This is a genomic window from Pseudaquabacterium inlustre (assembly GCF_038066595.1).
Taxonomy (GTDB): domain Bacteria; phylum Pseudomonadota; class Gammaproteobacteria; order Burkholderiales; family Burkholderiaceae_C; genus Pseudaquabacterium; species Pseudaquabacterium inlustre.
Window position 1 is genome coordinate 1 of sequence record NZ_JBBUTH010000005.1, and the last position, 55662, is coordinate 55662.

Genomic DNA, 55662 nt, shown 5'->3' on the forward strand with positions numbered 1-55662 from the left:
GCCCCGCGCCGCTGAACCGGTCCAGCGCCTTGTCGCGCAGCGCCTGGGCCCAGGCCGGCATCGGCGGTAAGTCGGGCAAGGTCGGCAGGCCGGCCAGCGCGGGCCGGCGGCCGGTGAGTTGCGCGGTGATCGCGGTCTTGATCACCGCGGCCAGCGGCGGCACATGCTCGGCGGCGTTCAGCACCGCGCGGCGGGCCAGGCGGGCCGGGCCGCGCTCGTCGGTGAACAGCGAGACGATGGCATTGGTGCCCAGGTACACCGGCCGCGTCACGCGGCGGTGCTCGGCCTCGTAGGGCTGCAGCACGGCCAGCGCGCCGATGTCGCGGCCGGCGCGCCGCGCCGCGGCGATCTGGCGCGACAGCACCTGCACGCCATAGAGGCCGAAGTTCCAGCCATGCGCGGTGACCGGGTGCATGCCCACGGCCGCATCGCCCACCAGGGCGAAGCGCTCGCCGACGAAGCGGTGCGCGTACACGCCCACCAGCGGGTAATGGTGGCGCGGGCCGGCGGCCGACATCGTGCCCAGCCGTCCATCGGCCTGACCCTGGATGCGTGCGGAAAACGCGGCATCGTCCAGCGCCAGCCATTCAGGCGCCTGGTCGCTGGCCACCGTCACCACGGCCGAGCACTGACGCTCGTTCATCGGCAGCAGGGCCAGCGTGTTGCCGTAGCGGAAGCATTCCCAGGCCGTGGCCTCGTGGTCGCGTTCATGCCGCACACGGCCCACCACCACGCTGCGGCCGAAGTCGCGCATCGCCGCACCGATGCCGGCTAGGCGCCGCGTGCCCGAGAAGCGGCTGTCGGCGGCCACCACCAGCGGCGCGCGCAGCACCGTGCCATCGGCCAGCGTGACGCTGGCGAGCGGGCCGCTGCGATTCAGCGCGGTGACACGCGCCTCGCAGCGCAGTTGCACCGCCGGCCGGGCGACGGCGGCCTGGTAGGCCGCGCGGCGGATCAGGTGGTTGGGCACCAGCCAGCCCAGCGGCTCGGCATCGCCGGTGGCGAAGCGCAGCGGGCCCGTGCCACTGCCGTCCACCACGGCGGCCTGCTGCAACGGCGCGATGTGCTCGACGGGCACGCGCTCCCACTGACCCAGGTCGGCCATGATCTGCCGCGCGCGGTGGGTCAGCGCGATGTCGCGGCCGTCCTCGGCCGGCTCGGCAATGGCGGCCAGTGCCTGCTGCTCCAGCAGCAGCGGCACCAGGCCGGCATCGGCCAGCGCGGTGGCCAGGGCCAGGCCGGCGGGGCCGGCGCCGACGATCAGCACATCGGCGTCGGCCGGGCCGGGGAGGGGAAGGGCGGGGGTGGGCGCGGGGGCGGTGGTCTCGGGCATCGCGCGATGCTGCCCGAGCGGCCCTCAGCGGGCCTTGACCGGGGTCACCCGAAGAAGCTTTGGCGCCGCATCGCCTGCAAGGCCACCACGGCCAGCAGGGCATACAGGCCCAGGCTCCAGAACTCGTAGGCCAGGCCCAGCAGCGGAGCCGAGGCATCGGCGCAGTTGGCCGTGGCCTCGAACACCAGCGGCAGCGCGCGGTCCAGTCCGGTGGCCGACATGATCTTGTCGGCCAGCGTCAGGTTGCACGAGGCACTCTTGCTGGCCACGAAGTGCTGCCACAGCGCGGCGGCCATGCCGCCAAGGGCCAGCAGGCCCATCAGCGCGGCCATCACCCGGCGCATCAGGCGGCTGCGCATCAGCAGGCCCAGCAGCGCGGCCGTGCCGATGGCCACGAAGATCAGCCGCTGCAGCACGCACCAGGGGCAGGGCTGCATGCCCCAGGCCACCTGGGTGAACAGCGCCGCGCCCACGGCGCCGAAGCTGGCCACGGCCGCGGCCAGCAGCAGCGGCACCGGGCGAACCGCAGAACTCACTTCAGTTCCGCGATCAGCTCGATCTCGACGCAGGCGCCCAGCGGGACCTGCGCCACGCCGAAGGCGCTGCGGGCATGGGCGCCGGCGGCGCCGAACACCTGGCCGATCAGCTCGGACGCGCCGTTGGTCACCAGGTGCTGCTCGGTGAACGTGGGCGTGCTGTTCACCAGGCTCATCACCTTGACGATGCGGGCCACGTTGTTGAGGTCGCCGGTGGCGGCGTGCAGCGTGCCCAGCAGGTCGATGGCCACGGCGCGCGCAGCGGCCTGGCCTTCGGCGGTGCTGATGCCGGCGCCCAGCTGGCCCACCCAGGGCTTGCCGTCCTTCTTGGCGATGTGGCCCGACAGGAAGACCAGCTTGCCGGTCTGCACGAAGGGCACGTAGGCGGCGGCGGGCACGGCCACCGGGGGCAGGGTGATGCCGAGTTGCGAGAGGGTGTCGTAGACGGACATGTCAGGGGCCAGACAGAGTGGATCGGAAGGCAATCGGTCATCCTACACTGCGCTCCATGGCCGACACGGGGGGTCTTGGCGGCTGGCGCATCGCCTTGCCGGGCCTGGCCTGGCTGGGCGGCCTGGCACTGCAGTTGCAGCAGCCGGCGCTGTGGCCGCCGGCCTGCAACCGGGCGCTGCTGGCCGCGGCGCTGCTGGCAATGGTGATCGCTGCCGCCTTGGGACTGCGCTGCCGCCGCTGGGCTGGCCGCCTGGGGCCGGCGCTGGCGTGGGGGCTGCTTTGCGCGGGCCTGGCCGGTGTGGGCTTTGCCAGCACCGCCTGGCGCGCCGCCGACCGCCTGGCCGACCGGCTGGAACCGGCACTGGAAGGCGTGGACCTGACCGTCACCGGCGTGGTGGCCGCGATGCCCGACCAAGGCCCCGCCGGCACCCGGTTCACCTTCGCCGTGGAGCACGCCGAGGCGCGTGGCCAGCCGGTGCGCCTGCCCCGGCGCCTGACGCTGGGCTGGTGGGGCGGTGCCGACGAGACCGCCTGGCTGGACGAGCCCCGCGCCGAACTGCAGGCCGGCCAGCGGTGGCGCCTGCCCTTGCGCCTGAAGGCCTTGCACGGCGCGATGAACCCCGAGGGCTTCGACGTCGAACTGTGGTGGTTCGAGCAAGGCCTGGGCGCCAACGGCTCGGTGCGCGTGCTGCGCGGTGGCGCGCCTGCCCAGTTGCTGGCGGAGACCGGCGCCTACCCGGTCGAGCGCCTGCGCGGCCGGCTGCGCGAGGCCATCCGCCGCCAGGTGGGCGATGCGCGCGTGGCGGCCGTGCTGGCGGCGCTGGTGGTGGGCGATCAGGCCGGCATCGAACGTGCCGACTGGGAGCTGTTCCGCAGCACCGGCATCGCGCACCTGGTGTCGATCTCGGGCGTGCACGTCACGATGTTCGCGTGGCTGGCCGCGGCGGTGATCGGCGCACTGTGGCGGCGTTGGCCACGCGCCATGCTGGCGCTGCCCGCGGTGCAGGCGGCCCGCTGGGGCGGGCTGGCGCTGGCGGCGGCCTATGCGCTGCTGGCCGGCTGGGGCGTGCCGGCCCAGCGCACCGCGGTGATGCTGGCCGCCACGGCCGTGCTGCGGGGCGCCGGCCTGCGCTGGCCCTGGCTGCTGGTGCTGTTGATCGCCGCCGTGGTGGTGACGGTGGTCGATCCCTGGGCGCTGCTGCAGGCCGGGTTCTGGCTGAGCTTTGCCGCGGTGGCGCTGCTGATGGTGTCGGAGCCGGTCACGCGCACCAGGCCCGCGCCGCCAACGTCGCGTGACATGCCGCCGGACAAAGCGCCGGACAAAGCGCCGGACAAAGCGCCGGACAAAGCGCCGGACTGGCGGACGCGTGTGGCCGGCGCGGCAACGGGCCATCTGCGGGCGCAGGTGGTGGCCACGCTGGGCCTGGCGCCGCTGTCGCTGGTGTTCTTCCAGCAGTTGTCGCTGGTGGGCTTCGTGGCCAACCTGGTGGCCATTCCTCTGGTCACGCTGCTGATCACGCCGCTGGCCTTGCTGGGGGCGCTGGTGCCGCCGCTGTGGAGCCTGGCTGCGGCCGTGGTGCAGGCTGGAGTGGGAGGGCTGGCCTGGCTGGCCGGCTGGCCGCTGGCGGTGTGGACGGCTGGCGCCGCGCCGGCCTGGGCGGTGGCCAGCGGCCTGGCCGGCGCGGTGCTGGGCGTGCTGCCGCTGCCCTGGCGACTGCGGGTGCTGGCCTTGCCGCTGGTGCTGCCGCTGCTGTGGCCGGCGCCCGATCGGCCGCCGCCCGGCAGCGTGCAGGTGCTGGCGGCCGACGTGGGGCAGGGCACGGCCGTGCTGGTGCGCACGCACGCGCACCTGCTGGTCTATGACACCGGCCCGCAGATCAGCCGCGACAGCGACGCCGGCCAGCGCGTGCTTCTACCGCTGCTGCGCGCCCGCGGCGAGCGGCGCATTGACCGGCTGATGCTCAGCCACCGCGACACCGACCATGTGGGCGGTGCCGCCACCCTGCTGGCCGCGCTGCCGGTGGGGGAGGTCTGGAGCTCCCTGGCCGACGACCACCCGCTGCGCACCGCCCCCGGAGCGCCCGCACACACCCGTTGCCAGGCCGGCCAGCATTGGCAATGGGAGAGCGTGCACTTCGCCGTGCTGCATCCCACGCCCGAGGCCCACGCGGCCGGGCTGCGGCCCAATGCGCTGTCGTGCGTGCTGCGCATCACCGATGCCGCCGGCCGCCGCGTTCTTCTCACCGGGGACATCGAGGCGCAACAGGAGGCCGCGATGCTGCAGCGCCTGGCGCCCGATGAACTGGCCGCCCAGGTGCTGCTGGTGCCGCACCACGGCAGCCGCACCTCGTCGAGTGCCGCCTTCCTGGACGCCGTGGCCCCGCAGGTGGCGGTGGTGCAGGCGGGCTACCGCAGCCGATTCGGCCATCCGGCGCCCGATGTGGTGGCGCGTTACGACGATCGACGCATTGTTCTGGTGCGAACGGATCGATGTGGTGCATGGTGGTGGCAGGATGGTGCGGCAAGATGCACCCGTGATGTGCGCCGCCGTTACTGGCATGGGCCGGTGGCGGACGCCCTCGCGGAAACCCTGGTTCGATAGTTGCTAATTCCCTTTCGCAGATTCCCTCTCGTCAGGAGCCCCCGACGCATGAAACCCGCATTCGACGAGATGCACGATGGCGCCGGCACCGTCCGCGCCCATTACGGCGGCTTTGACCGCTGGCTGGCCGAGCAACCTGCCGAGCGCATGGCCGCGCGGCGCGAAGAAGCCGAGATGATCTTCCGCAGGGTGGGCATCACCTTCGCGGTCTATGGCGCCAAGGACGAGGACGGCGCGGGCACCGAGCGGTTGATCCCGTTCGACCTGATCCCGCGCATCATCCCGGCCGACGAGTGGCAGCGCATGCAGCAGGGCCTGGTGCAGCGCGTCACGGCGCTCAACCGCTTCCTGCACGATGTCTACCATGACCAGGAGATCCTGAAGGCCGGGCTGATCCCCGCCGACGAGATCACCCGCAACGCGCAGTTCCGCCCCGAGATGATGGGCGTGGACGTGCCGCGCCAGATCTACTCGGCCATCGCCGGCATCGACATCGTGCGCGCCGCGCAGCCCGATGGCAGCGGCACCTACTACGTGCTGGAAGACAACCTGCGCGTGCCCTCGGGCGTGAGCTACATGCTCGAGAACCGCAAGATGATGATGCGGCTGTTCCCCGAGCTGTTCGGCCGCCACCGCATCGCCCCGGTGGCGCACTACCCCGACCTGCTGCTCGAAACCCTGCGCGAGGTGGCGCCGGCGGCCGTCAACGAGCCCACCGTGGTGGTGCTGACGCCGGGCATGTACAACAGCGCCTACTTCGAGCACGCGTTCCTGGCCCAGCAGATGGGCGTGGAACTGGTCGAGGGCCAGGACCTGTTCATGAAGGACGGCTTCGTCTACATGCGCACCACGCAGGGCCCCAAGCGCGTGGACGTGATCTATCGCCGCGTCGACGACGACTTCCTCGACCCGCGCGCCTTCCGCCCCGACAGCACGCTGGGCTGCGCCGGCCTGCTGGAGGCCTACCGCGCCGGCAATGTGACGCTGGCCAATGCCATCGGCACCGGCGTGGCCGACGACAAGAGCATCTACAGCTACGTGCCGCAGATGGTCGAGTTCTACTTGGGCGAGAAGCCCATCCTGCAGAACGTGCCCACCTGGCGCTGCCGCGAGCCCGAGTCGCTGAAGTACGTGCTGGCGCATCTGCCCGACCTGGTGGTCAAGGAGGTGCATGGCGCCGGCGGTTACGGCATGCTGGTCGGGCCGGCCGCCAGCAAGGCCGAGATCGAGGCTTTCCGCGCCGCGCTGGTGGCCAACCCGTCCAACTACATCGCGCAGCCCACGCTGGCGCTGTCGAGTTGCCCCACCTTCGTCGAGAAGGGCATCGCGCCGCGCCACATCGACCTGCGGCCCTTCGTGCTGTCGGGCAAGACAGTGCAGATGGTGCCGGGCGGCCTGACCCGCGTGGCGCTGAAGGAAGGCTCGCTGGTGGTCAACAGCAGCCAGGGCGGCGGCACCAAGGACACCTGGGTGCTCGAGGCCTGATCGACGAACACGGAAGAAAACACATGCTGTCGCGTACCGCCGACCACCTGTTCTGGATGGCCCGCTACATGGAGCGGGCCGAAAACACCGCACGCATGCTGGACGTGCACTACCAGACCTCGCTGCTGCCGCAGCAGAACCACCGCGCCGAGCTGGGCTGGGCCGGGGTGCTGGGCATCTCGGAGCTCACCCACGCCTTCCACCAGAAGCACGCCGAGGTGAATGCCGCCAACGTCATGCACTTCATGGTGCGTGACGCGGGCAACCCGTCCAGCATCGTGGCCTGCCTGCAGGCCGCGCGCGAGAACGCCCGCGCCGTGCGCGGCGCGCTCACCACCGAGCTGTGGGAAACCACCAACCAGACCTGGCTGGAGTTCAAGCGCCTGCTGGCCGACGACAGCTTCGAGCGCGACCCCTCGGCGCTGTTCGAGTGGGTGAAGTTCCGCTCGCACCTGAGCCGCGGCGTCACCGTGGGCACCATGCTGCAGGACGAGGCGCTGCACTTCATCCGCATCGGCACTTTCCTGGAGCGCGGCGACAACACGGCCCGCCTGGTGGACGTGAAGTTTCATGCGCTGGCGCGCGACTACTTCGGCAACTGGGGCGACGACGATGCGCCCGAGGTCGACTTCTATCACTGGAGCGCGATATTGCGCTCGGTGAGCGGCTTCGAGATCTACCGCAAGGTCTACCGCAACGTCATCCGCCCCGACAAGGTGGCCGAACTGCTGATCCTGCGCCCCGACATGCCGCGCTCGCTGGCCGCCTGCATGGACGAGGTGGTGGCCAACCTCGACCAGGTGGCCAACCCGCAGAGCGCCGAGACCCGCCGCCGCGCCGGCCGCCTGCGCGCCGACCTGCAGTTCGCGCGCATCGACGAGATCCTGGCCACCGGGCTGCACGCCTTCCTGACCCAGTACCTCGACCGCATCAACGACATCGGCGGCGGCATCAGCCGCGACTTCCTGATGCCGGCCTGACTCTCGGTCTCACGCAGGGCCACCACCTTGTCACGCGCCATCGCCACGATGGCGCGTCTTGCATTGCACGACGCCTTTCCGAAAGAGGTATTCCTTGTCCATCCACGTTGCGCTGAACCACGTCACGCACTACCGCTATGACCGGCGGGTCAGCCTGTCGCCGCAGGTGGTGCGCCTGCGCCCGGCGCCGCATTGCCGCACGCCCATCCTCAGCTACTCGCTGAAGGTCGAGCCGGTCGAGCACTTCATCAACTGGCAGCAGGACCCGTTCTCCAACCACCTGGCGCGCCTGGTGTTCCCGGAGAAGACCACCGAGTTCAAGGTCACGGTCGACCTGGTGGCCGAGATGTCGGTCTACAACCCGTTCGACTTCTTCCTGGAGCCGGGCGCCGAGACCTATCCGTTCGCCTACGGCGAGGCGCTGGCGCAGGAGCTGGCACCCTACCTGGCGGTGGGCGAGCCCACGCCGGCGCTGGCCGCCTTCCTGGCCACCATCGACCGCAGCGAGGTGCGCACCATCGACTTCCTGGTGGGCCTGAACCAGCGCCTGCAGCACGACATCCGCTACCTGATCCGCATGGAGCCGGGCGTGCAGACGCCCGACGAGACGCTGACCAAGGCCAGCGGCTCGTGCCGCGACACCGGCTGGCTGCTGGTGCAGACCCTGCGCCACCTGGGCCTGGCCGCGCGCTTCGTCTCGGGCTACCTGATCCAGCTGAAGCCCGACGTCAAGGCGCTGGACGGCCCCAGCGGCACCGAGGTCGACTTCACCGACCTGCACGCCTGGTGCGAGGTGTTCCTGCCCGGCGCCGGCTGGATCGGCCTGGACCCCACCTCGGGCCTGCTGGCCGGCGAGGGCCACATTCCCGTGGCCTGCACGCCGGTGCCCAGCAGCGCCGCGCCGATCAGCGGCGCAGTGGACGAGTGCGAGGTGAGCTTCGAGCACCACATGCAGATCACGCGCATTTACGAGTCGCCGCGCGTGACCCAGCCCTACACCGACGAGCAATGGGCCGAGGTGCTGGCCCTGGGCGAATCGGTGGATGCCAAGCTGCAGGCCGGCGACGTGCGCCTGACCATGGGCGGCGAGCCCACCTTCGTCAGCGTGGACGACCGCGACGGCGCCGAATGGAACACCGATGCGCTGGGCCCCACCAAGCGCATCCTGGCGCAAGACCTCACGCAGCGCCTGCGCGCGCACTATGCCGACGGCGGCTTCCTGCACTTCGGCCAGGGCAAGTGGTACCCCGGCGAGCAGCTGCCGCGCTGGGCGCTCAGCATCTGCTGGCGCGCCGACGGCCAGCCCTGCTGGCATGACCCGAGCCTGTTCGCCGACGAGCGCGACGACCACCGCTACACCGAGGCCGATGCCCAGGCCTTCATGCAGGCACTGACGCGCCGCCTGGGCGTCACCGCCGACCATGTGCAGCCGGGCTACGAGGACACCTGGTACTTCCTGTGGCGCGAGCGCCGCCTGCCGGTCAATGTCGACCCCTTCGACGCGCGCCTGGACGACGAGATGGAGCGCGTGCGCCTGCGCCGCGTGTTCGGCCAGGGGCTCGACCAGGTGGTGGGCTATGCGCTGCCGCTGCGCCGGGCCGAAGGCGGCGCGGCCCTGGCCGGCGCACGCTGGGAGACCGGGCCCTGGTTCTTCCGCGACGAGCGCATGTACCTGTTCCCCGGCGATTCGCCGATGGGCTACCGCCTGCCGCTGGATTCGCTGCCCTGGGTCAGTGGCACCGAATACCCGTACCACATCGAGCACGACCCCTTCGCGCCGCGCGATGCGCTGCCGGCCGCGGCCGCCATCCGCAGCCAGTACGCCGCGCATGTGGTGGGCGGCGGCTTTGCCGAGGGCGGCGTGGTGGCCGTTCAGGGGCAGGGCCACCATGTGCCGGCGGGCGCTGGTGCCGGCGCGGGCTGGCCGGCTGCCGGCACCGGCCTGTCCGGTGGCACTGCGCCGGGCACCGGGCCGGGCACGGCATCGGCCGCGGCACTGGCCAACAGCGCGGCCGCGTCGGTGGATCTGTCGCGCTCGCCCAGCCGCTTCGAATCAGCCGCGTGGATCGTGCGCACGGCCCTGGTGGTGGAGGTGCGCGACCCCGCGCGCGTCAACGGGCCCAAGGTCGAGGCCGCGGCACTGGCCAGCGGCCGCCAGCGCGGCGTGCTGTATGTCTTCATGCCGCCGCTGCAGCGCCTGGAGGACTACCTGGAGCTGCTGGCCGCGGTGGAGGCCACCGCCGTCGAGCGCGGCGTCAAGCTGGTGCTGGAAGGCTACCCGCCGCCACGCGACCCGCGCCTGAAGCTGCTGCAGGTCACGCCCGACCCCGGCGTCATCGAGGTCAACATCCACCCGGCGCACGACTGGAAGGAACTGGTCGAGCACACCGAGTTCCTGTACGACGCGGCCTGGCAGAGCCGCCTGTCCACCGAGAAGTTCATGCTCGACGGCCGCCACACCGGCACCGGCGGCGGCAACCACATCGTGCTGGGCGGCGCGCGGCCCGAGGATTCGCCCTTCCTGCGCCGGCCCGATGTGCTGGCCTCGCTGCTGGCCTGCTGGCACAACCACCCCAGCTTGAGCTACCTGTTCTCGGGCCTGTTCATCGGCCCCACCAGCCAGGCGCCGCGCGTCGACGAGGCGCGCAACGACCAGCTGTACGAGCTGGAGATCGCCCTCGGCGAGATCGAGCGCAACAAGGCGGTGTACGGCCAGGAGATGCCGCCCTGGCTGGTGGACCGCACGCTGCGCAACATCCTGGTGGATGTGACCGGCAACACCCACCGCAGCGAGTTCTGCATCGACAAGCTGTACTCGCCCGACAGCGCAACCGGGCGCCTCGGCCTGCTGGAACTGCGCGCCTTCGAGATGCCGCCGCATGCGCGCATGAGCGTGGCCCAGCAGCTGCTGCTGCGCGCGCTGGTGGCGCGCTTCTGGGCCGAGCCTTACCGTGCACCGCTGGTGCGCTGGGGCACGGCGCTGCACGACCGCTTCCTGCTGCCCACCTTCCAGTGGATGGACTTCGAGGACCTGCTCGACGAGCTGCGCCAGGCCGGCTTCGCGTTCAAGGCGGAATGGTTCGCGCCGCACTTCGAGTTCCGCTTCCCGAAGATCGGCAGCCATGTGGCGCGTGGCGTGCAACTGCAGCTGCGCACCGCGCTGGAGCCCTGGCATGTGATGGGCGAGGAGGGGGCTGCCGGCGGCACCGTGCGCTACGTGGATTCGTCGGTCGAGCGCCTGGAGCTCAAGGCCTCGGGCCTGACCGATCCGCGCCATGTGGTCACGGTCAATGGCGTGGCCGTGCCGATGCAGCCCACCGGCCGCGCCGGTGAGTACGTCTGCGGCATCCGCTACCGCGCCTGGCAGCCGCCGAGCGCGCTGCACCCGACCATCGGCGTGGACGCACCGCTGACCTTCGACCTGGTCGATCGCTGGAGCCAGCGCTCGCTGGGCGGCTGCCAGTACCACGTGGCACATCCGGGCGGGCGCAACTACGCCACCTTCCCGATCAACGCCTACGAGGCCGAGAGCCGGCGCCTGGCGCGCTTCTTCACCATCGGCCACACGCCGGGCACGATGCGGGTGGGCCAGGCCGAGCACAGCCTGGAGTTCCCGTTCACGCTGGACCTGCGCACCGCGTGATGTGCCGAATGGCACCCGCTCGGGTGGGAAGCCGCGTGCCAGCGCCCGCCGGCAAGGCATCATCGGACCATGTCCGAGCGATGGCTGAACGATGACGGCGAGGTGAAGCCCGGTCCCGGTGCCCCGGCGCCGGGCGCCGCCGTGGCGGCGCTGGTGCGCCGTGCCAGCCCCGGCGCGTGGGACGAGTGGCGGGCCGCCGGTCCCGGCCAGCTGGCCGGTGCGGCGGCCGAGCACTGGCAGCGCTTCGTGCAGATCCTCGGCCCGGCCGGCTGGGCCGACCTGCCGGGCCGCCACCACCGCGTGGGCCAGCGCGTGCAGGAGGACGGCGCCACCTACAACGTCTACGCCGACGGCGACACCGGCGCGCGGCCCTGGCCGCTGGCGCTGCTGCCCTACATCGTGGGCGCGGATGACTGGGCCCAGCTCGAGCGTGGCGTGGCGCAGCGCGCGCGCCTGCTCGAAGCCACGATGGCCGACCTGTACGGCCCGCAGCGGTTGCTGCGCGACGCGCTGCTGCCGGCCTCGCTGATCTACGCCCATCCGCAGTACCTGCGGCCGGTGCGCGGCCTGCAGCCGGTGGGCGGGCAGTGGCTGCACCTGCTGGCCTTCGACCTGATGCGCGGCCCCGACGGCCGTTTCAGCGTGCTGGCGCAGCGCGCGCAGGCGCCCTCGGGCCTGGGCTACCTGCTGGAGAACCGGCTGCTGATCGCGCCGCAGTTCCGCGAGCAGTTCGCCGAGCTGAATGTGCAGCGCGTGGCGGCCAGCTTCCGGGCGCTCCTCGATGGCCTGCTGCGCGCCAGCCCGGCCGGCGCACGCAGCCGCATCGTGCTGCTCACGCCCGGTCCGCTGAACGAAACCTACTTCGAGCAGGCCTTCCTGGCGCGTTACCTGGGTGTCTCGCTGGTCGAGGGCAGTGACCTCACGGTGCGTGGCCAGCAGCTGTACCTGAAGACCATGCATGGCCTGGAGCCGGTGCACGTGGTGCTGCGCCGCGTCGACGACGAGTTCCTCGATCCGCTGGAACTGCGCGGCGACTCGGCCCTGGGCATCCCCGGCCTGATGCAGGCGCTGCGCGCCGGCACCGTGGTGCTGGCCAATGCGCCCGGCGCCGGCGTGCTCGAAAGCCCCGGCCTGGCCGCCTTCTGGCCCGGCGTGGCCGAGCGCCTGCTGGGCGAGCCCCTGGCCATGCCGGCGGCCACCAGCTGGTGGTGTGGCGAGGCCGCGGTGTGGGCCGAGCAGCGCGAGCACCTGGCCGACTACGTGGTGGCGCCCACCTTCCCCGACAGCGGCTTCGGCCCGCGCGTGGCCGCGGCGCTGCCGGCCGACGAGCGCGCACGCCTGGCCGCGCGCATCGACGCCGACCCCGCGGCCTACACGCTGCAGGCGCGTGTGCGCCTGTCCGAGACGCCGGTGTTCGCCCACGGCCAGATGCACCCGCGCGCGGCGGTGCTGCGCGTGTACGCGGTGGCCGATGGCGCCGGCGGCTGGCGCGTGCTGCCCGGCGGCCTGACCCGCGTGGCCGGGCCGGCCGAGGGCGGCGTGGCCCCCGATCCCTGGCTGAGCATGCAGCATGGCAGCGCCAGCGCCGACACCTGGGTCATCACCCGCGGCGAGGTCGACGACAGCACGCTGCTGCCGCGTGCATTGACTGCCGACGACCTGCGCGGCTGGCACCGCAGCGTCACCAGCCGCGCGGCCGAGAACCTGTTCTGGCTGGGCCGCTACACCGAGCGCGCCGAGAACACCGTGCGCCTGGCGCGCCTGGTGCTCGAGTCGCTGCCGGGCGCCAGCGCGCCGGTGCTGCGCCTGCTGGGCGAACTGTCGGTGTGGCACGGCCTGGTGGGGCGCGACGTGCCCACGCCGCAGCAATCACCACGCGTGTTCGAGCGCGTGCTGCTGGCCGGCCTGCGCGGCAACGACCTGGCCTCGGGCGTGGGCCGCAACCTGCGCAGCCTGCGCCACTGCGCGCTGGCGCTGCGCGAGCGCCTGTCGCCCGAGCACTGGCGGCTGATCCACGAGGTGGACCGCCGTTTCGAGCAGCACCTGGACGACGCGCTGAAGGCCGGCGACGGCCATGCCACGGTGGCCGACGTGCAGGGCGTGCTTGGCCGCGCGGCCACGCACCTGTCGGCCATCACCGGCGCGCAGACCGACCGCATGACCCGCGACGACGGCTGGCGCCTGCTCAGCGTGGGCCGCCAGATCGAACGCCTGGACATGCTGGCCCATGCGCTGGCGCTGGGCTTCGAGCTGCGCGTGCACGAGGCCGACGACGGTTTCGCGCTGCTGCTGGGACTGTTCGACAGCCTGATCACCTACCGCGCCCAGTTCCAGGCGCGGCGCGAGGTGCTGCCGCTGCTGCACCTGCTGGTCTTCGACACCGACAACCCGCGCTCGCTGGCCTGGGTGGCGCGCACCATGCGCGACCGCCTGCGCAAGCTGGCGCGTGGCGGGGCCGGTGACGACTGGGTGGCCGGTGTCACCGCCGACCTGCCGCAGCCCGAGGGCTGGGACCTGGCCGGCCTGGGCACGGCCGATGCCGACGGCGGCCATGCCGCGCTGGTGGCCGCGCTGCGCCAGTGCTGCACCGCCGCGCGTGGCCTGTCCGACGAGATCGGCCGCCACCTCTTCGTGCACGTGGCCTCGCCCGAGCACCGCGTGTGGCAATGAGCGCCGGGCCCGTGTGGCTGTCGGTCTGCCACGACACCCACTACCGCTATGACATGCCGGTGGAAGTGGCGCACCACAGCGCCCACCTGCGCCCGCGCGACACCGACACGCAGCGCGTGGTCGACTGGCAGTTGCAGATCGATCCAGCGCCCGATGGCGCCGTGCAGCAGAGCCTGGACGCCTTCGGCAACTGGCGCCACGGCTTCAGCCATGCCCAGGTGCATGCCTCGCTGACCGTGCGCTCGAGCTTTCGCGTGCAGATCCGCCCGCCGCGCGCGCTGCGCGCCGACGACAGCCCGCCGTGGGAGGCCGTGGCCCATGCGCTGCGCTACGCGGCCGGCGTACAGCAGCCCGAGGCCGCCGAGTTCGTGCTGGGCTCGCGCTTCGCGCCACACGACGCGCGGCTGGCCGCGTTCGCGGCCGACCTGTTCACGCCGCAGCGGCCGCTGCTGGCCGGCGCGCTGGCGCTGATGCAGCGGGTGCACCGCCACATGCGCTACCGCCCGCTGTCCACCGATGTGGCCACCGATGCCCCCACGGCGTTGGACCGCGGCGAGGGCGTGTGCCAGGACTTCGCGCACCTGACCATCGGTGCGCTGCGCTCGCTGGGTCTGGCCGCGCGCTATGTCAGCGGCTACCTGCTGACCCATCCGCCCGAGGGCCAGCCGCGCCTGGTGGGGGCCGACGCCAGCCATGCCTGGCTGGCCGTGTGGTGCCCGCGCCAGGGCTGGGTGGCGCTGGACCCCACCAACGACTGCGTGGTGGGCTGCGACCATGTCACGCTGGCCTGGGGCCGCGACTATGGCGACGTGGCGCCGCTGCGCGGCGTGATCCGTGGCGGTGGCAGTGCGCCGCCCGAGGTGGCGGTGACGGTGATGCCGCTGTCGCCACTGACACCACCTGAGGCCTGACGCCTGACGCCGGGCCCCTGAAACGACAACGCGGTGGCACCGCTTGCGCAGTGCCACCGCGTGGCATCGGTCGCAGGCGCCGCAGCGCCTGCATCGGATGTCGGATTACTTCTTGGCGGCGCCTTCGCCCACCGGGTTCGTGCCAGCCTTCTCGGCGGCAGCGGCTTCCTTCTTGACGTCGGCGCGGGCCTTGGTCGACTTGGCCTTCTCGACGGCGCCGGCGCCTTCACCCTTCGGGGCGGTGCCAGCCTTCTCGGCGGCGGCGGCTTCCTTCTTCACTTCGGCGCGGGCCTTGGTCGACTTGGCAGCCTCCTTGGCGCCAGCGTCTTCACCCTTGGGCAGGGTGCCGGCCTTCTCGGCGGCGGCGGCTTCCTTCTTCACCTCGGCGCGGGCCTTCGGGGCTTCCTGGGCCAGCACCGACTGGCTGGCGAACACGGCGGCGATGAGGGCGGACAGGGTGATCAGCGATTTCTTCATGGCTATTCCTCTTACGTGGTTTCGAACTGTGGACATGCCACCGATGCCGGGCCGATCCCGGCGGGCTCGCCGTGACATTCACGTCGAACACCTGCTCCAGCAACGCGTTTGCAGCCTGGGCCGTTGACGCCTGCCGTGGCCTTTCGGGCCGCTTGGCGGGATTCGCCGGTAGCCCTTGGATTATGCCCGCCGGCCTTGCACCATCCGGTTGTGTCGCGCTCAAGCAACGTTGGCCGCGGCCCCCCGGGCCAGGCACCTGCCAACACCTGTCACGAAGGGGCGCCCACGCCGCGCCGTACCCCATGCCGGCCCGGGCCACGGCGCCGGGCTTTGATGCAGGTCATGCGCGCCCCGGTCTCCGGGGGAAACCACGGTTCTGGCGGCGTGACGGCGCTGCGTACAGTGGATTGAACAAATCGAACGGTCGTTCGATTCTTCGTGGGGATCTCGGGCTGCGGGCCCGACAGGAGGCGCAATGAGCATCAAGCGGAATGGGGCGCTGTCGCTGTTGACGGCGGCATTGCTGGCGGCCTGCGGCGGCGGAGGTGACGATGCGCCGCCGGCGCGCGGCACCATCATCACGGCGCAACTGGCGGCGCAGGTGGCCATGGCCACCATCGACGCGGGCACCGCGGCCTCCGGCGCCCAGGCGCTGACCGGCCTGGCGCAGTGCGACGTCGACATCCGCTACGTCTACTACGTGACACGCGATCCCGCCGGTCAGCCGGCCACCGCGTCGACGGCGGTGATGGTGCCCTCGGGCACCGGCGCCAACTGCTCGGGCGAGCGGCCGGTGCTGCTGCACGCGCACGGCACCACCACCGCCAAGTCGTACAACATCGCCGATGTGGCGCACAACAGCGAGGGCGCGTTGCTGATGTCGATGTATGCCGCGCAGGGCTTCATCGTCGTCGCACCCAACTACCTGGGCTACGACCGTTCGTCGCTGTCGTACCACCCTTACATCCTGGCCGAGGCGAATGCCGTCGACATGGTCGACGGCTTGCGCGCCGCCAAGGCGCATCTGGCCGCGGCCAGCGCGGTCAAGCCGTCGGCCAAGCTGCTGGTCACCGGCTACTCCGAGGGCGGTTATGTGGCGATGGCCACGCACAAGGTGATCGAGCGCGACCACGCGGGCGAATTCACGGTCACGGCCTCGGGGCCGATGTCGGGCCCGTACAACTGGCTCAAGACGGTGGACGTGGCCTATGGTGCGGGCCCGGTGCCGGCCGGCGCGGTGCTGTTCACGCCGCTGATCCTGACCGGCTACCAGAAGACCTATGGCGACATCTACGCCAGCGTCAACGAGGTCTACCAGTCGCCCTATGCGGCCACCGCCGAGACGCTGTTCCCGACCGACACCGCGGTCAGTGACCTGATGGCCCAGGGCAAGCTGCCGGCCGATCCGACGCTGACGATGATCTGGGGCACCGGCGGGCTGCTGACCGACAGCTTCCGCACGGCCTATGCCAGCAGCCGCCTGCGCAAGCGGATCGAGGAGAACTCGCTGCTGGGCTGGACACCGAAGCGGCCGATGGCGCTGTGCGGCGGCGCCGAGGATCCGACGATCTTCTACTTCAACGCCACCGATGCGCAGGCCGACTTCGCGGCGCGCGGCGCGCAGGTGCCGGCCTTCAACCTGGAAAGCCGCAGCACGCTGCCCAGCGGCGCGCTGGGCGATGCGCTGTACGCCGGCTTCCAGGCCCGCAAGACCGCCGCCGGCACCAACGCCACCGCGCAGTACCACGGCGGTCTGGTGCCGCCGTTCTGCACGGCGCTGATGCGCGGCTTCTTCCAGCAGACGCTGGCCTCCGGCCTCTGATCACCCGGATACGAGGACTCCCCATGCGCAACACCCCCACACTGGCCACGCTCGGCCTGGGCCTCGGGCTCGGGCTCGGCCTGTTTTCGGCCGGCGCCGTGCAGGCGCAGTCGCACACCGTCTATTTCGGCGGCATGCACATCGACGTGAAGAGCAAGGCACCGGCCCTGCAGGGCGGCAGCGCGCTGCCGCCGCCGGGCGCGATGATCGACGTGGGCGATGCCGACACCATCGGCTTCGGCTATGTCTACCGCCTCAACCCCACCTGGAGCATCGAGGCCGCGGTGGGCCTGCCGCCCAAGCACAAGGTGTACGGCCGGGGCTTCATCGAGCCCTTCGGCCAGATCCTGTCGGTCAAGCAGGTGGCGCCGACGGCCTTCGTGAACTACCACTTCGACAGCCTGTTCGGCGGCAAGCTGGTGCCCTTCGTCGGTGCCGGCATCAACTTCACCCGGTTCACCGACATCCGCAGCACGCCTTCGGGCAACGCGGCCAGCGGCGGGCCCACCACCACCACGCTGAAGGATTCGGTGGGGCTGGCGGTGCATGCGGGCGTGACGGTGCCGCTGGGCGGGCGCTGGTTCTTCGTGGCCACGGTGGCGCATGCCGATGTGCAGACGGACAGCACGGCCACCACGCGCACCAACAGCGGCGACATCGTGCGCACCACGCACATCACGTTCCGGCCGACGGCCGGCACGATGTCGCTGGGCTACAGCTTCTGACCGGGGCAGCGCCGCCCCGGCCGGGCCTCAGTGGCCCTTAATGCCCAGCAGTTCCACCTCGAAGTGCAGCGTGGCGTCGGGCGGGATCACGCCGCCGGCGCCGCGGCTGCCGTAGGCGATGGCCGGCGGGCAGGTGAGCTTGGCCTTGCCGCCCACCTTCATGCGCTGCACGCCCTCGGTCCAGCAGGGGATCACGCGGTTGAGCGGGAACTCGGCCGGCTGGCCGCGGCTGTGCGAGCTGTCGAACTCCTTGCCGTTCGGAAAGGTGCCACGGTAGTGCACCTTGACCACGTCGGTGGCCGCCGGGCTGGGGCCGTTGCCCTCGGTCACGGTCTGCATCACCAGGCCGGACTGGGTGGTGACGGTGGTGCCCGGCTGGGCCTGGGCGGGCAGGGCGGCCAGCAGGGCCGCGAGCAGAACGCCGGCAGCAGCCAGCGGCGAGGTCGACAGGGGCTTGGACATGGGCTTGTACAGGTGGCGAGGCATCGAGAGGGGCGCATCATCGCACCGACGCCGGTGCCGCCGGTGGCGGTGCCGGGCGCCGGATACACTTGCGCCCAGCGTTCGGCCGTGACGGATTTCCGTGATGTCCGGCGCGTTGTTTCATCTGCCGTCGCCACCGCGCCTGCCCGGCGCGCGTCACCTCCCGCCCCATGCCCTCTGCCGCTCCGGCCAAAGCTGCGTTCGACCTGAAGAGCACCGCCTGGACGCTCACCGCGCTGCGCCTGCAGACGGCCGACGTGGCCGAGCTGGTGCAGGCGCTGGACGCGCGGTTTGCCGACACGCCCGGTCTGTTCGACGACGACCCCGTGGTGCTTGATCTGAGCCCGCTGCGCGAGGCCGCCGGCACCCTCGATTTCGCCGCCTTGCTGCCGGCCATCCGGCGCCACCGCCTGGTGCCCATCGCGGTGCAGGGTGGCAGCGCCGCGCAGACCGCGGCCGCCCGCGCCGCCGGCCTGGCCGAGGCGCTGGACGCCGCGCCGCACGGCGCCGCCGAGCCGCCCACCATGCGCCACGAGGTCGAGGTGCGCGAGGTGGTCAAGGAAGTGGTGCGCGAGGTCGAGGTGCTGAAGGAGGTGGAGGTGGTGCGCGAAGTGCCCGCCGCCTCGGGAGCGCCGACGCTGGTGCTGGACAAGCCGCTGCGCTCGGGCCAGCGCGTCTATGCGCGTGGCGGCGACCTGGTGGTGCTGGCGGTGGTGAGCTTCGGTGCCGAGGTCATCGCCGACGGCAACATCCATGTCTACGCGCCGCTGCGCGGCCGCGCCATCGCCGGTGCGCGCGGCGACACCACGGCGCGCATCTTCAGCACCTGCCTGGAGCCGCAACTGGTGTCCATCGCCGGCATCTACCGCACCATCGAGACGCCGCTGGCGCCCGCGGTGTGGGCCAAGCCGGCCTCGGTGCGCCTGGACGGCGAGCGCATCCAGATCGAACCGCTGACGGTCTGAGGCCGGGCCTGCCGCCTGTCTTCATCCCCACACAGACTCACACGCACAAGGAACACCCACCGATGGCCAAGATCATCGTCGTCACCTCCGGCAAGGGCGGGGTCGGCAAGACCACCACCAGTGCCAGCTTCGCCTCGGCCCTGGCCTTGAAGGGCTTCAAGACGGCCGTGATCGATTTCGACGTCGGCCTGCGCAACCTCGACCTGATCATGGGCTGCGAGCGCCGCGTGGTCTATGACCTGATCAACGTGATCCAGGGCGAGGCCAACCTCAGCCAGGCGCTGATCAAGGACAAGCACTGCGACAACCTGTTCGTGCTGGCCGCCAGCCAGACGCGCGACAAGGACGCGCTGACGCAAGAAGGCGTCGAGAAGGTGCTGAACGACCTGATCGCCCAGGGCTTCGAGTACATCGTCTGCGACTCGCCGGCCGGCATCGAGACCGGTGCGCTGATGGCCATGCACTTTGCCGACGAGGCGCTGGTGGTCACCAACCCCGAGGTCTCGTCGGTGCGCGACTCCGACCGCATCCTGGGCATCCTGGGCAGCAAGACCAAGCGCGCCATCGAGGGCAAGGAGCCGATCAAGGAGCACCTGCTGATCACGCGCTACAACCCGCACCGCGTGCAGGACGGCCAGATGCTGTCGCTGCAGGACGTGCAGGAGATCCTGCGCATCCCGCTGATCGGTGTGATCCCCGAGAGCCACAGCGTGTTGGACGCCAGCAACCAGGGCACGCCGGCCGTGCACCTGAAGGGCAGCGACGTGAGCGAGGCCTACCTCGACGTGGTGGCGCGCTTCATGGGCGAGGAACGCCCGCTGCGCTTCACCGAGGCCGAGAAGCCCGGCTTCTTCAAGCGTCTGTTCGGCGGGAGGTGAGCGGCATGTCGTTCCTCTCCTTCCTGCTCGGCGAGAAGAAGAAGTCGGCCTCGGTCGCCAAGGAGCGCCTGCAGATCATCCTGGCGCACGAGCGCTCGGGCCGCGGCGTGCGTGCCGACTACCTGCCGGACCTGCAAAAGGACCTGGTGGCGGTGATCAGCAAGTACGTGCAGATCTCGCCCGACGACATCAAGGTCAGCCTCGAGAAGCAGGACAACCTCGAGGTGCTCGAGGTCAAGATCGAACTGCCCGACGGCGTGAAGTGATTCAGGCGGTCAGCGCGCTGGCGGCTTCGGCTGCCGGCACTGCGGCCGGCGCCTGCGCTGCCCCCTCGGGCAGCCACTGCAGCATCTTCGAGAACAGCGTCTCGGGCGCCACCGGCTTGGTGACATGGCCGTTCATGCCGGCCTCCTGGCAGGCCCGACCGGCGTCGCCGAAGACATGGGCGGTCATCGCCAGTATCGGCACCGCCGCGCCCTGCGGCAGCTGGCGGATGGCCCGCGTGGCGGCCAGGCCGTCCATGCCGGGCATCTGCATGTCCATCAGGATCAGGTCGTAGCGCTGGCGCTGCACATGCGCCACGGCGGCCAGGCCGTCGTCCACCACGTCGACCTGCACGCCCACCGACTCGAGCAGCGCCGAGGCCACTTCCTGGTTGACCACGTTGTCCTCGGCCAGCAGCACGCGCAGGCCGCGGCGCTGGCGCAGCTGAGTCTCGGCGTCGCTGCGCGCCGGCAGGTTGGCGGGCGCCAGGGCCACCGGGGTGGGCGCCATGTCGAGCCACAGCTCGATCCAGAAGCGGCTGCCCTGGCCGGGCGCGCTGTGCACGCCCACCTCGCCGCCCATCAGCCGTGCCAGGTGGCGGGCGATGACCAGGCCCAGGCCGGTGCCGCCGGGCTGGGGGCTGCCGGCCGACGACAACGGCTCGAAGGGCTGGAACAGGCGCTGCTGCTGGGCATCGTCCAGGCCCGGACCGGTGTCGGCCACGCCCAGGCGCACGCGGCAGCGCGTGGCCTGGCGCTGCACACTGCAGCCCTCCAGCCGCACTTGGCCCAGCTCGGTGAACTTGATCGCGTTGCTGGCGAAGTTCAGCAGCACCTGGCGCAGGCGCTTGGCATCGCCCAGGCTGCGCAGCGGCAGGTCATGCAGGTCGAGCACCAGGGCCAGGCCCTTGCGCGCGGCGGCCTCGGCCAGCATGTCGTGCACCTCGGTCATCACGTCGGCCAGCGAGAACGCGGTGTGCGCCACCGCCACCTTGCCGGCCTCGATCCGGGACAGGTCGAGCACATCGTCGACGATGCCCATCAGCTGCGTGGCGGCGCCGTGGATGCGTTCGAGCTGCGGGCGCTGTGGCGTGGCGGCGGCCGGGCCGTCGCGGGCCAGCAGGTGCGTGAGGCCGATGATGGCGTTCAGCGGCGTGCGGATCTCGTGGCTCATGCCCGCCAGCAGATCGGTCTTGGCCTGCTTGGCGCGCTCGGCCGAGAGCCGCGTGCTGTGCAGTTCGGCATGGGCCTGGCTGAGCGCCGCGGTGCGTTCGGCCAGCAGGCCCTCGAGGTGGTGGCGGTGGCGTTCCTGCGCCTGGGTGTGGCGCTGGCGCTCGGTGATGTCGTCGAGCATGGCCACGCGGTGCGTGATGTGGCCGGCACCGTCGCGCAGCGCATGCAGGCTGAGCCAGGCGGTGTAGGCCCGGCCGTCGCTGCTGCACAGCGCCTGTTCGCCAGCCCAATCGCTGCCCAGTTGCAGCGGCGCGGCCAGGGCCTGGACCGTGGCGTCGCCCGGGTCGGCGGCCAGCAGCGCGGCCAGCGCCTGGCCGGGCGCCTGGTCGGGGCGGTGGCCGGTGAGGGTTTCGAAGGCGGGGTTGACGGTGATCACCGTGCCGTCGGCCTCGCACAACGCGATCGCCTGGGTGCTCTCGTCGAACACGCGGCTGGTCAGGCGCAGCGCCAGGTTGCGCTGCTGCAGCGCATGCACCAGCGCGACCAGCGAGCGGGTGCACTGCGCCACCTCGCCGTGGCCGCGAGGCAGTGGCATCGGCGTGTCCAGCGCGCCCTGGCACAGCCGGGCGGCGGCGTCGCCCATCTGGCGCAGTGGCTGCAGCAGGCGGCCCAGCGCCACCCAGACCCCGGTGGTGACCACCGCCACCGCGAGCAGGCCCAGCGCGGCGGTCAGCAGCGCCAGCTGCCGCGCGGGCGCGAATGCGGTCTCGGCGTCGGTGCTGGCCACCACGCGCCATCCCAGACCCGGAGCGCGGCCATGGCCGGCGGCCAGCACGCCCATGGCCAGGCGCTCGCGGCCGTCGGGGTCGGTGAAACGCAGCGGTTCGGGCGGGGCAGGGCGGGCAGCGGCGGTGGGTTCGGATGGCTGGGATGCCGGCGCGGTGTGCCCACCGGCCACGGGCTCGCCGATCAGCACGCGGCCCTGCGCGTCGGTGACGCTGAACTGCACCCCGTCGGCCCGCCATGGCTCGGCCAGCCGGCGCCACTCGCCGGCATGGGCATGCGGGTCGTGTGCGAACCGGGCCGCCACATCCTGGGCGGCCAGGGTCAGCAGGCGCTGCTGGGCGTGCTCGATCTGGTGCTCGGCCAGGTGGCGGGTGGCCAGGGCCAGTGCCAGCGCGGCGACCAGGCCCGTCAGGCCGATCGCCAGCGTGAGCTTCGTGCGCAGACTGGCGGACTTGAACATGCGGCGACCCGTCTCCCAACGACCGTGGCGGCGCGGCCGTCATTCATCAGGTCGGGACGCTGACGTCCCGCATTAGCGGTGCGGCCGCTGAGCGATCAAGCTCGAAGTCATTCTGGGCGGCACCTGGGGGGCTGTCCATGCGCCGCAGGTGCATGTCCAGCACTCCCCACAGGGGCTGTCGAATCGTTCCGTCGTGACATGGACGGATGCACTGCGGGTTTGCCCCGCCATGCGCTCAGGCCGCGTCGAACAGCGGCTGCAGCTGGTCTTCCCAGGCTTCCAGTTCGGTCGCGGGAACGGCCAGCCAGTCCAGCGCGGTGTCGGCATGGTCGTGCCATTCGCGGTCGGGTGGCATGCGTTCGGCGCGGCGCATCAGGTGCTCGGCCAGCAGGCCGGCGGCCACCAGCGTGTGCACCTCGTTGTCGGCGCCGGCGTCGCCCAGGTGGGCGAGATCGTGGTGCAGGCGCACCGAGGCCACCAGCGTGGGCGAGAAGCGCCACAGCTTGCACACCAGGGCGCCGGTGACGGCATGGTCGGTGCGGTGGTTGGCGTTCTCGGTGGCCACGCCGCTGCGGTCGTGGCGCATGTCGGCTTCCATCAGCGTGGCGGCATAGCCGCGCACGCATTGCAGCAGCACCGGCAGGCCCACATGGCAGAACAGGCCGTGGGCGTGGGCCAGGTCCACCGGCAGTCCGGGCAGCTGGCGCGCGATGAAGGCCATGGCCACGGCACGGCGGCGCGAGCGTTCCCAGAAGCGCTCGAGCTGCGCGCTGCGCACCGGCAGGGCCTTGGCCACCAGGAATTCGGTCATCGCGCGGGCGGTCTCGTCCAGGCCCAGCAAGGTCATGGCCTGGCCGACGGTGCTGACCGTGTGGCCGCCGCTGTGCAGCGGGCTGTTGGCCAGGCGGATCAGCGCGGCCGACATGGCCACGTCGTGCGAGGCGATGTGGGCCACCTCGGTCAGGTCGGGCTCGCGCGGGGCCAGGGCGTCCTTCAGCCGCAGCAGCAGCGTGGGGCAGGGCGGAATGGCGATGTGCTGCAGCGGGCCGCAGCGCCGTGCCTGCTCGATTTCGGCCTGGATGGCGGCGGTGGAGGCACGTGCAGCAGCGGTGGGGCTCATGGTGGGCAGGTCAACGGTTTGTCGCCTTATCGGCCACCGGCGGCGGATCTTGATGGCCGATGTCACGCCACCGCCACCGGCCGCGTCCGCCGCGGCGCCCGGCGTGCTCAAGGGCCGCGGTGGTCGGGCGGCGCGTCGGCATCGGCACGGATCTGCCGCTGCAGCGCTGCCCAGCCGGCGGCGCCCAGCGCCTGCAGCGTGGCGATGTTGGTCTCGTAGATCGACTCGGCCTCGGGGAAGGCGGCCACCGCGCGGTCGATGCTGGCCTCGCGGATCAGGTGCAGCGTGGGCCAGGGCGAGCGGTTGGTGGCGTGCGAGATGTCATCGGCCGGCGCGTCGGCGAACTGGTAGTCGGGGTGGAAGCTGGCCACCTGCAGCACGCCTTCCAGGCCCAGCGCGGCGAGGCTGGCGTCGGCCACGTCGAGGAAGTCGTTGTAGTCGGCAAAGTCCTGCAGCACGCGCGGGTGCACCAGCACGGTGGTCTCCACCTCGGTGATCGGCGTGGCGGCCAGGTGCTGCAGTTCGTCGATCAGCACATGGACCAGCGCATCGGTGTCGGTGGCGTCGGTGTGCACGTAGCGGATCAGGCCCTTGACCTGCGGTGCCTTGGCAAAGGGGCACAGGTTCAGGCCGATCACCGCGCGGTCGATCCAGGCGCGGGTCTCGGCCAGTGCGCGTTCGGCGCTGGGCGGGGCGTCGCCAGCGGGCGGAATGGCGGCGTCGGCGGGGGTGACGGGCGGCACGTGGGCAGGCATCCGACGATTGTTGCCTACACTGCGCGGCCCGAACCCCGACCCACCATGTCCCTGATCCTGCTGGCGCCCATGGAAGGGCTGCTCGACCACAGCCTGCGCGATGCGCTGACCCTGGTCGGTGGCATCGACCGCTGCGTGACCGAGTTCATCCGCGTCACCGACCGGCTGCTGCCCGACCGCGTGTTCCTGCGCGTGATGCCCGAACTGCTGAACGGCAGCCGCACCGCCGCCGGCGTGCCGGTGCGCGCCCAGCTGCTGGGCAGCGAGCCGGCGGTGCTGGCCGACAACGCCGCGCGCCTGGCCGAGCTGGGCGCCGAGGGCGTGGACCTGAACTTCGGCTGCCCGGCCAAGTGCGTGAACCGCCACCGCGGCGGCGCCGTGCTGCTGGACGAGCCCGAGCTGGTGGGCGAGATCGTGGCCACGGTGCGCCGCGCCGTGCCGTCCGGCGTGCCGGTGTCGGCCAAGATGCGCCTGGGCAACCGCGACGAGGACACCATGCTGGACGTGGCCCGCGCCATCGCCGAGGCTGGCGCCAGCGAGCTGGTGGTGCATGGCCGCACCAAGCTGCAGGGCTACAAGCCGCCGGCTTACTGGGACCGCATCGCCCACATCCGCGCCGCGGTGCCGGCGCTGCCGGTGGTGGCCAATGGCGAGGTGTGGACGGTGGACGACGCGCAGCGCTGCCGGGCCGAGAGCGGCACGCAGGCGCTGATGCTGGGCCGCGGCATGGTGGCCGATCCCGGCCTGGCGCTGGCCATCCGCGGCCAGGCCGACCCGATGGCCGACCCGCATGCCGGCTGGCGACGCGTGCCACCGCTGCTGGCGCGCTACTGGCAGCGCGTGGCGCTGCATGTGGACGCGCGCCACCGCGCCGGCCGCATCAAGCAGTGGCTGAACCTGCTGCGCCGGCGCTTTCCTGAGGCGCAGGCGCTGTACGAGCGAATCCGCACCGTGAACGACACGCGCGAGGTCGAGGCGCTGCTGTTCGGCGCGGCGCAGACCCGGCCGGCCTGAGCGCGGCTCAGCACATCACCAGGCCCGGCACCGGCGCGCGGCCCAGGGCGCGTGCCAGGGCCGTGCGCTGGGGCTCGGTCAGCGGCGCCATCGCGCTGTCCAGCATGGTCTCGAAGACCGGCGCCGGCACGGCCTGCTGCAGGCCGCCGAGCAACTGCGCGCGCTCGGTGGCGTTCAGGCCCAGCGACATCCAGGGCAGGGTGTCGGCCAGTTCGGCCGGCGGCAGGCTGGCCATCAAGCGCTGTTCCACGGCCTGGATCTGCGCATCGGTGCAATGGCGCCACAGCACGGCGTTGTGCTCGGTCTCTTCCATGTGCATGTGCACCAGGTTCTCGCTGACGAACAGCGCCAGCGCGTGGTACAGGCGCAGCGCGCCATCGGCCGCGGGCTCGCGGCGCAGCGCGGCGCTGGCTGCAGCCAGCGCGGCGATGTGGGTCTCGTGGTCCACATGCTCGTCGGCGGCATCGGCGCTGCTGCCGGGCTGGGCGGCCTCCAGCGCGGCGTGCACGAAGTCGTTCTCGTGCTGCAGGTGGCCGCGGCACACGGCCAGCAGGGCATCCAGCTGGTCCAGCGCACGCGCCGTGGCGGGACCGTCGCTCACATCGATGCCGCCCACCGCCACCAGCACGCGGCACATGCGGGCGCGCAGCGCCTTGTGGATCCAGCGGTAGATGTCGTAGCGCGTCAGGGCTTCGGCGCGCAGCAGTTGGGTGGCATCGGACAGGTTCATGGCAGGCTCCCGGCAGGGTTTGGAGGGGGTGTCTGGCGACGGGGTGTCGCCATGCCGGAAGTCTGCTCAGTGCCTCGCGCGGGCACATCGGCCTGATGGGCCATCGCGGCCGGCGGGGCCATGGCCCGGATGGGCCATCGCGCGCCGCGCCGGGCCGCCGTGTCACTTGCCCCAGCTGTCCTTCAGCGTGGTGACGCGGTTGAACACCGGCGCGCCCGCCTGGTGGTCCTTGCGGTCGGTGACGAAGTAGCCGTGGCGCTCGAACTGGAAGCGCGTGTCGGGCGCTGCCGTGGCCAGCGAGGGCTCGACATAGCCGGTGACGACCGTCTTGCTGGCCGGGTTCAGCGCGTCGCGGAAGTCGGCGTCGCCGGCATCGGGCTGGGCCTGGCTGAACAGGCGGTCGAAGAGGCGCAGCTCGGCGGCGATGCCGTCGTGCTGGCCCACCCAGGTGATGGTGCCCTTGACCTTGACCGCATCGGCGCCGGGCGTGCCGCTCTTGGTGTCGGGCACCACGGTGGCCAGCACGCGGGTGACGCGGCCGTCGGCGTCCTTCTCGCAGCCGGTGCACTCGACCACCATGCCGTACTTCAGGCGCACCTTGTTGCCCGGGAACAGGCGGAAGAAGCCCTTGGGCGGCACCTCGGCAAAGTCGTCGCGGTCGATCCACACTTCGGGGCCCAGGCTGAAGCTGCGCTGGCCCAGCTCGGGCAGTTGCGGGTGGGCCGGCGCACCGCAGGGCTCGCGGTGCTCGGCGCCGTACAGCTCGGCCCAGTTGGTCAGCGTCAGCGGCACCGGGTCGATCACGGCCATCGCGCGGGCGGCCTGGCCTTCCAGGTCGGCGCGCAGCGCGCCTTCCAGCACGCTGTAGTCGAGCCAGATGTTGGACTTGCTGGCGCCGGTGTCCTCGGCCATCTTGCGGATGGCGGCCGGCGTGTAGCCGCGGCGGCGCAGGCCGGCCAGCGTGGGCATGCGCGGGTCGTCCCAGCCCTGCACATGGCCTTCATCCACCAGCGCCTTGAGCTTGCGCTTGCTGGTGATGACATAGGTGAGGTTCAGGCGGCCGAACTCGTGCTGCTTGGGCGCCGGCGCGTTGAGCAGGCCACCTTCGGTCAGGCGGGCCAGCAGCCAGTCGTAGAACGGGCGCTGGTCTTCGAACTCGAGCGTGCAGATCGAGTGGGTGATGTTCTCCAGCGCGTCCTCGATCGGGTGCGCATAGGTGTACATCGGGTAGATGCACCAGGTGTCGCCGGTGGCGTGGTGGTGCGCGTGCTTGATGCGGTAGAGGGCCGGGTCGCGCAGGTTGATGTTGGGCGAGGCCATGTCGATCTTGGCGCGCAGCACCATCGCGCCATCGGGGAACTCGCCCGCGCGCATGGCGCGGAATCGCGCCAGGTTCTCGTCGGCGCTGCGGTGGCGGAACGGGCTGTCGGTGCCGGGCGTGGTGAAGTCGCCGCGGTTGGCGCGCATCTGTTCCGGCGTCTGCTCGTCCACATAGGCCAGGCCGCGCTCGATCAGGTGCTCGGCCGCGCGGTACATGAAGTCGAAGTAGCCGCTGGCCCAGTACAGGTGCTCGGTGCCCTGGAAGTTCCAGTCCCAGCCCAGCCACTTGACCATCTCGATGATGGCGTCGACGTACTCCTGCTCTTCCTTCTCGGGGTTGGTGTCGTCGAAGCGCAGGTGGCACACGCCGCCGAAGTCGCGCGCCAGGCCGAAGTTCAGGCAGATGCTCTTGGCGTGGCCGATGTGCAGGTAGCCGTTGGGCTCGGGCGGGAAGCGCAGGCGCACGCGCGCCGGGTCGGCGCTGCCGGCCTGGTGCGACGCGGCATCGCCGGGCGCACCGCCCCACTGGCGCTGCGCGTAGACCCCTTCCTGCAGTTCGCGCTCGATGATCGAGCGCAGGAAGTTGGCCGGCTTGGCGGCGCTGTCGGGGGCGGAATGGGGCGCGGACATGGGGGGTGGCAAGGGGAGGGAAAACCAGCCCCATTCTAGGAGGCCGGCACCGCCCCGCCGGGGCGAACAGGCCCGCTGCCACCCCGGAGTTCGGCCGCCGCCGGGGCGTGCGGCGCCGCGGCCTCAGCGCCGGTGCCTCACATCAGCCCCAGCGAGCGCCACAGCAGCGTGCCGAGAAAGCGCCCGGGCAGCAGCGTGAACAGGCCGGCCACCACGCAGCCGCCGATGAACATGCCCTTCATCTGCTTGCGGTGCGCCTGCACATTGCCGCGGCGGATGTGCCAGATGCCGCGTGGCAGGCCCCAGGCCACCATCAGCGTGAAGCCGTGGATCGGCGAGAAGCCGGCCAGGTTGGGCATCCGGTAGTCGCGGATGAAGGCGCTGGCCACGGCGGTGGTGGCCATCAGCAGCACCCAGGCCCAGCCCCAGGCGCGGTGTGGCGCATCGCCCTTGCGGCGCGACAGCACGACGATGCCGATCAGCAGCGCCCCCACGGCCGAGAGCAGGTGCACGAAGACCACCGGGTGCTGGCGGAGCAGGCGGAGCAGGGCATCGAGGATCATGGTCACCGAGTGTCGATGCCCGCGGCCGACCGGCCGAGCGTCGTGCGACAGGCTGCCGGCAGGCGGCGCGAACGGTGCCTGACAGGGGGCGAACCGCGGCCGCGGCGTCCTACATGCCCTTGAACAGGTGCGCGTACAGCCGGCTGGCGGTCAGCTTCTCGGGCCGGCCGCGCAGCGCCAGCGTGACCTTGCCGGTCTCCTCGCGCACCGCGGTGGTGATGGCCGTGGCCCGCACCACCAGGCTGCGGTGCACCTGCCAGAACTGGCCGGGATCGAGCTGCGGCAGCAACTCGCGCAGCGACAGGCGGATCAGGTGCTCGCGCTCGGCCGTCACCACGCGCAGGTACTTGTCGGCAGCCTCGAAGTACAGCACTTCGTCCACCGGCACCATGTGCACCGTGTTGCCCACGCTGGCCTGGATGACGCTCAGCCGCGGCTGGCTGCCGGCGGCCGGCGCGGTGGCGCCCAGCAGCGCGCGCAGCTGGGCCAGGGCCTGGTCGATGCCGGGGGCCTGGGCCGGCGCCGGGTGGGTCGCAGGAGCGGCCGGGGCGGTGGGCGCGGCGGGCACCGCCGGCGCGGCATCGGCCAGCCGGCGCTGCAGCCGCTGCACGCAGGCCGCCAGGCGCTGCGGCTCGACCGGCTTGACCAGATAGTCCACCGCCTGCGCCTCGAAGGCGGCCAGCGCGTACTGGTCGTAGGCGGTCACGAACACCAGCAGCGGGAACGGCGCGGCGCCCGGCGTGCCGGGCTCGGGCCAATCCTCGGCCAGGGCCTGCGCGGCCTCCAGCCCGCTCAGGCCGGGCATGCGGATGTCCAGAAAACACAGCTGCGGCTGGCGTGCCAGTGCCTCGCGCACGGCGGCCGCGCCATCGCCCACGGTGGCCAGCAACTGCAGTCCGGGCCACAGGCGTTTCAGCTCGGCCTGCAGGCCGGCGGCCAGCAGGGGTTCGTCTTCGGCGATCAGGGCGGTGGCGTGCATGGCGGGGCGGTGCGGTACAGGTGGGGCGGGTCAGGCCGCGGCGGGCGGCGCGGGCCAGGGCAGCACCAGCGTGGCCACCGTGCCGCCGCCCTCGGCGGGCGCCAGCGTGAAGCGGGCGCCCGTGCCGTACAGCACCGCCAGCCGGTCGCGCACCTGTCGCGTGCCGAAGCCGGTGCCCTGGGTGGCGGGCGGGGACGCGGCCGCATCGGCCAGGCCCACGCCGGTGTCGGTGACGCTCAGCTGCAACTGCGCGCCGGCGGGGCCAGCCACGCGGGCCGCGGCCACGGTGATGCGGCCGCCAGCCACATGCGGCTCCAGGCCGTGCTGGATGGCGTTCTCCACCAGCGGCTGCAGCAGCAGCGGCGGCACCGGCAGGCCGCGCAGGTCGTCGGGCAGGTCCAGCTGCACGGCCAGCCGCGGGCCCATGCGCACGGCCATCAGCGCCAGGTAGTCGGCCACGCGCTCGAACTCGGCCGCCAGCGGGTGCGACTCGGCGCGCGAGGCCTGCAGCGTGGCGCGCAGGTAGGCGATCAGCCGGTCCAGCATGGCCTGGGCGCGTTCGGCGTCCAGGCCGATCAGCACGCGCAGGTTGGCCAGCGTGTTGAACAGCATGTGCGGCTCCAGCTGCGACTGCAGCAGCTTGAGCTGGGTTTCGCTGGCCAGGCGCTGGGCGGCCTCGGCGGCGGCCTGTTCCTGGGCCACGCGCTCGCGGTTGTAGAAGAACAGCGTGGCCGCGCCGGTGGCCAGCAGGCTCAGCAGCACCGGCTGCAGGCGGCTGAACGGCGCCGGCGAGCGGTAGCCGGTGACCGCGTCGCCGATCAGCGTGCCCAGCCAGTAGCCCCCCGCGGCGCCCAGCAGCACGCAGGCGGCCATCCAGGGCAGGCCGGGCCAGCCATGGCGGCGTGGGTAGCGGATGCCCAGGCGGCGCACCAGCACCATGCGGCTGCCGTCGATGAACAGCCACGACAGCATGCCGATGCTGGTGGAGTACACCCAGAACGGCCAGAAGCGCAGCTGCGGGCCCACCGCCACCCACATCAGCAGCGCGATGAACAGGCACACCGCCACATTGATGGCGCCGCGCCGGGCCAGGCTGAGCCACCAGGGCGTCAACGGCGGTTCGGGCAGGGCCGCAGGCACCGGCGGGCCGGCGGACGGGAACGAAGGCATGGGGTGATTGTGGTTCAGCGGCGGCGCAGGCCGGGCGGTTGTGCGGTCAGAACGACCGGGTGGCGGCCAGCAGTGCGCTGCGCCGCGTGGGCAGCTGGGCCAGCAGCGCGCCCTGCGGCCCGCCGTAGACGCGCCAGCTGGCATTCACGCGCCAGTGGTCGCCTTGCCACTGCACGGCGGCGGTGACGATGCGCCCGCCATCGGCCGGCTGCCACAGGCTGTCGAGGCTGAGCTGCCAGTGCTCGGGCTGCCAGGCCAGGCGGGCGTAGACGTTGCGCTGGCGCAGGCTGGGTGCGTCGAAGGGCGCGGCCTGCCAGGCCAGATTGCCGGCCGCCCCCGACAGCGCCGCCGCCGGCAGACCCGGCCGCGTCGCGAAGGCCGCCAGCGCCTGGTGGCGTGCGCTCCAGGCCTGCCACTCGGCATCGGGCAGGGCCGTGCCGTCGTGCCAGGCCTCCAGCAGCACGCTCTGCTGCCAGGCGCCGGTCCATTGCGCGCCGATCAGCCACTGGCCCGCACCGCCGCGCAGGGTGGTCTGCCAGGGGGGGGTGGTCTGCAGGCCGGTGCCGGCCGCCGGATCCAGCCGCCAGCCGTCGTGGCGCTGCAGGGCGCGCACCGAGCCGTGCAGCTCCAGTTCGTCGGTGGCCACCCAGGCCACGGCTGCGCCCAGGCTGGCGCCGGTGTGGCGTCCGTGGCGGGCAAAGGCGTGCAGGTCCACGGCGCCCTGGCGCAGATAGGCGCGCGCGGCCAGCGCGCTTTCGCGGGCAAAGCGCTGGGCGGCCGGCGCGTCGGTCCAGCGCTGCGGGTTCACCCAGACCAGCGACAAGGCCGATTCGGCGCCGAAATGCTCGGCCATCAGCAATGGCCGGCCCTCGGGCGTCTGGCCGAACTGGGTGCGGCGTTCCTCCTGCTGCACCAGGTCGTTCGGGCGGAAGCCGTAGCCCACGTCCCAGCCCAGCACCTTCTTGCCGGCGGCCAGCTGCCAGGCGCCCAGGTCGGCGCTGGCCTGCAGCTCGTTGACGCGGCTGCGGTCGGCCTGGCCGCGGCCGCGCAGCCACTCGTGGGCCAGCAGCGCGTTGCCGTGCAGGGCGACGGCCGTGCCGCCCAGCCGGCCGCGCAGCGCGTGGCGCAGTTCGGTCTGCACGGTGAGGCCGTCGGCCACCGGCGGCGCGATGCCGGGCTGCAGCGCCTGCGCGGCAGCCAGCGGGCCGCGGGCATTGGGCGTGCGGGCGTCGGCGCGCAGCGTGATGTCGGCGGCCGTGTCGTCGGCCACGGCCAGGCGGGCGCCGGCCCACAGCAGCGCGCCCAGCAGCCAATGTGGGCGGCGGCTCATTCCAGGCTCGGGTTCTTGGCCAGGAACATCGGGTTCAGCCAGGTCTCGGGCACCTGCCGGGCGGTGCGCGACAGGTAGCGCACGCGGGTCTCCTTGTGGTTGCTGAGCTGGTCGCGCAGCACCATCTCGGTCACCAGCTTCGGACTGGCGGCCTGGTCCATCACGAAGCGCGCCTGCTTGGCCAGCTTGTCGCTCTGCACGTACAGGTCGGCCGCCACCGGCTCGTGGCGGGCCTTGCCGATCCACAGCTCGATGCGCTGGTAGCTCACGCCCTTGCGCTGGGCCTGCAGGCTCAGGTGCAGGCAGGCCTTGCGCTCGTCGGGCGCGGGGCAGGCTTCCTCGGCCAGCAACTGGCCGGTGTAGTCCTCGGCCCAGCTGAGGGTGGCGATGTCGCCCGTGGAGGCATCGCCCAGCAGTTTCTGCGAGGGCGTGATGCGCACCGGGCGCTGGCTGCCGGGCAGCAGCAGCCAGAAGTCGTCGCCCAGCATCAGCACCTTCTGGCCGGTCTCGGCCGGCGAGCGCATCAGCACCAGGCTTTTGCGCCCGGGCTGTACGAACACGGTGTAGCGCCGCTCCTTGTCGGGCTGGCCGTCGCGGGTGAAGGTGTTGACCTGGGTCTCGACCTGCAGGGCATCGGCGCCGGTGCCCTGTCCTGAGCGATACCGGTCGGCGTCCTTCAGCAGGCTGGCCACGTCGTCGGCAGCGTGGGCCGTGACCAGGGCCGAGGCGGTGAACAGGAGGATGATGATTGGCTTCATGGTGGGCTGCGGTCAGGTGTGGGCCAGGGCGTCGACGATGGGCCTGGCGACCGTGCGCCGCGCCACGAAGGCCGAGGCCACGGTGGCCAGCAGCAGCATGGCGGCCAGGGTCAGCGCGTACAGCGTGCCGTCGAAGGCGATCTGCAGCGGGTAGCCGGTGCTGCGGCCCGGCGGCGGCGGCATCTGCACCGGGAAGGCCAGCAGCGCGCCGGTGACGGCCAGCGCGATCAGCACGCCGGCCACCGCGCCCATGCCGCCCAGCAGCAGCCCTTCGAGCGCAAAGCTGCGCACCAGCTGGCCGGGCAGGGTGCCGAGGGCACGCAGCGTGCCGATCTCGCGGGTGCGCTCGATCACCGCCATGGCCATGGCGTTGGTGACGACGAAGACCACGATCACGCCGATGATCAGGCCCAAAGCGCCGAAGATGCGGTTGTAGAGGTCCTTCACGCTGCGGTAGAAGGTGGCCTGGTCGACCCAGGTCTGCACCTTGAGCTGGGGCACCATGGCCTGCACCCGCGCCTGGGCCGGTGACGTGGCCTCCATGCGGTCCAGGAACACGCCCAGGCTCGACACCCGGGTGGTCACCAGCAGCTTCTGCGCGGTGGCCACGTCGGTGTAGACTAGGCGCCGGTCCAGATCGGGCACGCCGGTGGACACCACGCCGCTCACCGTCACGTCCAGCGCATTCAGCGCGCCTTCGGTGGTGCTGGCCAGCAGCGTCAGGCTGCTGCCCGGCGCGGCCTTCAGGCTGCGCGCCAGGGCCTCGCCCAGCATCACGTGCAGGCGCTGGTCGGAGGTGAGCACCTTGCCAGCCTTCACGCTCAGGAACGGGCCCTTGATCGCGAATTCGGCGTCGGGGTCGATGCCGGTGGCCATCATCACCGTGCTCTTGTCGCCGTTGCTGATCAGGCCGGTGAACTCCACGCGCGGCAGCACCTGGCGCACGGCCTCGTCGGCCAGCAGCCGGGCCTTCAGCGCATCGGCGTCGTCCAGGCCGTGCTGCAGCGGCGTGTCCTCGTCCTTGCTGAACTGCTCGGCCTTGGCCACGATCAGGTGGCCGGTGGCGCGCGCCGACATCTCGGCCAGGCCGCGGTAGGTGAACAGCGCAAAGCCGCCGGCCAGCAGGATGGCTGCCGTGCCCAGTGCCGCGATGCTGACCGTGACCGCCGAACGACGCGGGTTGCGCAGCGTGTTGTGCCACGCGAACTTGAGCCATTTCATGCTGCTTCCCCTTCCAGGATGCGGCCATCCAGCAGCCGGATGCGCCGGTCGCAGCGCGCCAGCAGGCGCTCGTCGTGGGTGGCGATCAGGAAGGCCGCCTGGTGCGCGTGGCCTTGCTCCCGCATCAGGTCCAGCACCTGGTCGGCGGTGTGCGAGTCGAGGTTGGCGGTGGGCTCGTCGGCGATCACCAGCGCCGGGCGCTTGACCAGCGCGCGGGCGATGGCCACACGCTGGCGCTGGCCACCCGACAGCGCGTCGGGCCGGTGGTGGGCATGCTCGCGCAGGCCCACGGCGTCCAGCATCTGCGCCACGCGTTCGCGGCGCTCGGCCGCGGCCAGGCCGGCCAGGAACAGCGGGTAGTCGACGTTTTCCTCCACCGTCATCACCGGCACCAGGTTGAAGCTCTGGAACACGAAGCCGATGGCGTCGCGGCGCAGCAGCGTGGCGGCGGTCTCGTCCAGCGTGTCGGCCTGCACGGCGCCCTGGCGGCCGCGCAGCGTCACGCGGCCGGCATCGGGCCGGTCGATCAGGCCGGCCAGATTCAGGATGGTGCTCTTGCCGCTGCCCGACGGGCCGGTCAGCGCCAGCATCTCGCCCGGCGCCACGCTCAGGTCCACGCCCTGCAGGGCCGGCACCACATGGGCGCCCAGGCGGTAGGTCTTGTGCACGCCTTGCAGCGTGAGAACGGTGCTCATCGTCGCGTCCCGCTCACAGCGCCTGCAGCCGGCTGCGCGCCACGGCGGCCTGCGGCGTGCCGCTGGCCGCGGCCTTCTCGTACCACTGGCGGGCCTGGGCCGGTTGCTGGTCGGCCACCGCCTGCTGGCCGGCGCGCAGCCACACGCTGGTCTTGAAGCCGGCCGGCGTGGCCTCGAACTGCGGGTGCTTGAGCACCTCGTCGAGCAGCTTGTGGCCGCGCTCGCCGCGGTTGAACATGGCCGGCATCGACAGGAAGGTGCTGGCCGCGGTGAACTTCACCGACAGCACGGCCGGCACGCCCTGGTGGCTGGGCGCCTCGTGCGCCGGGGTCAGCTGGGCCAGGGCCTTGTCGATCAGGGCCAGGCCGTCCTCGGCAAAGCCCATCTTCTTCCACGGCAGCATCGTCGTGGTGGCGCGCATCGACGTGGCAGCACCGGCATAGGCGCGCAGCACGGGGTCGGTGGGCGCGGCGGCCAGCAGCTTGCCGAACTGGCTGGCGGCGTCGTCGATGGCGGCATCGTCGCCGGGCTTGGCGGCGATGAAGCGCGCGAAGGCGGCGTTGAAGCCGGCATCGGCCGCGGCCGCTGTGACCGCTGGGGGGGCCACGCTTGGGGCCGGCGCCACCGCCGCCGGCTGCTGCGCGTGGGCGCACACCGTGGTGGTGATCAGCACGGCGCCCGAGGCCAGCGCCACCAGCGAGGTGGCGGCCAGTGTCAGCAGCGCATGGCGCGGGGTGGTGTCGACGCGGTGGTGGTCGGCAGGCATGTTCGGCTCCCTGGGTGTGGATGACATGCCGCGATGGTGGCGAGCCGCCGCACCGGCCGCAGCCGGGCTGCGACGAAACGCCGGCACGCGTCGCGAAGCGTTGCCTCAGGCGCCGCGCAGCAGCAGATCCAGGTTCTGCACCGCAGCGCCGGCCGCACCCTTGCCCAGGTTGTCGAACACCGCCGCCAGCAGCACCTGGCCCTGGGCCTCGTTGGCCAGCACGGCCAGGCGCAGGTCGTCCGTGCTGTTCAGTGCGGTGGGGTCCAGGTGATCCAGCGCGGCGGCCTCGGCCAGCGACAGCAGTTGCACCCGCGGCGTGGCCGCGTAACGGGCCTGCAGCGCCGCGTGCAGCGCCGCCACCGTGGTGCCGGGTGCCAGCTGGCGCAGGTGCAGCGGCACGGTCAGCACGATGCCCTGGCGAAAGGCGCCGTAGGCCGGCACGAAGAACGGCCGCGCGCGCAGGCCGGCGTGCTGCTGGATCTCGGGCACATGCTTGTGCGCCAGCCCCAGGCCGTAGACCTGAAAGGGCGGCGGCGCGGGCGCATCGGCGGCGCGCTGCTCGTGCGCGTCGACGCCCGCGCGGCCGCGCCCCGAATAGCCCGACACGGCGTGGATGTTGAGCGGCAGGCTGGCCGGCAGCAGCCCGGCATCCACCAGCGGGCGCAGCAGCGCCAGCGCGCCGGTGGGGTAGCAGCCGGGGTTGCTGATGCGCCGCGAACCGGCGATGCGTGCCGCCTGGCCGGGGCACAGTTCGGGCAGGCCGTAGGTCCAGGCGGCATCGGTGCGGTGGGCCGAGCTGGCGTCGATGATGCGCACGGCGGGGTTGCGCACCCAGCCGGCGGCCTCGCGCGCGGCCTCGTCGGGCAGGCACAGCAGGGCGATGTCACAGTCGTTCAGCGCCTGGGCGCGCCGCTCTGGCTGCTTGCGCTCGGACTCGGGCAGGCTCAGCAACTGGATGTCGGTGCGGCCGGCCAGCCGGGCGCGGATCTGCAGGCCGGTGGTGCCCTGGTCACCGTCGATGAACACGAGTGTCGTCATGGCGTGGGGTGGGAGGGGTGGCAGAAGCCGCCATGCTCGCCAGCGCACTTGCATCAGACAAGTTGAATCTTGCAAACTCCAAATTCATACAAGCTGAATTTTCAACGATGCGCGAATTCAACCTCGACCGCCTGCGCACCCTGGTGACCGTGGCCGACCTGGGCAGCTTTGCCGCTGCCGCCCAGGCCCTGCACCTGGCGCCACCCACGGTCACGCTGCATGTGGCCGAGCTGGAGCAGCGCCTGGGCGCGCCGCTGCTGCGCCGCGGCCGGCCGGCCGTCACGCCCACCGGCGCCGGCGCGCTGCTGATCGAGCACGCCCGCCGCCTGCTGGACAGTGCCGATGCCGCGCTGGACGCCGTGCGCCGCCACATTGCCGGCCAGGCCGGCCGGGTGCGGCTGGGCGCCAGCACCGGCGCCATCGCCCAACTGCTGCCGCAGGCGCTGCAGGCGCTGGCCGCCACGCATCCCGGCATCGACGTGCAGGTGCAGGTGCTGACCTCGGCCGAGACGCTGGCGCACCTGGCCACCGGCACGCTGGACCTGGGCATCGTGGCGCTGCCGCAGCCGCCGCGCGCCGGCGTGCGCATCGAGCCCTGGCGGCAGGATCCGGTGCTGGCCGTGCTGCCGGCCGCCTGGGAAGCGCCCGACCCGGTCACGCCCGACTGGCTGGCCGCGCAGCCGCTGGTGCTCAACGACGGCAGCACGCACCTGTCGCGCCTGTGCACCGAGTGGTTCGCGCAAGCCGGCCAGCGGCCCACGGCCCGCATCGCGCTGAACTACAACGACGCCATCCGCAGCCTGGTGGCGGCCGGCTACGGCGCCTCGCTGCTGCCGGCCGATGGCGGCGAGCCGCCGGCGGATGCACGGGTGCAGCTGCGCGCGCTTCAGCCGCCGCTGTGGCGGCCGCTGGGTCTGGTCTGGCGCGTGGACGACGGCGGCGATGGCTTGGTGGCGCAGGTGCTGGCCGCGCTGCGGGCGCTGCCGACGCTGCCGGGTGACGCGGCCTGAGCGCCTGCCAGTCCGGCCGGGCGGTATGCGAACCTGGCGCCGGTATCGTCCTCAGAGTCACCGATGCCGCAGGCCGCGGGTGCCCGCATCCTTCTGCCACCTTGGATGACGCTGGAAGGAGCAAGCCCATGAGCCGGTTCATGCATTGGGGGCCCGTCTTGGGCGCGGCCGGTCTGGCGGCCTCGGCCGTGGCGCAGACCGAGATCGATGCCTGCAAGCGGGTGAGCGTGCCGCTCGAGCGTCTGGCCTGCTATGACCGCGCGCTGGGGTTCGATACCGCCGACATCCAGCAACCGCTGCAGGATGCGGACATCCGGGCCGTCTTTCATCCGCACGGTGTCGTCACCGAGAAGCATCGGCAGGTGTTCTTCGTGCGGTCCTCGACCAGCATTTCGGCAGACAACGGCGATCCGGCCGAGGTGTCGCTCGGCCGCAGTGCCGGGCGAACCACGGGCGCGGCCAAGGCGGCGATCCTGTGGGTGCCCTACGGCAAGCTGGGCATGTTCGACACCGAGGAGAGCCAGGGCCTGCGGCCTTACCTGGCGCTGGGCTTCGAGAGCGACACCACCAAGCCGGAGCGCGTCGATCAGGTGGCGACGCAGACCTTCCGCGTGGGGGGGCGTTCAGTCTTCGCGGCCCGGCCGAAGCTGCACAGCGGTGGCGCCGGGGCATATGAACTGGCCTTGCGTCTGCAGAACAACGACGTCACCGACACGCGCACCGCTTCGGTGGAGGCGCCCGTCGACCTGAACTACCACTGGGTGACGGCCCAACAGCCGATGCGGCTGCTGCTGCGCGATCGGTGGGTGTTCGGCGGCGTAACGCCCTACGTCGACCACGCCTCCCGGCGGGCGCCGGGCGCACCGGCGTCGGTCAACGGAGTGGAGGTCCGGCTTGGCGCGGCCGCCACGGTGCCCGAGTGGCCGGACGGGTTCCTGCCCCTGAACCGCCTGCGTCCCGATCTGCTGCGCTGGCAGTCTGAGCATGTGCGCCAGTTCAACGGTGAGCGCACGCGCAGCACCAAGCACAGCGTGTCGCTGTCGTGGGTCATCCACCGCAGCCACAACGGGCAGCAGGGCATCAAGGTCGAGCGCCTGGTGGGCCGCAATTTCCGCGACGGTGAGGAAACCGACGCGGCCAAGACGGCCGTCAAGCTGACCGTCAAGTACTGACCTCACCGGCGGCACCGGCCGCGATCATGAACGCCTGCCGGCGCAGGTGGGAAAGTCTCAGCGCCGCCGGCTGCCGCCCAGCAGCGAGCCCAGCACGCCGCGCACGATCTCGCGGCCCACGGCCGAGCCGATCGAGCGCATGGCCGACGCGGCGGCCTTCTCGGCCAGGCCTTCGTGGCGGCCGCCGCGTGGGCCGGTGCTGCCGAACAGCACATCCTTCAGCCCGTCCATCAGGCCGCCGCCGGCCTCCTGCGCCGCACCGGCCGCAGCGTCGCGGGCGCCGCCGCGCACGGCATCGCGCGCTTCGTCGGCCATGCTGCGGCCGCCGCCGTTGCCACCGTTGCCAGCGGCTGCCGGTGACGCCGCGGCGCGGCCCTTGAGCTTCTCGTAGGCCGATTCGCGGTCGACCAGCTTCTCGTACACGCCGGCCACCAGCGAGGTCTGCATCAGCGCCTGGCGCTGCGCGGCGTTGACCGGGCCGATCTGGCTGCCCGGCGGCAGCACGTAGACGCGCTCGGTCACGCAGGGCCGGCCCTTGGCGTCCAGGAAGCTGACCAGCGCCTCGCCCACGCCGAGCTCGGTGATCGCGGTGGCGATGTCCAGCTTCGGGTTGGCGCGCATGGTCTCGGCGGCGCTCTTCACCGCCTTCTGGTCGCGTGGCGTAAAGGCGCGCAGCGCGTGCTGCACGCGGTTGCCCAGCTGGCCCAGCACGGTGTCGGGGATGTCCAGCGGGTTCTGGGTGACGAAGTAGACCCCCACGCCCTTGCTGCGCACCAGGCGCACCACCAGCTCGATGCGCTCGACCAGCGCCGCCGGCGCGTCCTTGAACAGCAGGTGTGCTTCGTCAAAGAAGAACACCAGCTTGGGCTTCTCGAGGTCGCCCACCTCGGGCAGGGTCTCGAACAGCTCGGAGAGCATCCACAGCAGGAAGGTGGCGTACAGCCGCGGCGCGTTCATCAGCTTGTCGGCGGCCAGGATGTTGATGACGCCCTGGCCGTCGGCAGTCTGCATGAAGTCGGCGATGTCGAGCATGGGCTCGCCGAAGAACCGGTCGCCGCCTTGCTGCTCGATCTGCAGCAGGCCGCGCTGGATGGCGCCGATGCTGGCGGCGCTGACGTTGCCGTACTCGGTGGTGAACTCGGCCGCGTTGTCGCCCACGTGCTGCAGCATCGCACGCAGGTCCTTCAGGTCCAGCAGCAGCAGGCCGCGGTCGTCGGCGATCTTGAACACCAGGTTCAGCACGCCGGCCTGGGTGTCGTTGAGCGCCAGCATGCGCGTCAGCAGCAGCGGTCCCATGTCGCTGACGGTGGCGCGCACCGGGTGGCCCTGCTCGCCGAACACGTCCCACAGCGTGGTGGGGCAGGCGAGTGCGGTGGGCGTGTCCAGCCCGCGCTCGGCCAGCACCTGGGCCAGCTTCGGGCTCACGCTGCCGGCCTGGCTGATGCCGGTGAGGTCGCCCTTCACGTCGGCCATGAACACCGGCACGCCGATCTTGCTGAAGCTCTCGGCCAGCGTCTGCAGCGTGATGGTCTTGCCGGTGCCGGTGGCCCCGGTGATCAGGCCGTGGCGGTTGGCCAGCGCCGGCAGCAGGTGGCACTCGACGTCGCCATGCTTGGCGACCAGGATCGGCTCGGACATCGGGTGAACTCCAGGGAACGGTGTCGAACAGTCGGTCGGATTGCGCGGGGCAGTGTAGGGGGATTCAAGCACCGCGCCGCCCTGGGTGGGTGGGCGCCACCGGCGCCGGGCGGCCGCCCAGTAGAATCCCGGGTTGCTCAGCATTTCAGTGCCGCCGCGCCACCAGCGCGCCGCGCGGCCCCCAGGAGAAGACATGGCCGGACATTCCAAATGGGCCAACATCCAGCATCGCAAGGGCCGCCAGGACGAGAAGCGCGGCAAGATCTGGACCCGCATCATCCGTGAAATCACCGTCGCGGCCCGGCAGGGCGGCGCCGATGTGTCGGCCAACCCGCGCCTGCGCCTGGCCATCGACAAGGCCAAGGCCGCCAACATGCCGGCCGACCGCATCAAGTACAACGTCGACAAGGCCAGCGGCAACCTCGAGGGTGTGAACTACGAGGAAATCCGTTACGAGGGCTACGGCATCGGCGGCGCGGCGATCATCGTCGACACCATGACCGACAACCGTGTGCGCACGGTGGCCGAGGTGCGCCACGCCTTCAGCAAGTACGGCGGCAACCTGGGCACCGAAGGTTCGGTGGCCTTCCAGTTCAAGCACTGCGGCCAGCTGGTGTTCGCCCCCGGCACCTCGGAAGACAAGGTGATGGAAGTGGCGCTGGAATCGGGCGCCGAAGATGTGCTGACCGACGACGACGGCGCCATCGAGGTCATCACCTCGCCGGCCGACTTCGAGGCCGTGAAGAACGCGCTGGAAGCCGCCGGCCTGGTGGCCGACATCGCCGAAGTGACCATGCGCGCCGAGAACACCATCGCCATCGCCGGCGAGGACGCCCAGCGCATGCAGAAACTGCTGGACGTGATCGAAGACCTGGACGACGTGCAGAACGTCTACCACAACGCCGAACTGGCAGAGTGAGCGCGCGATGAAGGTGTTGGTGATCGGCGGCGGCGGCCGTGAACATGCGCTGGCCTGGAAGCTGGCGCAAAGCCCGCGGGTGCAGCAGGTCTACGTGGCGCCGGGCAACGGCGGCACGGCGCGCGATGCGCGGCTGAAGAACCTGGCCATCACCGATCCGCAGGCGCTGGCCGACTTCGCCCAGGCCGAGAAGATCGGCCTGACCGTGGTGGGCCCCGAGGCGCCGCTGTCGCAGGGCGTGGTGGACATCTTCCGCGCGCGCCAGCTGCGCATCTTCGGCCCCACCAAGGCGGCGGCGCAGCTCGAATCGAGCAAGGCCTTCGCCAAGGACTTCATGGCGCGGCACCAGATCCCGACCGCGCACTACGCCACCTTCACCGACCCGGTGGCGGCCCATGCCCACATCGACCAGGTGGGCGCGCCCATCGTCGTCAAGGCCGACGGACTGGCCGCCGGCAAGGGCGTGGTGGTGGCCATGACGCTGGAAGAGGCGCACCAGGCCATCGACTTCATGCTGGTGGACAACACCCTGGGCGTGCAGCACAACGATGGCGGCGCGCGCGTGGTGATCGAGGAGTTCCTCGAAGGCGAGGAAGCCAGCTTCATCGTCATGGTCGACGGCAAGCATGTGCTGGCCCTGGCCAGCAGCCAGGACCACAAGCGCCTGGGCGATGGCGACACCGGTCCCAACACCGGCGGCATGGGCGCCTACAGCCCGGCGCCGGTGGTGACGCCCAATGTGCATGCCAAGGCCATGCACGAGATCATCGGGCCCACCGTGGCCGGCATGGCGCGCGACGGCATCCCGTTCACCGGCTTCCTGTATGCCGGCCTGATGATCGACGCCAAGGGCAACTGCAAGACGCTGGAGTTCAACACCCGCATGGGCGACCCCGAGACCCAGCCGATCCTGATGCGCCTGAAGAGCGACCTGGTCGACGTGCTGATGCACGCCACCGACGGCACACTGGACAAGGTGGAGCTGGAGTGGGACCGCCGCATCGCACTCGGCGTGGTGATGGCCGCTGCCGGCTATCCGCTGCAGCCGCGCAAGGGCGACGCCATCACCGGCCTGCCCGTGGACACGGCCGATGCCGTGGTCTTCCACGCCGGCACGGCGCAGGATGCGGATGGCACGGTGCGCGTCACCGGTGGCCGCGTGCTGTGCGTCACCGCGTTGGGCGAATCGGCCAAGCTGGCGCAGCAGGCGGCCTACGACGCGCTGGCCGGCATCCAGTTCGACGGCATGCAGTTCCGCCGCGACATCGGCCACCGCGCCATCAAGCGCTGAGCCGGACCTGCGCATGGACACCACCGCCGTTCGCGCCTACCTGCTGGGCCTGCAGCAGCGCATCGTCGAGACCATGGCCGCGCTGGACGGCAAGGCCTTTCTCACCGACGCCTGGACGCGCGAGCCCGGCGGCCGCCTGCAGGGCGACGGCAAGACCCAGCTGGTGGAAGAGGGTGGCCTGCTGGAACGCGGCGGCTGCAACTTCAGCCATGTGAAGGGCACGCAGCTGCCGCCCTCGGCCACCGCTCACCGGCCCGAGCTGGCCGGCGCGCCCTTCGAGGCCATGGGCGTGAGCCTGGTGTTCCACCCGCGCAACCCGCATGTGCCCACGGTGCACATGAACGTGCGCATGTTCGCCGCGCTGCCGGAAGGGCGCGAGCCCGTGGTGTGGTTCGGCGGCGGCATGGACCTCACGCCCTACTACGGCCACGAGGAAGACGCCGCGCACTTCCACCGCGTCTGCCGCGATGCGCTGGCGCCGTTCGGGCCCGAGCTGTTCCCGCGCTTCAAGGCCTGGTGCGACGAGTACTTCTTCCTGAAGCACCGCAACGAGCCGCGCGGCATCGGCGGCATCTTTTTCGACGACTTCTCGTTGCCGGCCGAGGCTGGCGGCTTCGAGCGCAGCTTCGCGATGCTGCGTGCGGTGGGGGATGCCTTCCTGGCCGCCTACGTGCCCATCGTCGAGCGCCGCCGCGACACGCCGTTCACCGAAGCCCAGCGCGACTTCCAGGCCTGGCGCCGCGGCCGCTACGTCGAGTTCAACCTGGTGTTCGACCGCGGCACGCTGTTCGGCCTGCAGTCGGGTGGCCGCACCGAGAGCATCCTGATGTCGATGCCGCCGCTGGTGAAGTGGCGCTACGACTGGCACCCCGAGCCCGGCACGCCCGAGGCGCGGCTGTTCAGCGACTTCCTGCGCCCGCGCGACTGGGCGCAATGGACGCCCGAGGTGCCCTGCGCTTGAACCCGCCCCGCCGCATCGGGCTGATGGGAGGCAGTTTCGACCCACCGCATCTGGCGCACCTGGCGCTCGGCCGTGCCGCGCGCGCGCAGCTGGCACTGGACGAACTGCGCTGGCTGCCCGCCGGCGCGCCGTGGCAGAAGGCCGGCCGCGTGGTCGCCTCGCCGGCCCACCGCGGTGCGATGCTGGCCGCGCTGCTGCAGGACGATCCCGGCAGCGTGATCGACACCCGCGAACTGCAGCGCGACGGCGCCACCTACACCATCGACACCGTGCGCGCGCTGCAGGCTGAGGTGCCAGATGCCGAGTGGTTTCTGGTCATCGGCCAGGACCAGTACGCCCGTTTCGACACCTGGCAGGCCTGGCCCGAACTGCTGCAACGGCTGACGCTGGCCGTGGCCGCGCGCGACGGCCAGGCGCCCACGCCACCGGCCGCGCTGGCCGCCGTGCCGCACCGCTGCGTGACGATCGAACTGCCGGCCATGGCCGTTTCCGCCAGCGCCGTGCGCCAGCGCCTGGCCGCCGGACTGCCGGTGACCGATCTGGTGGGCTCGCGCGTGGCAGGCTATATTGACCAACAACGGCCCTATCCCGGGCCACAACAACAGGGCTGAGCGTCGCATCCGCGGCCATTCAACAGCCCAGACAGGCACCCCATGGACATTCGCAAGCTGCAACGCGCCATCGTCGACGGTCTCGAGGACGTCAAGGCGCAGGACATCGTGGTGTTCAACACCGAACACCTGTCGCCGCTGTTCGAGCGCGTGATCATTGCCTCGGGCACCAGCAACCGCCAGACCAAGGCGCTGGCGGCCAGCGTGCGCGGCGAGGTCAAGGATGCCGGTTTCCCGGTGGTGGCCACCGAGGGCGAGGACAACGGCGAATGGATCATCGTGGACTGCGGCGCCGCCGTGGTGCACGTGATGCAGCAGCCCATCCGCGAGTACTACCGCCTGGAAGAAATCTGGGGCGGCAAGCCGGTCAAGCTGAAGCTGGGCGGCCCGGCCAAGGGCCTGGTGAAGGCCTCGGAGCCGATGGACGACGAGGACGAGCCGGCACCGGCCAAGAAGCCTGCGCGCAAGACCGCAGCCAAGGCTGAGCCGGCCAAGAAGGCCGTGGCCCAGAAGGTGCCGGCCAAGAAGGCCGCCAGCCCGATGGCCGCGGTCGCGCGCAAGAAGGCCGCGGCCCAGCGCGAGATCAACCGCATTCCCGCCGCCAAGACCGTGGTGGTGAAGAAGAGCAGCGCCAAGCCGGCGGCCAAGAAGGTGGCCGCCAAGACCGCCCCGGCCAAGCGTGCCCCGGCGCGCAAGGCCGCCAAGCCGCGCACCGCCTGAGCCTGCGCCGCCGCCCGCGATGAAGCTGGTGCTGGCCGCCGTGGGGCACAAGCCCCCGGCCTGGGCCGAGACGGCCTACGAGGACTACGCCAAGCGCTTCCCGCCCGAACTGCGGCTGGAGCTCAAGGCCGTGAAGGCCGAGCCACGCACCACCGGCAAGACACCGGCGCAGATGATGGCTGCCGAGGCCCAGCGCCTGGAAGCCGCCATCCCCAAGGGCGCCCACCGCGTGGTGCTGGACGAGCGCGGCACGCGCCACACCACGGTGGCGCTGGCCGAGCGGCTGCGCGCCTGGATGGGCGAAGGCCGTGACGTGGCCCTGCTGGTGGGCGGGCCCGACGGGCTGGATCCGGCGCTCAAGGCCACGGCCGACGAGACGCTGCGCATCTCCGACCTGACCCTGCCGCACGCTTTTGTGCGTGTGCTGCTGGCCGAGGCCCTGTACCGCGCCTGGAGCGTGACCACCGGCCACCCGTACCACCGCGAGTGACTGAGCGATGACTGCCGCGCCCGATTTCATCTACCTGGCCTCGCAGAGCCCGCGCCGCGCCCAGTTGCTCGACCAGCTGGGCGTGAAGCACCAGCTGCTGCTGGCCGATGCCAGCGAAGACGCCGAGGCGCTGGAGGCCGTGCTGCCCGGCGAGGCGCCGGCTGTGTACGTGCAGCGCGTCACCGCGCTGAAGCTGAAGGCCGCGCAGGCCCGGGCTCGCCGCCGCGGCCTGCCGCCGGCGCCCATCCTGTGTGCCGACACCACGGTGGCGCTGGGCCGGCGCATCCTGGGCAAGCCGGCCGATGCGGCCGAGGCCACGGCCATGCTGGCGGCGCTGTCGGGCCAGGCGCACAAGGTGCACACCGCGGTGGCCGTGGCGCCCTCGGCCACGGCGCGTCGGGTGCTGGCGGCGCTGTCGTCCAGCAGCGTGCGTTTCGCGCCCTTGCCGGCTGCCGCCATCGCCGGCTACGTGGCCAGCGGTGAACCTTTTGGCAAGGCCGGCGCCTATGCCATCCAGAGCGCCTGGGCCGGGCGCATTGCCCATATCGCCGGCAGTTACACCGGTATCATGGGTTTGCCGTTGTTCGAGACGGCTGAACTGCTGAGACAACTGCGCATCGCGTGCTGAACGCCGGGTGATCCACCGGGCCCCGCGCCGGTGCACTGACCCAGAACCAGAACACGCCGCGCCATGCACGACATCCTGATCAACTGGGCTCCGCAGGAGACCCGCGTCGCCATCGTCGAGAACGGGGCGGTGCAGGAACTGCACATCGAGCGCACGCTCGAGCGCGGCCTCGTTGGCAACATCTATCTCGGCAAGGTGGCGCGCGTGCTGCCCGGCATGCAAAGCGCCTTCATCGACGTGGGCCTGGAGCGCGCCGCCTTCCTGCATGTGGCCGACCTGCACGGGGCCGGCCATCAACACGGACACCCGGCGCGCAGCGACGTGGCCGTGCCGGTGCCCATCGAGCGCCAGGTGTTCGAGGGCCAGACCCTGATGGTGCAGGTGATCAAGGACCCGATCGGCACCAAGGGCGCGCGCCTGTCCACGCAGATCAGCATTGCCGGGCGCATGCTGGTGTTCCTGCCGCAGGACACGCACATCGGCATCAGCCAGAAGATCGGCTCGCACGAGACGCGCGAGCAGCTGCGCAGCCGCATGCAGAAGCTCACCGCCACCAGCGACGGCAGCGGCACCGGCGGCTTCATCCTGCGCACCAATGCCGAAGACGCCTCGGACGAGGAACTGGCCGACGACATTGCCTACCTGCGCAAGACCTGGAACGCCATCCGCGCGCACGGCATGGCCCAGCCCACCGGCACGCTGCTGCACGAAGACCTGAACCTGGCCGAGCGCGTGCTGCGCGACCTGGCCAACGAGGCCACGCAATCGGTGCGCATCGACAGCAAGCTGCAGTTCGATGCACTGAAGGCCTTCGGCGAGACCTTCACGCCCGGCAGCACCGCCAAGCTGGAGCTGTACAAGGGCGAGCGGCCGATCTTCGACCTGTTCGGCATCGAGGAAGAGATCGCCCGCGCGCTGGCCCGGCGTGTGGACCTGAAGAGTGGCGGCTACCTGATCATCGACCAGACCGAGGCCCTGACCACGGTGGACGTGAACACCGGCGGCTTCGTTGGTGCGCGCAACTTCGACGACACCATCTTCAAGACCAACCTGGAGGCGGCCGGCGCCATCGCGCGCCAGCTGCGGCTGCGCAACCTGGGCGGCATCATCATCGTCGACTTCATCGACATGGTTCGCGAGGAGCACCAGCAGGCCGTGCTGGGCGAGTTCCGCAAGCAGCTGGCCAAGGACCGCACCAAGACCACGGTGAGCGGCTTCACCCAGCTGGGCCTGGTGGAGATGACCCGCAAGCGCACCCGCGAGAGCCTGGCCCACATGCTGTGCCAGCCCTGCCCAACCTGCGAAGGACGCGGCCAGGTGAAGACCGCGCGCAGCGTGTGCTACGACATCCTGCGCGAGATCCTGCGCGAGGCGCGGCAGTTCAACCCCAAGGAATTCCGCGTGGTGGCCAGCGCCGCCGTGGTGGAGATGCTGCTCGACGAGGAGAGCCAGCATCTGGCCGGCCTGAGTGACTTCATCGGCAAGCCGGTGTCGCTGAGCGCCGAGCCGAGCTTCAGCCCGGAGCAGTACGACATTGTGCTGATGTGAGCCCCGCCGCGGCGCGGCCGTTCAGCGCCGCGCCCACAGCAGCAGGCCCACGCCCGACAGGATCACGCCGGCCGCGGCCCATTCGCCCGCGCTGACCTGCTCGCCGGCCAGGCCCACGCCCAGCAGCATGGCGATCACCGGGTTGACGAAGGCATAGCTGGTGGCCAGGCCCGCCGGCGCCCGCGCCAGCAGCACCATGTAGGCGTTGAAGGCCAGCAGCGAGCCGGCCACCACCAGGTACACCCAGGCGGCCCAGGCACTGGCCGGCACCTGGGCCAGGTGCACCTGTTCGCCGGTGGCCAGTGACAGGGCCATCAGCACCGCGCCGCCGCACAGCATCTCGCTGGCAAAGCCGGTGGCGCCGGCGGCCAGCGGCAGCGTGCGCTGGCTGAGCACGCTGCCCAGCACCCAGCCGGCGCAGGCGATGGTCTGCGCCGCCAGGCCGGCGGGTGAGGCCGCGAAGCCCGCGCCCTGCACCAGCAGCAGCACGCCGGCCAGGCCCAGCGTGATGCCGGCCCATTCGGCCGGGCGCGGGCGCACGCCGAACAGCAGGTTGAGCGCCGCGGTCATCAATGGCGACACGGCGATGTAGGCCACCACCAGGCCCGAGGCCACGCTCTGCTCGGCCACCGCCGTGCCGCCCATGCCGCCGCCCAGCATCAGCGTGCCGACGATGGCCGCGTTGCGCCACTCGCGCACCGTGGGCCAGGGCGCGCCACGCCAGCGCATCCAGGCCATCAGCAGGCCACCGGCCACCAGAAAGCGGCTGCCCATCTGCCAGAACGGAGGCAGGCCCACCAGGGCCAGCTTGATGGCCAGGTAGGTGGAGCCCCAGATCAGCCAGGTGGCGGCCAGGCAGGCGATGACCAGCGGCGAGAGCAGGGCGGCAGGACGGGGCAGGGCGGCGCTGTGCATGCCGGCATGTTAGGAAGGCGGCCGGCGCGTTTCCATCGCAGATCGATGGTGATATCGGTGCGTGGCCGTTGAAATCCTGCTTGTGGCCGGGTTAGGCTTTGAACATGCCGGAAGCACTTGATTTCGACGCCTACGACCGCCGCATCCTGGCCGAACTGCAGTCCGACGCCCGGCTGTCGATGGCCGAACTGGGCCGGCGCGTGCACCTGTCGCAGCCGGCGGTGACCGAACGCGTGCGCAAGCTCGAATCGGCCGGCGTGATCGGCGGCTACCGCGCGCAGATCAACCTGGCGGCGCTGGGCTATGGCATCCGCGCCGTGGTGCGGGTGGGCCGCACCGACTACGCTGCCATGCTGCGCCTGCTGCAGGACACGCCCGAGGTGATCGAGGCCTTCAACGTGACCGGCGAGCACAGCTGGGTGCTGCAGATCGCCGTGGTGGACGTGGCGCACCTGGATGCCGTGGTCTCGCGCTTTTGCGCCATCAGCGACACCGCCACGGCCATCATCCTGAAGGCGCCGCTGGCCCCGCGGCCTATCATGCCGGCATCCCCTTCCTCCCTTTCTTCCCCCTCTTCGACTCCGGAGTGAACGATGGCCGTCGTGCCCACCTGTGATCTGTGCGATGCCCACAAGGGCGACACCAGCGGCGCCTTCCGCGTGCTGCCGCCGGTGTTCCAGGCCTATGGCGGCCGCGCGGCCTTTGCCGGCCCGGTGCGCACGGTGAAGTGCTTCGAGGACAACACCTCGGTGAAGGCCCTGCTGGAAGGCCCGGGCAATGGCCAGGTGCTGGTGGTGGACGGCGGCGCGTCGCTGCGCCGCGCGCTGGTGGGCGGCAACATTGCCGCCGCCGCGGCCAAGAACGGCTGGGCCGGCGTGGTGGTGGATGGCTGCGTGCGCGACGTGGCCGAACTGGCCGAGGCCGATGTGGGCATCCGCGCGCTGGCGCTGATGCCTCTGCCCACCGACCGCAAGCAGGCCGGACAAGTGGACGTGCCGGTGCTGGTGCAGGGCGTGCCGGTGCGCCCGGGCGACTGGCTGGTGGCCGATGCCGACGGCATCGTGATCCTGGACAAGGCGCCGGCCTGAACTTCGGCGCGCGTTGCGGCTCCTATCCGGCATGAGCAGCCGCAGCGATCCCATCCCCGGCACCCCCGACGCACTGAGCCGCGTGGCCAGTCGCTGCCGCCAGCGCGTGCGCCAGCGCGCCATGCTGGCCGCCGGCGTGGCCATGGTGCCGCTGCCCGGCATCGACTGGGTGACCGATGTGGGCGTGCTGGTCAAGCTGCTGCCCGAGATCAGCGCCGCCTTCGGCCTGAGTGCCGAGCAGGTGGAGCGCCTGTCGCCCAACCGCAAGCTGGTGGTCTACAAGGCGCTGTCGGCCGCCGGCGGCATGGTGCTGGGCCGGGTGGTGACGCGCGAGGTGGTGATGCTGCTGCTCAAGACCGTGGGCGTGCGCCTGACCACCCAGCAGGCCGCCAAGCTGGTGCCGGTGGCCGGCCAGGTGGTGTCGGCCGCGCTCACCTTCTCGGCGCTGAACTACGTGTGCGAGCAGCACATCCGCCAGTGCGAGGCGGTGGCGCGCCAACTGATGCTGCCGGCGCCCGACGTCATCGACGCCTGAGGCAGGCCCGCCGGGCTAGAATGCGCAGCTTCGGAGCGTAGCGCAGTCTGGTAGCGCATCTGGTTTGGGACCAGAGGGTCGTAGGTTCGAATCCTATCGCTCCGACCATCTGATTCGACGGGCCGCGTGTGAAAGCACGTGGCCCGTTTGTCTTGCTCGCAGCGGGGCCTACCACCAGCCGCGCAGCCGCTGCCAGAAGCTGGGCGATGGCGGTTCGCTGGTGTGGGGCGAGGCCAGAGCGCCATGCGCTATGCGGGCCATGCGCGTGAAGTCGGCGTCAGCGCGCAGGATGTGGTCCGACAGCCAGCCCTTCAGGTAGCTCAGCAGGTCGAAGCTCAGCGGCTGGTCGCGCATCACCGCCGTCTTCTCGCGGCCGATGCGGTCCACGAAGTCGGCATGTTCGGCCATGTGCGCCGCCAGGTGCGGGTAGCCGGTCACGCGCATGAAGGTCTCTTCGGTGGCGAAGTGCGACAGCGCACAGCGCTCCAGCGCGGTGAGTGTGGCCTGCACATCGGTGCGGGCGCTGCGGCGCACCAGGTGGTGCCAAAGGTCGTTGATCAGGTCGAACAGCAGGCGATGCTGGGCATCGATCTCCTCCAGTCCCAGTGCATGCGCATCCGACCAGTCCACCACGCTGTGGCGTGGCTGGCGCAGGCTTGTCGTCACGGTGTCGGTACTCCTCGGGGCGGGCCCGGTCTACCGCGCATTGTGTGCGTCCAGCTGGCACGGACTGTGTGCAACTGCAACGGCCGTCGGCCAGGGCGGCGCAAGCGTTACATCCAGAGGCCGGCCGCCCGGCCTGGCGGCCCGGCGGCGTGTGCGTGGTGGGGCTCAGCGCACGGTGTAGCCGCGGCCGTCCATGCAGGCGGCTACCGCGCGCTGGAACACCTCGGCGTCGGCCACAGCCCGCGGCTGGGTGGTGGCCCAGCGGTTGCACGCCTGGCGGTCGGCCTCGGTCTGCTCGGCGCTTTGGCCGTTGCGCGGGTAGAGGATGGGCTCGGGCGGCGGCTTGGCCGCGGTGGCCGGTGCCGTACCCTGGATGGGCGCGGGCTTGGCCGCGTCGGCATCGGGCGGCGGCGCCACCACGGTGTAGCCCTGGCCCGGCGCGGCCAGGTAGTACACGCCGTTGGCGTAGTAGTACGGTGAGCCGCCGATCCACAGCGTGACGAAGGACGGCGGCAGCACCGGCACCACGATGCCCACCGGCGGCAGCACCACGGTGAAGCGGCCGCCCAGCGCGCGGAACCACACGCCGCCGTGGAAGTACCAGCTGCCGCCGGCGAAGGTGATGGCGATGGCGCCGCCGGGCAGGGCCGGCACCACGTAACCGCGCGGCGGGTACCAGTGGTCGTGGTGGAAGCGCTGGTCCAGCACCAGGCCGGGGCCGGGGCCGCGGCCATGGACCTCGGGGCCGCGCGGGCCACCATGGCCCTGGGCCTGGGCGGCGCCGGCCAGCGCCAGCGAGGCCGCTGCGGCGGCCAGCACGGTGATCAGTCGAACAGTGGCTTGCATGGTCAGGAGCCCTCCTGCCGCCATCACAGCACGGGCCGGTGTGGGCCGGCTTGCCGGTGTGCAAAGAAGCATTGCACAGGGTGGTTCAACGCCTCACGCGGCCGGTGCATCGGGGCCCGAATGCTCGGGTGTGGTGATCGGACCGCGGCCGCTGAAGCGGTCGAGCGCCAGGTAGATCACCGGCGTGATGTACAGCGTGACCGCCTGGCTGAACACCAGGCCGCCGCACACCGCCAGGCCCAGCGGCTGGCGCAGCTCGGCCCCGGCGCCGATGCCCAAGGCGATGGGCAGGGCGCCCATCAGCGCGGCCAGCGTGGTCATCATGATCGGCCGGAAGCGCAGCACGCAGGCCTCGCGGATGGCCTGGGCCGGCGTCATGCCCTGATGCCGCTGCGCATCGAGCGCGAAGTCGATCATCATGATCGCGTTCTTCTTGACGATGCCGATCAGCAGCAGGATGCCGATGGTGGCGATCAGCGTCAGGTCCTGGCCGAACAGCATCAGCGTGGCCAGCGCGCCCACCGCGGCCGAGGGCAGGCCGGCCAGGATGGTGATGGGGTGGATGTAGCTCTCGTACAGCACGCCCAGCAGCACGTAGATCACCAGCAGGGCCGAGACGATCAGCACCGTCTGCTTGCCTTGCGAGCTCTTGAACACCGCGGCGTCGCCGCCGTAGCTGGTGATGATGCTGCTGGGCAGGCGGATGGCCTCGCCGGCGCGCTCGATGCGCGTGGTGGCGTCGCCCAGCGCGGCACCGGGCGCCAGGTTGAACGAGATGGTCACCGCCTGCAGCTGCCCCACGTGGTTGATCGACGTGGGGCCCACCGTGCGCTCCACCGTGGCAAAGGCGTTCAGCGGCACCAGCGCGCCGGTGTTGGCGCGCACGTAGATCGCGGCCAGCGCGCTCTCGTCGGCCTTGGCCTCGGGCGCCACCTCCATGATGACCTGGTAGCTGTCGGTGGGCAGGTAGATGGTGGAGACCTGGCGCTCGCCGAAGGCGCTGTACAGCGCGCTGCGGATGCCGTCGACCGACACGCCCAGCGTGTTGGCGCGCTCGCGGTCGATCTTCAGCTGCGCGTTCAGGCCGCGCAGCTGGGCATCGCTGGTCACGTCGCGGAACAGCGGGTCGTCGCGCAGCCGAGCCTGCAGCTTGGTGGCCCAGTCGTTCAGCTCGTCGGCCTTCACGCTCTGCAGGATGTACTGGTACTGCGCCTTGCTGGGCCGGCCGCCCAGCTGCAGGTTCTGCACCGGCCGCATGAAGACGTTGATGCCGGCCACGCCGCGCAGTTTCTTGCGCAGGCCTTCGACCACCTGCTTCATCGGCAGGCGCTGGTCGCGCGGCTTCAGGTTGATGAACATGCGGCCGGTGTTCTGCGCACCGCTGCCGCCGTTGAACGAGCTGACCGTGAACACGTTCGGGTCGTTGCGGATGATGGCCGCAGCCTGGCTCTGCAGCCGCACCATCTCGGGGAAGGAGGTGTCCTCGGCCGCCTCGGTGGTGACCTGGATCTGGCCGATGTCCTCCTCGGGGAAGAAGCCCTTGGGGATGATGCTGAACAGCCAGCCGGTCAGCACGAAGGTGGCCAGCGCCAGCGCCAGCACGCTCTTGCGCCAGCGCAGTGCGGCGTCCAGCGTGCGCGCATACAGCGCCAGCGTGGCGTCGAATGCGCGCTCGAAGCTGCGCACCAGCAGGCCGGGCTTCTTCTTGTGCGCCTCGTCGGTGAGAAAGCGGCTGGCCAGCATCGGCACCAGCGTGAGTGACACGAAGGCCGAGACCAGGATGGCCAGGCCCACCACCACCGCGAACTCGTGGAACAGCAGGCCGATCACACCGGGCATGAAGAAGATCGGGATGAACACCGCGATCAGCGAGGTGGAGATCGAGATGATGGTGAAGCCGACCTCGCGCGAGCCCTTCAATGCCGCCTGGAACGGCGGCACGCCTTCCTCGACATGGCGGATGATGTTTTCGAGCATCACGATGGCGTCGTCGACCACCAGGCCCACGGCCAGCGTCAGGCCCAGCAGCGAGATGTTGTCGAGGCTGTAGTTCAGCCCCCACAGCAGGGCCACCGCGCCCACCAGCGACACCGGCAGGCTCAGCGTGGGGATCACCGTGGCCACGAAGCGGCGCAGGAACAGGAAGATCACCAGCACCACCAGCGCGATGGTGCCCATCAGCGTCAGCGTCACGTCGTGCAGCGCCTCGCGCACCGACACCGAGCGGTCGTTCACCGCCGTCATGTTGATCGAGCGCGGCAGCTGGCTCTGCAGCGCCGGCAGGGCGCCGCGCACCGAATCGACCACGCGCACGGTGTTGGCGCCGGGCTGGCGGTAGATGGCCAGCGTGATCGAGGGCTCGCCGTTGAGGTTGGCGAAGGACTTCAGCGTCTCGACGCTGTCCTCCACGCTGGCCACGTCGCGCAGGCGCACCGGCACGCCGCCGCGGGCGCTGACGATCAATTCGGCGAACTCGGCCGCGTTCTTGAGCTGGCGGTTGGCCTGCAGCGTCAGCGTCTGGCGCGGGCCGTCCAGCGTGCCCACCGGGGTGTTGACGTTGGCCGCACGCAGTGCGGCGCTGATCTCGTCGATGCCGATGTTGCGGGCCACCAGCGCGTCGGGCTTGACGCGCACGCGCACCGCGAAGCGCTTGGCGCCGAAGATGTTGACCTGGGCCACACCGGTGATGGTGGACAGCGTGGGCGAGATCAGGTGCTCGGCATAGTCCTGCAGGTCGGACATGGCCAGCGATGGCGACGTGAGCGCGATGAACAGCACCGGCGCGTCGGCCGGATTCACCTTGCGGTAGTTCGGCGGCTGTGTCATGTCCTGCGGCAGGCTGCGCTGGGCGCGCAACAGCGCGGCCTGCACATCCAGCGCCGCGCCGTCGATGTCACGGCCTTCCTCGAACTCCAGCGTCAGCGAGGTGTTGCCCAGCGTGCTGGCCGAGCTGATGACGGTGAGGCCGGGAATGGTCTGGAACTGCTTTTCCAGCGGCAGCGCCACCGAGGTGGCCATGGTCTCGGGGTTGGCGCCCGGCAGCGAGGCCGAAACGTTGATCACCGGCGTGTCGTAGCTGGGCAGCGCGGCCACCGGGATGCTGCGGTAGCCGATCACCCCGGCCAGCACGATGGCCAGGTTCAGCAGCACCGTCATCACCGGACGGCGGATGAACAGTTCGGACAGGTTCATGGCGTGCCGTTCCGCGAAGCGGCCGAGGCGGCACCCGCCGCTTGGCCGGCGGACGGACCGGAGGCCGCCCCTGCGCCGGAGGCCGCACCGGCCGCGCCGGAGGCACCGCGCGCCGGGTCACGCGCACGCTCGACGATCGCCGAACCGGGGCGCAGGTTCTGTCGCCCGTCCAGCACCACCGCCTCGCCGGGCTTCAGGCCGCTGACCGCGGCGTCCTCGCCCTGGCCCACCAGCAGCTGCACCGGCCGCGGCTGCGCCTTGCCGTCCTTGACGGTGTAGACGAAGCTGCCGCGCGCGCTGTGGATCACTGCCGCCTGCGGCACCAGCACCGCGCCGGGAATGGTGCGCACGGTGAGCGACACGTTGACGAAGGCGCCCGGCCACAGCTGGTTGCGGCGGTTGTCGAACTCGGCCTTGACCTTCACCGTGCCGGTGGCGGCGTCCACCGCGTTGTCCACGAAGCCCAGGCGGCCCTGCACCGTGCCGCCACCGTCGGGCAGCGTGGCGCTGACCAGAGCGCCGGCCTTCGGGCCGCCCTTCGCATCCCCCTTGGCGCCGTCCTTGCCGGCGGGGGCGCCCAGCGCGGCCAGCAGGTCGGGCAGGTGGCGCTGCGGCAGGTTGAAGGCCACGTTGACCGGATCGAGCCGCGTGATCGTGACCAGGCTGGTGACATTGGCCTGCACCGCGCTGCCCGGGAA

General features: G+C 71.6%; 50 protein-coding genes and 1 tRNA gene (1 of these 51 only partly in view). 26 read left to right on the plus strand and 25 right to left on the minus strand.

The genetic code is table 11. From position 1 onward, the window contains the following. From ubiM to AACH10_RS11040, 3 genes are all read right to left on the minus strand, one after another. Positions 1–1333, minus strand: a 1333-nt coding sequence (gene ubiM, locus AACH10_RS11030; RefSeq protein WP_341410461.1) for a 5-demethoxyubiquinol-8 5-hydroxylase UbiM, incomplete at its 3' end; no start/stop codon positions are given. A 44-nt stretch (positions 1334–1377) separates the two neighbouring features. Beyond that, a complete protein-coding gene (locus AACH10_RS11035) occupies positions 1378–1869 on the minus strand; it encodes a disulfide bond formation protein B (RefSeq protein ID WP_341410462.1) in 492 nt (163 codons plus the stop codon). After that, positions 1866–2321, minus strand: coding sequence for a RidA family protein (locus AACH10_RS11040; RefSeq protein WP_341410463.1), 456 nt, complete (start codon positions 2319–2321; stop codon positions 1866–1868). Before AACH10_RS11040 ends, AACH10_RS11035 begins: the two co-directional genes overlap by 4 nt. A gap of 56 nt (positions 2322–2377) precedes the next feature. Here AACH10_RS11040 and AACH10_RS11045 point away from each other — a divergent pair, with 56 nt between their 5' ends. From AACH10_RS11045 to AACH10_RS11070, 6 genes are all read left to right on the plus strand, one after another. Then, complete coding sequence (locus AACH10_RS11045; protein WP_341410464.1) at positions 2378–4924, plus strand: DNA internalization-related competence protein ComEC/Rec2; 2547 nt, start codon at positions 2378–2380, stop codon at positions 4922–4924. 48 nt (positions 4925–4972) lie between these two features. Then, complete coding sequence (locus AACH10_RS11050) at positions 4973–6409, plus strand: circularly permuted type 2 ATP-grasp protein (RefSeq protein WP_341410465.1); 1437 nt, start codon at positions 4973–4975, stop codon at positions 6407–6409. Between the two features lie 23 nt (positions 6410–6432). Beyond that, positions 6433–7389 (plus strand): alpha-E domain-containing protein, encoded by a 957-nt coding sequence (locus AACH10_RS11055; protein WP_341410466.1) that lies wholly within the window; start codon positions 6433–6435, stop codon positions 7387–7389. Between the two features lie 94 nt (positions 7390–7483). After that, on the plus strand, positions 7484–11032 hold the full coding sequence (locus AACH10_RS11060; protein WP_341410467.1) for a transglutaminase family protein: 3549 nt from the start codon (positions 7484–7486) through the stop codon (positions 11030–11032). Positions 11033–11101: 69 nt separating this feature from the next. Then, positions 11102–13702: a circularly permuted type 2 ATP-grasp protein gene (locus tag AACH10_RS11065; protein ID WP_341410469.1), complete on the plus strand. Its 2601-nt coding sequence runs from the start codon at positions 11102–11104 to the stop codon at positions 13700–13702. Then, complete coding sequence (locus AACH10_RS11070) at positions 13699–14613, plus strand: transglutaminase family protein (RefSeq protein ID WP_341410470.1); 915 nt, start codon at positions 13699–13701, stop codon at positions 14611–14613. Before AACH10_RS11065 ends, AACH10_RS11070 begins: the two co-directional genes overlap by 4 nt. Positions 14614–14718: 105 nt before the next feature. Here AACH10_RS11070 and AACH10_RS11075 read toward each other — a convergent pair whose 3' ends face one another. Continuing rightward, the gene (locus AACH10_RS11075; RefSeq protein ID WP_341410471.1) at positions 14719–15090 is read right to left on the minus strand and encodes a DUF4148 domain-containing protein; all 372 of its coding nucleotides are present in this window, start codon (positions 15088–15090) and stop codon (positions 14719–14721) included. A 475-nt stretch (positions 15091–15565) separates the two neighbouring features. Here AACH10_RS11075 and AACH10_RS11080 point away from each other — a divergent pair, with 475 nt between their 5' ends. Beyond that, positions 15566–16912 carry an alpha/beta hydrolase family protein gene (locus AACH10_RS11080; protein WP_341410472.1) on the plus strand — a complete coding sequence of 449 codons (1347 nt, stop codon included), beginning with the start codon at positions 15566–15568 and terminating at the stop codon, positions 16910–16912. Between the two features lie 23 nt (positions 16913–16935). After that, a complete protein-coding gene (locus AACH10_RS11085; RefSeq protein ID WP_341410473.1) occupies positions 16936–17637 on the plus strand; it encodes an OmpW/AlkL family protein in 702 nt (233 codons plus the stop codon). A 27-nt stretch (positions 17638–17664) separates the two neighbouring features. On the opposite strand, the gene AACH10_RS11090 is transcribed toward AACH10_RS11085, so the two are convergent. Beyond that, positions 17665–18099, minus strand: coding sequence for an FKBP-type peptidyl-prolyl cis-trans isomerase (locus tag AACH10_RS11090; protein ID WP_341410474.1), 435 nt, complete (start codon positions 18097–18099; stop codon positions 17665–17667). A 191-nt stretch (positions 18100–18290) separates the two neighbouring features. Here AACH10_RS11090 and minC point away from each other — a divergent pair, with 191 nt between their 5' ends. The 3 genes from minC (at position 18291) to minE (ending at position 20229) form a co-directional block, all read left to right on the plus strand. Continuing rightward, positions 18291–19085 carry a septum site-determining protein MinC gene (minC, locus tag AACH10_RS11095; protein ID WP_341410475.1) on the plus strand — a complete coding sequence of 265 codons (795 nt, stop codon included), beginning with the start codon at positions 18291–18293 and terminating at the stop codon, positions 19083–19085. 62 nt (positions 19086–19147) lie between these two features. Further along, entirely contained in the window at positions 19148–19963 is an 816-nt protein-coding gene (minD, locus tag AACH10_RS11100; RefSeq protein WP_341410476.1) for a septum site-determining protein MinD, read from the plus strand. A gap of 5 nt (positions 19964–19968) precedes the next feature. Further along, on the plus strand, positions 19969–20229 hold the full coding sequence (gene minE / locus AACH10_RS11105; protein WP_341410477.1) for a cell division topological specificity factor MinE: 261 nt from the start codon (positions 19969–19971) through the stop codon (positions 20227–20229). Between the two features lies 1 nt (position 20230). Here minE and AACH10_RS11110 read toward each other — a convergent pair whose 3' ends face one another. The 3 genes from AACH10_RS11110 to AACH10_RS11120 form a co-directional block, all read right to left on the minus strand. After that, on the minus strand, positions 20231–22645 hold the full coding sequence (locus AACH10_RS11110; protein ID WP_341410478.1) for a PAS domain-containing hybrid sensor histidine kinase/response regulator: 2415 nt from the start codon (positions 22643–22645) through the stop codon (positions 20231–20233). A 235-nt stretch (positions 22646–22880) separates the two neighbouring features. Continuing rightward, the gene (locus AACH10_RS11115) at positions 22881–23765 is read right to left on the minus strand and encodes an HDOD domain-containing protein (protein ID WP_341410479.1); all 885 of its coding nucleotides are present in this window, start codon (positions 23763–23765) and stop codon (positions 22881–22883) included. Positions 23766–23872: 107 nt separating this feature from the next. After that, complete coding sequence (locus tag AACH10_RS11120; protein WP_341410480.1) at positions 23873–24520, minus strand: DUF1415 domain-containing protein; 648 nt, start codon at positions 24518–24520, stop codon at positions 23873–23875. Positions 24521–24565: 45 nt separating this feature from the next. Here AACH10_RS11120 and AACH10_RS11125 point away from each other — a divergent pair, with 45 nt between their 5' ends. Beyond that, positions 24566–25534, plus strand: a complete 969-nt coding sequence (locus AACH10_RS11125) for a tRNA dihydrouridine synthase (protein ID WP_341410481.1) — start codon at positions 24566–24568, stop codon at positions 25532–25534. 7 nt (positions 25535–25541) lie between these two features. On the opposite strand, the gene AACH10_RS11130 is transcribed toward AACH10_RS11125, so the two are convergent. The 11 genes from AACH10_RS11130 to argC all read right to left on the minus strand — a co-directional run bounded on the left by AACH10_RS11130 (position 25542) and on the right by argC (position 36734). Continuing rightward, positions 25542–26264, minus strand: coding sequence for a hemerythrin domain-containing protein (locus AACH10_RS11130; protein ID WP_341410482.1), 723 nt, complete (start codon positions 26262–26264; stop codon positions 25542–25544). A gap of 162 nt (positions 26265–26426) precedes the next feature. After that, positions 26427–28214 carry a glutamine--tRNA ligase/YqeY domain fusion protein gene (locus AACH10_RS11135; RefSeq protein WP_341410483.1) on the minus strand — a complete coding sequence of 596 codons (1788 nt, stop codon included), beginning with the start codon at positions 28212–28214 and terminating at the stop codon, positions 26427–26429. Positions 28215–28351: 137 nt separating this feature from the next. Then, positions 28352–28777, minus strand: coding sequence for a DUF2306 domain-containing protein (locus AACH10_RS11140; RefSeq protein WP_341410484.1), 426 nt, complete (start codon positions 28775–28777; stop codon positions 28352–28354). Positions 28778–28886: 109 nt separating this feature from the next. Beyond that, on the minus strand, positions 28887–29756 hold the full coding sequence (locus AACH10_RS11145; protein WP_341410485.1) for a LytR/AlgR family response regulator transcription factor: 870 nt from the start codon (positions 29754–29756) through the stop codon (positions 28887–28889). Between the two features lie 30 nt (positions 29757–29786). Continuing rightward, complete coding sequence (locus AACH10_RS11150) at positions 29787–30926, minus strand: sensor histidine kinase (RefSeq protein WP_341410486.1); 1140 nt, start codon at positions 30924–30926, stop codon at positions 29787–29789. Between the two features lie 46 nt (positions 30927–30972). Next, positions 30973–32256 (minus strand): hypothetical protein, encoded by a 1284-nt coding sequence (locus tag AACH10_RS11155; protein WP_341410487.1) that lies wholly within the window; start codon positions 32254–32256, stop codon positions 30973–30975. Continuing rightward, the gene (locus AACH10_RS11160; protein ID WP_341410488.1) at positions 32253–33014 is read right to left on the minus strand and encodes an outer membrane lipoprotein-sorting protein; all 762 of its coding nucleotides are present in this window, start codon (positions 33012–33014) and stop codon (positions 32253–32255) included. Before AACH10_RS11160 ends, AACH10_RS11155 begins: the two co-directional genes overlap by 4 nt. Before the next feature lie 12 nt (positions 33015–33026). Then, positions 33027–34235 carry an ABC transporter permease gene (locus tag AACH10_RS11165; RefSeq protein ID WP_341410489.1) on the minus strand — a complete coding sequence of 403 codons (1209 nt, stop codon included), beginning with the start codon at positions 34233–34235 and terminating at the stop codon, positions 33027–33029. Beyond that, positions 34232–34930 carry an ABC transporter ATP-binding protein gene (locus AACH10_RS11170; RefSeq protein WP_341410490.1) on the minus strand — a complete coding sequence of 233 codons (699 nt, stop codon included), beginning with the start codon at positions 34928–34930 and terminating at the stop codon, positions 34232–34234. Before AACH10_RS11170 ends, AACH10_RS11165 begins: the two co-directional genes overlap by 4 nt. A 13-nt stretch (positions 34931–34943) precedes the next feature. Next, positions 34944–35696 (minus strand): hypothetical protein, encoded by a 753-nt coding sequence (locus AACH10_RS11175; protein WP_341410491.1) that lies wholly within the window; start codon positions 35694–35696, stop codon positions 34944–34946. Between the two features lie 105 nt (positions 35697–35801). Then, positions 35802–36734 (minus strand): N-acetyl-gamma-glutamyl-phosphate reductase, encoded by a 933-nt coding sequence (argC, locus tag AACH10_RS11180; protein ID WP_341410492.1) that lies wholly within the window; start codon positions 36732–36734, stop codon positions 35802–35804. Positions 36735–36841: 107 nt separating this feature from the next. Between argC and AACH10_RS11185 the strand changes: the two genes are divergently transcribed. Together AACH10_RS11185 and AACH10_RS11190 are read left to right on the plus strand one after the other, a co-directional pair. Then, positions 36842–37744: a LysR family transcriptional regulator gene (locus tag AACH10_RS11185; protein ID WP_341410493.1), complete on the plus strand. Its 903-nt coding sequence runs from the start codon at positions 36842–36844 to the stop codon at positions 37742–37744. 128 nt (positions 37745–37872) lie between these two features. After that, positions 37873–38916 (plus strand): hypothetical protein, encoded by a 1044-nt coding sequence (locus AACH10_RS11190; protein WP_341410494.1) that lies wholly within the window; start codon positions 37873–37875, stop codon positions 38914–38916. Positions 38917–38973: 57 nt separating this feature from the next. Here the strand turns inward: AACH10_RS11190 and AACH10_RS11195 are convergent, their stop codons facing one another. After that, a complete protein-coding gene (locus tag AACH10_RS11195) occupies positions 38974–40554 on the minus strand; it encodes a helicase HerA-like domain-containing protein (protein WP_341410495.1) in 1581 nt (526 codons plus the stop codon). Between the two features lie 193 nt (positions 40555–40747). Between AACH10_RS11195 and AACH10_RS11200 the strand changes: the two genes are divergently transcribed. From AACH10_RS11200 to rng, 8 genes are all read left to right on the plus strand, one after another. Then, positions 40748–41473, plus strand: coding sequence for a YebC/PmpR family DNA-binding transcriptional regulator (locus AACH10_RS11200; RefSeq protein ID WP_341410496.1), 726 nt, complete (start codon positions 40748–40750; stop codon positions 41471–41473). A 7-nt stretch (positions 41474–41480) separates the two neighbouring features. After that, positions 41481–42764, plus strand: a complete 1284-nt coding sequence (gene purD, locus AACH10_RS11205) for a phosphoribosylamine--glycine ligase (protein WP_341410497.1) — start codon at positions 41481–41483, stop codon at positions 42762–42764. A 13-nt stretch (positions 42765–42777) separates the two neighbouring features. Then, positions 42778–43725, plus strand: a complete 948-nt coding sequence (gene hemF, locus AACH10_RS11210) for an oxygen-dependent coproporphyrinogen oxidase (RefSeq protein ID WP_341410498.1) — start codon at positions 42778–42780, stop codon at positions 43723–43725. Further along, entirely contained in the window at positions 43722–44336 is a 615-nt protein-coding gene (gene nadD / locus AACH10_RS11215; RefSeq protein ID WP_341410499.1) for a nicotinate-nucleotide adenylyltransferase, read from the plus strand. The genes hemF and nadD overlap by 4 nt, the downstream gene beginning before the upstream one ends. 42 nt (positions 44337–44378) lie before the next feature. Next, the gene (rsfS, locus tag AACH10_RS11220; RefSeq protein ID WP_341410500.1) at positions 44379–45056 is read left to right on the plus strand and encodes a ribosome silencing factor; all 678 of its coding nucleotides are present in this window, start codon (positions 44379–44381) and stop codon (positions 45054–45056) included. 19 nt (positions 45057–45075) lie between these two features. Then, positions 45076–45546: a 23S rRNA (pseudouridine(1915)-N(3))-methyltransferase RlmH gene (rlmH, locus tag AACH10_RS11225; RefSeq protein WP_341410501.1), complete on the plus strand. Its 471-nt coding sequence runs from the start codon at positions 45076–45078 to the stop codon at positions 45544–45546. A 7-nt stretch (positions 45547–45553) separates the two neighbouring features. Continuing rightward, the gene (locus tag AACH10_RS11230; protein ID WP_341410503.1) at positions 45554–46174 is read left to right on the plus strand and encodes a Maf family protein; all 621 of its coding nucleotides are present in this window, start codon (positions 45554–45556) and stop codon (positions 46172–46174) included. A gap of 63 nt (positions 46175–46237) precedes the next feature. Beyond that, positions 46238–47722: a ribonuclease G gene (rng, locus tag AACH10_RS11235; protein ID WP_341410504.1), complete on the plus strand. Its 1485-nt coding sequence runs from the start codon at positions 46238–46240 to the stop codon at positions 47720–47722. A 21-nt stretch (positions 47723–47743) separates the two neighbouring features. Here the strand turns inward: rng and yedA are convergent, their stop codons facing one another. Beyond that, positions 47744–48637 (minus strand): drug/metabolite exporter YedA, encoded by an 894-nt coding sequence (gene yedA / locus AACH10_RS11240; RefSeq protein WP_341410505.1) that lies wholly within the window; start codon positions 48635–48637, stop codon positions 47744–47746. Positions 48638–48741: 104 nt separating this feature from the next. Between yedA and AACH10_RS11245 the strand changes: the two genes are divergently transcribed. The 4 genes from AACH10_RS11245 to AACH10_RS11260 all read left to right on the plus strand — a co-directional run bounded on the left by AACH10_RS11245 (position 48742) and on the right by AACH10_RS11260 (position 50368). Next, positions 48742–49227, plus strand: a complete 486-nt coding sequence (locus AACH10_RS11245) for an Lrp/AsnC family transcriptional regulator (protein WP_341410506.1) — start codon at positions 48742–48744, stop codon at positions 49225–49227. Positions 49228–49230: 3 nt separating this feature from the next. Beyond that, entirely contained in the window at positions 49231–49725 is a 495-nt protein-coding gene (gene rraA, locus AACH10_RS11250; protein WP_341410507.1) for a ribonuclease E activity regulator RraA, read from the plus strand. Positions 49726–49756: 31 nt separating this feature from the next. Further along, positions 49757–50260, plus strand: a complete 504-nt coding sequence (locus AACH10_RS11255; protein ID WP_341410508.1) for a hypothetical protein — start codon at positions 49757–49759, stop codon at positions 50258–50260. Positions 50261–50291: 31 nt separating this feature from the next. After that, positions 50292–50368 (plus strand) — tRNA-Pro (locus AACH10_RS11260). A 60-nt stretch (positions 50369–50428) separates the two neighbouring features. Here the strand turns inward: AACH10_RS11260 and AACH10_RS11265 are convergent. From AACH10_RS11265 to AACH10_RS11280, 4 genes are all read right to left on the minus strand, one after another. After that, entirely contained in the window at positions 50429–50926 is a 498-nt protein-coding gene (locus tag AACH10_RS11265; protein ID WP_341410509.1) for a bacteriohemerythrin, read from the minus strand. A gap of 165 nt (positions 50927–51091) precedes the next feature. Next, positions 51092–51772: a DUF6515 family protein gene (locus tag AACH10_RS11270; RefSeq protein ID WP_341410510.1), complete on the minus strand. Its 681-nt coding sequence runs from the start codon at positions 51770–51772 to the stop codon at positions 51092–51094. Between the two features lie 93 nt (positions 51773–51865). Further along, positions 51866–54964, minus strand: coding sequence for an efflux RND transporter permease subunit (locus AACH10_RS11275; RefSeq protein ID WP_341410511.1), 3099 nt, complete (start codon positions 54962–54964; stop codon positions 51866–51868). Next, positions 54961–55662: the 3' portion of an efflux RND transporter periplasmic adaptor subunit gene (locus AACH10_RS11280; protein ID WP_341410512.1), read on the minus strand. Its footprint extends 687 nt past the window's final position; the window shows 702 of its 1389 coding nt (coding positions 688–1389); the start codon falls outside the window, past its right edge; its stop codon occupies positions 54961–54963. Before AACH10_RS11280 ends, AACH10_RS11275 begins: the two co-directional genes overlap by 4 nt.

Excerpts from the sequence above, each read along its gene's own strand:
- AACH10_RS11200 (WP_341410496.1), top strand. The coding sequence starts at position 40,748 with ATGGCCGGACATTCCAAATGGGCCAACATCCAGCATCGCAAGGGCCGC.
- AACH10_RS11190 (WP_341410494.1), top strand. The coding sequence starts at position 37,873 with ATGAGCCGGTTCATGCATTGGGGGCCCGTCTTGGGCGCGGCCGGTCTG.
- AACH10_RS11230 (WP_341410503.1), top strand. The coding sequence starts at position 45,554 with ATGACTGCCGCGCCCGATTTCATCTACCTGGCCTCGCAGAGCCCGCGC.
- minD (WP_341410476.1), top strand. The coding sequence starts at position 19,148 with ATGGCCAAGATCATCGTCGTCACCTCCGGCAAGGGCGGGGTCGGCAAG.
- AACH10_RS11125 (WP_341410481.1), top strand. The coding sequence starts at position 24,566 with ATGTCCCTGATCCTGCTGGCGCCCATGGAAGGGCTGCTCGACCACAGC.
- rng (WP_341410504.1), top strand. The coding sequence starts at position 46,238 with ATGCACGACATCCTGATCAACTGGGCTCCGCAGGAGACCCGCGTCGCC.
- AACH10_RS11245 (WP_341410506.1), top strand. The coding sequence starts at position 48,742 with ATGCCGGAAGCACTTGATTTCGACGCCTACGACCGCCGCATCCTGGCC.
- minC (WP_341410475.1), top strand. The coding sequence starts at position 18,291 with ATGCCCTCTGCCGCTCCGGCCAAAGCTGCGTTCGACCTGAAGAGCACC.
- AACH10_RS11090 (WP_341410474.1), bottom strand. The coding sequence starts at position 18,099 with ATGTCCAAGCCCCTGTCGACCTCGCCGCTGGCTGCTGCCGGCGTTCTG.
- AACH10_RS11120 (WP_341410480.1), bottom strand. The coding sequence starts at position 24,520 with ATGCCTGCCCACGTGCCGCCCGTCACCCCCGCCGACGCCGCCATTCCG.
- AACH10_RS11150 (WP_341410486.1), bottom strand. The coding sequence starts at position 30,926 with ATGCCTTCGTTCCCGTCCGCCGGCCCGCCGGTGCCTGCGGCCCTGCCC.
- AACH10_RS11140 (WP_341410484.1), bottom strand. The coding sequence starts at position 28,777 with ATGATCCTCGATGCCCTGCTCCGCCTGCTCCGCCAGCACCCGGTGGTC.
- AACH10_RS11070 (WP_341410470.1), top strand. The coding sequence starts at position 13,699 with ATGAGCGCCGGGCCCGTGTGGCTGTCGGTCTGCCACGACACCCACTAC.
- AACH10_RS11085 (WP_341410473.1), top strand. The coding sequence starts at position 16,936 with ATGCGCAACACCCCCACACTGGCCACGCTCGGCCTGGGCCTCGGGCTC.
- AACH10_RS11050 (WP_341410465.1), top strand. The coding sequence starts at position 4,973 with ATGAAACCCGCATTCGACGAGATGCACGATGGCGCCGGCACCGTCCGC.
- rraA (WP_341410507.1), top strand. The coding sequence starts at position 49,231 with ATGGCCGTCGTGCCCACCTGTGATCTGTGCGATGCCCACAAGGGCGAC.
- AACH10_RS11045 (WP_341410464.1), top strand. The coding sequence starts at position 2,378 with ATGGCCGACACGGGGGGTCTTGGCGGCTGGCGCATCGCCTTGCCGGGC.
- AACH10_RS11270 (WP_341410510.1), bottom strand. The coding sequence starts at position 51,772 with ATGCAAGCCACTGTTCGACTGATCACCGTGCTGGCCGCCGCAGCGGCC.
- AACH10_RS11110 (WP_341410478.1), bottom strand. The coding sequence starts at position 22,645 with ATGTTCAAGTCCGCCAGTCTGCGCACGAAGCTCACGCTGGCGATCGGC.
- AACH10_RS11170 (WP_341410490.1), bottom strand. The coding sequence starts at position 34,930 with ATGAGCACCGTTCTCACGCTGCAAGGCGTGCACAAGACCTACCGCCTG.
- AACH10_RS11135 (WP_341410483.1), bottom strand. The coding sequence starts at position 28,214 with ATGTCCGCGCCCCATTCCGCCCCCGACAGCGCCGCCAAGCCGGCCAAC.
- AACH10_RS11165 (WP_341410489.1), bottom strand. The coding sequence starts at position 34,235 with ATGAAATGGCTCAAGTTCGCGTGGCACAACACGCTGCGCAACCCGCGT.
- purD (WP_341410497.1), top strand. The coding sequence starts at position 41,481 with ATGAAGGTGTTGGTGATCGGCGGCGGCGGCCGTGAACATGCGCTGGCC.
- AACH10_RS11255 (WP_341410508.1), top strand. The coding sequence starts at position 49,757 with ATGAGCAGCCGCAGCGATCCCATCCCCGGCACCCCCGACGCACTGAGC.
- AACH10_RS11275 (WP_341410511.1), bottom strand. The coding sequence starts at position 54,964 with ATGAACCTGTCCGAACTGTTCATCCGCCGTCCGGTGATGACGGTGCTG.
- hemF (WP_341410498.1), top strand. The coding sequence starts at position 42,778 with ATGGACACCACCGCCGTTCGCGCCTACCTGCTGGGCCTGCAGCAGCGC.
- minE (WP_341410477.1), top strand. The coding sequence starts at position 19,969 with ATGTCGTTCCTCTCCTTCCTGCTCGGCGAGAAGAAGAAGTCGGCCTCG.
- argC (WP_341410492.1), bottom strand. The coding sequence starts at position 36,734 with ATGACGACACTCGTGTTCATCGACGGTGACCAGGGCACCACCGGCCTG.
- AACH10_RS11175 (WP_341410491.1), bottom strand. The coding sequence starts at position 35,696 with ATGCCTGCCGACCACCACCGCGTCGACACCACCCCGCGCCATGCGCTG.
- AACH10_RS11055 (WP_341410466.1), top strand. The coding sequence starts at position 6,433 with ATGCTGTCGCGTACCGCCGACCACCTGTTCTGGATGGCCCGCTACATG.
- AACH10_RS11075 (WP_341410471.1), bottom strand. The coding sequence starts at position 15,090 with ATGAAGAAATCGCTGATCACCCTGTCCGCCCTCATCGCCGCCGTGTTC.
- AACH10_RS11195 (WP_341410495.1), bottom strand. The coding sequence starts at position 40,554 with ATGTCCGAGCCGATCCTGGTCGCCAAGCATGGCGACGTCGAGTGCCAC.
- rlmH (WP_341410501.1), top strand. The coding sequence starts at position 45,076 with ATGAAGCTGGTGCTGGCCGCCGTGGGGCACAAGCCCCCGGCCTGGGCC.
- AACH10_RS11130 (WP_341410482.1), bottom strand. The coding sequence starts at position 26,264 with ATGAACCTGTCCGATGCCACCCAACTGCTGCGCGCCGAAGCCCTGACG.
- AACH10_RS11040 (WP_341410463.1), bottom strand. The coding sequence starts at position 2,321 with ATGTCCGTCTACGACACCCTCTCGCAACTCGGCATCACCCTGCCCCCG.
- AACH10_RS11115 (WP_341410479.1), bottom strand. The coding sequence starts at position 23,765 with ATGAGCCCCACCGCTGCTGCACGTGCCTCCACCGCCGCCATCCAGGCC.
- AACH10_RS11145 (WP_341410485.1), bottom strand. The coding sequence starts at position 29,756 with ATGCACGCCACCGCCCTGATCGCCGAAGACGAACCCCTGCTGGCCGCC.
- yedA (WP_341410505.1), bottom strand. The coding sequence starts at position 48,637 with ATGCACAGCGCCGCCCTGCCCCGTCCTGCCGCCCTGCTCTCGCCGCTG.
- AACH10_RS11065 (WP_341410469.1), top strand. The coding sequence starts at position 11,102 with ATGTCCGAGCGATGGCTGAACGATGACGGCGAGGTGAAGCCCGGTCCC.
- rsfS (WP_341410500.1), top strand. The coding sequence starts at position 44,379 with ATGGACATTCGCAAGCTGCAACGCGCCATCGTCGACGGTCTCGAGGAC.
- AACH10_RS11080 (WP_341410472.1), top strand. The coding sequence starts at position 15,566 with ATGAGCATCAAGCGGAATGGGGCGCTGTCGCTGTTGACGGCGGCATTG.
- AACH10_RS11155 (WP_341410487.1), bottom strand. The coding sequence starts at position 32,256 with ATGAGCCGCCGCCCACATTGGCTGCTGGGCGCGCTGCTGTGGGCCGGC.
- AACH10_RS11185 (WP_341410493.1), top strand. The coding sequence starts at position 36,842 with ATGCGCGAATTCAACCTCGACCGCCTGCGCACCCTGGTGACCGTGGCC.
- AACH10_RS11160 (WP_341410488.1), bottom strand. The coding sequence starts at position 33,014 with ATGAAGCCAATCATCATCCTCCTGTTCACCGCCTCGGCCCTGGTCACG.